General features: G+C 73.0%; 51 protein-coding genes and 1 tRNA gene (2 of these 52 only partly in view). 14 read left to right on the top strand and 38 right to left on the bottom strand.

Translation table 11 applies throughout. The features are described 5' to 3' along the window. From G8D98_RS06700 to G8D98_RS06715, 4 genes are all read right to left on the bottom strand, one after another. On the bottom strand, positions 1–605 hold the 5' portion of the coding sequence (locus tag G8D98_RS06700; protein WP_229661925.1) for a co-chaperone YbbN. It extends 424 nt beyond the left edge of the window; only the first 605 of its 1029 coding nucleotides appear in the window; its start codon is at positions 603–605; its stop codon lies beyond the left edge, outside the window. Between the two features lie 43 nt (positions 606–648). After that, a complete protein-coding gene (locus tag G8D98_RS06705; protein ID WP_166100774.1) occupies positions 649–1656 on the bottom strand; it encodes a DUF8094 domain-containing protein in 1008 nt (335 codons plus the stop codon). Then, positions 1653–2339, bottom strand: coding sequence for a hypothetical protein (locus G8D98_RS06710; RefSeq protein WP_166100777.1), 687 nt, complete (start codon positions 2337–2339; stop codon positions 1653–1655). Before G8D98_RS06710 ends, G8D98_RS06705 begins: the two co-directional genes overlap by 4 nt. 107 nt (positions 2340–2446) lie before the next feature. Next, positions 2447–2962, bottom strand: a complete 516-nt coding sequence (locus G8D98_RS06715; RefSeq protein WP_166100780.1) for a MarR family winged helix-turn-helix transcriptional regulator — start codon at positions 2960–2962, stop codon at positions 2447–2449. A 73-nt stretch (positions 2963–3035) separates the two neighbouring features. On the opposite strand from G8D98_RS06715, the gene G8D98_RS06720 reads away from it, so the two are divergent. Continuing rightward, positions 3036–3791, top strand: a complete 756-nt coding sequence (locus tag G8D98_RS06720; RefSeq protein ID WP_223179105.1) for an HAD family hydrolase — start codon at positions 3036–3038, stop codon at positions 3789–3791. Next, on the top strand, positions 3788–6331 hold the full coding sequence (locus tag G8D98_RS06725) for a glycoside hydrolase family 65 protein (RefSeq protein WP_166100784.1): 2544 nt from the start codon (positions 3788–3790) through the stop codon (positions 6329–6331). Before G8D98_RS06720 ends, G8D98_RS06725 begins: the two co-directional genes overlap by 4 nt. 9 nt (positions 6332–6340) lie before the next feature. Here the strand turns inward: G8D98_RS06725 and meaB are convergent, their stop codons facing one another. After that, on the bottom strand, positions 6341–7303 hold the full coding sequence (gene meaB / locus G8D98_RS06730) for a methylmalonyl Co-A mutase-associated GTPase MeaB (RefSeq protein ID WP_166100940.1): 963 nt from the start codon (positions 7301–7303) through the stop codon (positions 6341–6343). A 4-nt stretch (positions 7304–7307) separates the two neighbouring features. Continuing rightward, positions 7308–8507: an acetyl-CoA C-acetyltransferase gene (locus G8D98_RS06735; protein WP_166100786.1), complete on the bottom strand. Its 1200-nt coding sequence runs from the start codon at positions 8505–8507 to the stop codon at positions 7308–7310. A gap of 124 nt (positions 8508–8631) precedes the next feature. Here G8D98_RS06735 and mce point away from each other — a divergent pair, with 124 nt between their 5' ends. Further along, positions 8632–9063, top strand: a complete 432-nt coding sequence (mce, locus tag G8D98_RS06740) for a methylmalonyl-CoA epimerase (protein ID WP_166100789.1) — start codon at positions 8632–8634, stop codon at positions 9061–9063. Here mce and G8D98_RS06745 read toward each other — a convergent pair. Together G8D98_RS06745 and G8D98_RS06750 are read right to left on the bottom strand one after the other, a co-directional pair. Further along, positions 8993–11032: a hypothetical protein gene (locus G8D98_RS06745; RefSeq protein ID WP_166100792.1), complete on the bottom strand. Its 2040-nt coding sequence runs from the start codon at positions 11030–11032 to the stop codon at positions 8993–8995. The genes mce and G8D98_RS06745 overlap by 71 nt on opposite strands. Next, entirely contained in the window at positions 11029–12336 is a 1308-nt protein-coding gene (locus G8D98_RS06750; RefSeq protein ID WP_166100794.1) for a glycoside hydrolase family 15 protein, read from the bottom strand. The genes G8D98_RS06745 and G8D98_RS06750 overlap by 4 nt, the downstream gene beginning before the upstream one ends. Positions 12337–12489: 153 nt before the next feature. On the opposite strand from G8D98_RS06750, the gene ccrA reads away from it, so the two are divergent. After that, on the top strand, positions 12490–13830 hold the full coding sequence (gene ccrA / locus G8D98_RS06755; protein ID WP_166100797.1) for a crotonyl-CoA carboxylase/reductase: 1341 nt from the start codon (positions 12490–12492) through the stop codon (positions 13828–13830). Positions 13831–13886: 56 nt separating this feature from the next. After that, positions 13887–15107 carry an AI-2E family transporter gene (locus G8D98_RS06760; protein WP_166100799.1) on the top strand — a complete coding sequence of 407 codons (1221 nt, stop codon included), beginning with the start codon at positions 13887–13889 and terminating at the stop codon, positions 15105–15107. Here G8D98_RS06760 and G8D98_RS06765 read toward each other — a convergent pair. The 4 genes from G8D98_RS06765 to G8D98_RS06780 all read right to left on the bottom strand — a co-directional run bounded on the left by G8D98_RS06765 (position 15104) and on the right by G8D98_RS06780 (position 19999). Further along, positions 15104–15379, bottom strand: a complete 276-nt coding sequence (locus tag G8D98_RS06765) for a hypothetical protein (protein WP_166100802.1) — start codon at positions 15377–15379, stop codon at positions 15104–15106. The two genes, G8D98_RS06760 and G8D98_RS06765, sit on opposite strands and share 4 nt — an antisense overlap. Before the next feature lie 15 nt (positions 15380–15394). Next, on the bottom strand, positions 15395–17797 hold the full coding sequence (locus G8D98_RS06770) for an FAD-dependent oxidoreductase (RefSeq protein WP_166100805.1): 2403 nt from the start codon (positions 17795–17797) through the stop codon (positions 15395–15397). Positions 17798–17827: 30 nt separating this feature from the next. After that, positions 17828–19606, bottom strand: coding sequence for a 3-hydroxyacyl-CoA dehydrogenase family protein (locus G8D98_RS06775; protein WP_166100807.1), 1779 nt, complete (start codon positions 19604–19606; stop codon positions 17828–17830). Between the two features lie 75 nt (positions 19607–19681). Further along, complete coding sequence (locus G8D98_RS06780; RefSeq protein ID WP_166100809.1) at positions 19682–19999, bottom strand: hypothetical protein; 318 nt, start codon at positions 19997–19999, stop codon at positions 19682–19684. Positions 20000–20071: 72 nt separating this feature from the next. Between G8D98_RS06780 and nucS the strand changes: the two genes are divergently transcribed. Both nucS and G8D98_RS06790 read left to right on the top strand, forming a co-directional pair. Next, positions 20072–20767, top strand: coding sequence for an endonuclease NucS (gene nucS / locus G8D98_RS06785; RefSeq protein WP_166100811.1), 696 nt, complete (start codon positions 20072–20074; stop codon positions 20765–20767). A 41-nt stretch (positions 20768–20808) separates the two neighbouring features. Continuing rightward, the gene (locus G8D98_RS06790; protein ID WP_166100814.1) at positions 20809–21354 is read left to right on the top strand and encodes a type 1 glutamine amidotransferase domain-containing protein; all 546 of its coding nucleotides are present in this window, start codon (positions 20809–20811) and stop codon (positions 21352–21354) included. Here the strand turns inward: G8D98_RS06790 and G8D98_RS06795 are convergent. Both G8D98_RS06795 and G8D98_RS06800 read right to left on the bottom strand, forming a co-directional pair. Further along, a complete protein-coding gene (locus G8D98_RS06795; RefSeq protein WP_166100816.1) occupies positions 21344–23410 on the bottom strand; it encodes a protein meaA in 2067 nt (688 codons plus the stop codon). The two genes, G8D98_RS06790 and G8D98_RS06795, sit on opposite strands and share 11 nt — an antisense overlap. Before the next feature lie 88 nt (positions 23411–23498). Continuing rightward, positions 23499–23858, bottom strand: a complete 360-nt coding sequence (locus tag G8D98_RS06800; RefSeq protein ID WP_166100819.1) for an STAS domain-containing protein — start codon at positions 23856–23858, stop codon at positions 23499–23501. A gap of 155 nt (positions 23859–24013) precedes the next feature. On the opposite strand from G8D98_RS06800, the gene G8D98_RS06805 reads away from it, so the two are divergent. Then, positions 24014–24634 carry a cob(I)yrinic acid a,c-diamide adenosyltransferase gene (locus G8D98_RS06805; protein WP_166100821.1) on the top strand — a complete coding sequence of 207 codons (621 nt, stop codon included), beginning with the start codon at positions 24014–24016 and terminating at the stop codon, positions 24632–24634. Positions 24635–24694: 60 nt separating this feature from the next. Continuing rightward, a complete protein-coding gene (locus tag G8D98_RS06810; protein ID WP_166100823.1) occupies positions 24695–25387 on the top strand; it encodes a VanZ family protein in 693 nt (230 codons plus the stop codon). A gap of 43 nt (positions 25388–25430) precedes the next feature. Here G8D98_RS06810 and G8D98_RS06815 read toward each other — a convergent pair whose 3' ends face one another. From G8D98_RS06815 to G8D98_RS06860, 10 genes are all read right to left on the bottom strand, one after another. Continuing rightward, complete coding sequence (locus tag G8D98_RS06815; protein WP_166100825.1) at positions 25431–25862, bottom strand: DUF2550 family protein; 432 nt, start codon at positions 25860–25862, stop codon at positions 25431–25433. A gap of 23 nt (positions 25863–25885) precedes the next feature. Next, on the bottom strand, positions 25886–26152 hold the full coding sequence (locus G8D98_RS06820; RefSeq protein WP_166100827.1) for a F0F1 ATP synthase subunit epsilon: 267 nt from the start codon (positions 26150–26152) through the stop codon (positions 25886–25888). Continuing rightward, the gene (gene atpD, locus G8D98_RS06825) at positions 26152–27609 is read right to left on the bottom strand and encodes a F0F1 ATP synthase subunit beta (RefSeq protein WP_166100831.1); all 1458 of its coding nucleotides are present in this window, start codon (positions 27607–27609) and stop codon (positions 26152–26154) included. Before atpD ends, G8D98_RS06820 begins: the two co-directional genes overlap by 1 nt. A gap of 20 nt (positions 27610–27629) precedes the next feature. Then, positions 27630–28529, bottom strand: coding sequence for a F0F1 ATP synthase subunit gamma (locus tag G8D98_RS06830; protein ID WP_166100833.1), 900 nt, complete (start codon positions 28527–28529; stop codon positions 27630–27632). Between the two features lie 40 nt (positions 28530–28569). Then, on the bottom strand, positions 28570–30210 hold the full coding sequence (gene atpA / locus G8D98_RS06835) for a F0F1 ATP synthase subunit alpha (RefSeq protein ID WP_166100835.1): 1641 nt from the start codon (positions 30208–30210) through the stop codon (positions 28570–28572). Between the two features lie 80 nt (positions 30211–30290). Continuing rightward, positions 30291–31106 carry a F0F1 ATP synthase subunit delta gene (locus G8D98_RS06840; protein WP_166100837.1) on the bottom strand — a complete coding sequence of 272 codons (816 nt, stop codon included), beginning with the start codon at positions 31104–31106 and terminating at the stop codon, positions 30291–30293. Beyond that, positions 31106–31696: a F0F1 ATP synthase subunit B gene (locus G8D98_RS06845; protein WP_166100840.1), complete on the bottom strand. Its 591-nt coding sequence runs from the start codon at positions 31694–31696 to the stop codon at positions 31106–31108. Before G8D98_RS06845 ends, G8D98_RS06840 begins: the two co-directional genes overlap by 1 nt. Before the next feature lie 58 nt (positions 31697–31754). Further along, the gene (gene atpE, locus G8D98_RS06850; RefSeq protein ID WP_030527793.1) at positions 31755–31976 is read right to left on the bottom strand and encodes an ATP synthase F0 subunit C; all 222 of its coding nucleotides are present in this window, start codon (positions 31974–31976) and stop codon (positions 31755–31757) included. An 81-nt stretch (positions 31977–32057) separates the two neighbouring features. After that, on the bottom strand, positions 32058–32888 hold the full coding sequence (gene atpB, locus G8D98_RS06855; protein WP_166100842.1) for a F0F1 ATP synthase subunit A: 831 nt from the start codon (positions 32886–32888) through the stop codon (positions 32058–32060). Positions 32889–33003: 115 nt separating this feature from the next. Next, complete coding sequence (locus tag G8D98_RS06860; RefSeq protein ID WP_166100845.1) at positions 33004–33453, bottom strand: hypothetical protein; 450 nt, start codon at positions 33451–33453, stop codon at positions 33004–33006. A 156-nt stretch (positions 33454–33609) separates the two neighbouring features. Between G8D98_RS06860 and G8D98_RS06865 the strand changes: the two genes are divergently transcribed. Further along, the gene (locus tag G8D98_RS06865; protein WP_166100848.1) at positions 33610–34905 is read left to right on the top strand and encodes a sugar transferase; all 1296 of its coding nucleotides are present in this window, start codon (positions 33610–33612) and stop codon (positions 34903–34905) included. Between the two features lie 7 nt (positions 34906–34912). Here G8D98_RS06865 and G8D98_RS06870 read toward each other — a convergent pair whose 3' ends face one another. The 6 genes from G8D98_RS06870 to G8D98_RS06895 all read right to left on the bottom strand — a co-directional run bounded on the left by G8D98_RS06870 (position 34913) and on the right by G8D98_RS06895 (position 40467). Then, entirely contained in the window at positions 34913–36193 is a 1281-nt protein-coding gene (locus tag G8D98_RS06870) for a serine hydroxymethyltransferase (protein ID WP_166100850.1), read from the bottom strand. Beyond that, positions 36186–36899: an L-threonylcarbamoyladenylate synthase gene (locus G8D98_RS06875; RefSeq protein ID WP_166100853.1), complete on the bottom strand. Its 714-nt coding sequence runs from the start codon at positions 36897–36899 to the stop codon at positions 36186–36188. Before G8D98_RS06875 ends, G8D98_RS06870 begins: the two co-directional genes overlap by 8 nt. A gap of 107 nt (positions 36900–37006) precedes the next feature. Beyond that, positions 37007–37870: a peptide chain release factor N(5)-glutamine methyltransferase gene (prmC, locus tag G8D98_RS06880; RefSeq protein ID WP_166100855.1), complete on the bottom strand. Its 864-nt coding sequence runs from the start codon at positions 37868–37870 to the stop codon at positions 37007–37009. After that, positions 37867–38943: a peptide chain release factor 1 gene (gene prfA / locus G8D98_RS06885; protein ID WP_166100858.1), complete on the bottom strand. Its 1077-nt coding sequence runs from the start codon at positions 38941–38943 to the stop codon at positions 37867–37869. Before prfA ends, prmC begins: the two co-directional genes overlap by 4 nt. A 79-nt stretch (positions 38944–39022) precedes the next feature. Next, on the bottom strand, positions 39023–39238 hold the full coding sequence (gene rpmE, locus G8D98_RS06890; protein WP_166100861.1) for a 50S ribosomal protein L31: 216 nt from the start codon (positions 39236–39238) through the stop codon (positions 39023–39025). 296 nt (positions 39239–39534) lie between these two features. Then, positions 39535–40467 carry a PDDEXK family nuclease gene (locus G8D98_RS06895; RefSeq protein ID WP_166100863.1) on the bottom strand — a complete coding sequence of 311 codons (933 nt, stop codon included), beginning with the start codon at positions 40465–40467 and terminating at the stop codon, positions 39535–39537. A gap of 144 nt (positions 40468–40611) precedes the next feature. On the opposite strand from G8D98_RS06895, the gene G8D98_RS06900 reads away from it, so the two are divergent. Beyond that, positions 40612–41466, top strand: coding sequence for an LLM class flavin-dependent oxidoreductase (locus G8D98_RS06900; RefSeq protein WP_166100866.1), 855 nt, complete (start codon positions 40612–40614; stop codon positions 41464–41466). A 10-nt stretch (positions 41467–41476) separates the two neighbouring features. Here G8D98_RS06900 and rho read toward each other — a convergent pair whose 3' ends face one another. From rho to G8D98_RS06935, 7 genes are all read right to left on the bottom strand, one after another. Beyond that, a complete protein-coding gene (gene rho, locus G8D98_RS06905; protein ID WP_166100943.1) occupies positions 41477–43228 on the bottom strand; it encodes a transcription termination factor Rho in 1752 nt (583 codons plus the stop codon). A gap of 289 nt (positions 43229–43517) precedes the next feature. Further along, the gene (thrB, locus tag G8D98_RS06910; protein ID WP_166100868.1) at positions 43518–44465 is read right to left on the bottom strand and encodes a homoserine kinase; all 948 of its coding nucleotides are present in this window, start codon (positions 44463–44465) and stop codon (positions 43518–43520) included. Continuing rightward, positions 44458–45561 (bottom strand): threonine synthase, encoded by a 1104-nt coding sequence (gene thrC, locus G8D98_RS06915; RefSeq protein ID WP_166100870.1) that lies wholly within the window; start codon positions 45559–45561, stop codon positions 44458–44460. Before thrC ends, thrB begins: the two co-directional genes overlap by 8 nt. 2 nt (positions 45562–45563) lie before the next feature. Beyond that, entirely contained in the window at positions 45564–46877 is a 1314-nt protein-coding gene (locus tag G8D98_RS06920) for a homoserine dehydrogenase (RefSeq protein ID WP_166100872.1), read from the bottom strand. Between the two features lie 29 nt (positions 46878–46906). After that, on the bottom strand, positions 46907–48343 hold the full coding sequence (gene lysA, locus G8D98_RS06925; protein WP_166100875.1) for a diaminopimelate decarboxylase: 1437 nt from the start codon (positions 48341–48343) through the stop codon (positions 46907–46909). Positions 48344–48354: 11 nt separating this feature from the next. Further along, positions 48355–50001 (bottom strand): arginine--tRNA ligase, encoded by a 1647-nt coding sequence (gene argS / locus G8D98_RS06930; protein WP_166100879.1) that lies wholly within the window; start codon positions 49999–50001, stop codon positions 48355–48357. Between the two features lie 10 nt (positions 50002–50011). Beyond that, a complete protein-coding gene (locus G8D98_RS06935) occupies positions 50012–50440 on the bottom strand; it encodes a response regulator (protein WP_166100882.1) in 429 nt (142 codons plus the stop codon). 65 nt (positions 50441–50505) lie between these two features. Between G8D98_RS06935 and G8D98_RS06940 the strand changes: the two genes are divergently transcribed. The 3 genes from G8D98_RS06940 to G8D98_RS06950 all read left to right on the top strand — a co-directional run bounded on the left by G8D98_RS06940 (position 50506) and on the right by G8D98_RS06950 (position 56435). Then, a tRNA-Arg gene (locus tag G8D98_RS06940) sits at positions 50506–50580 on the top strand. A 471-nt stretch (positions 50581–51051) separates the two neighbouring features. Next, entirely contained in the window at positions 51052–51738 is a 687-nt protein-coding gene (locus G8D98_RS06945) for a hypothetical protein (RefSeq protein ID WP_166100884.1), read from the top strand. A gap of 1046 nt (positions 51739–52784) precedes the next feature. Then, complete coding sequence (locus G8D98_RS06950) at positions 52785–56435, top strand: NACHT domain-containing protein (protein ID WP_166100886.1); 3651 nt, start codon at positions 52785–52787, stop codon at positions 56433–56435. A gap of 227 nt (positions 56436–56662) precedes the next feature. On the opposite strand, the gene G8D98_RS06955 is transcribed toward G8D98_RS06950, so the two are convergent. After that, on the bottom strand, positions 56663–56935 hold the final stretch of the coding sequence (locus G8D98_RS06955; RefSeq protein ID WP_166100888.1) for an IS256 family transposase. It continues 987 nt past the right edge of the window; the window shows 273 of its 1260 coding nt (coding positions 988–1260); the start codon falls outside the window, past its right edge; its stop codon occupies positions 56663–56665.

Below are 56935 nucleotides of genomic sequence, written 5' to 3' on the forward strand. Positions count from 1 at the left end.
TCGCCCTCCTGCCCGGGCACCGGGCCGAGGTCGACCCGGCCGGTGATGCCGTTCTGCACCGCGGCCTGGAGCAGCTGGTCGAGTGCCTCGGCGACCTGCGACTCGTCGGCCAGGCCGGGGAACAGGGGCACCGGCTGGCCCTGGAGCAGCCCGAAGGTCGCCGGCACGGTGGGCTGGCCGAAGGCCTGGGTGAGCAGCGGCTGGAATGCCTGGAGGAGCTCCTGGTGGCCGGTGAGGTCGGCGGTGAGGACGAGTACCCGGCCCTCGTGGCGCGCCGCGACCCTGGCCACGGTGTCGACGAGCTGGCGGGTCTGCGGGTGACCCGAGGACCACAGGACGAGGACGCCGGCGACCTGGACGGTGCGGGTGAGGGCCTGCTGGAGGGTCGCCGGGGTGACCTCGACGACGAGACCCTCCGGGACCGCGACGGGCGCGGGCGCGGGCTGGCCGGGAACGGCGCCTGCGGGCATGCCGCCGCCGGAGGTGGCGGCGCCGGGGGTGGTCATCGCCGCGACCCCGGACAGGTCGACGGCGCCGCGGGTCCCCGCGGGCTCGGCAGCGCCGGCGGCGGAGGGGCCGGCGGGGTCGGGAGGTGTCTGCGTCATGCCGCCATTGTCCCGCAGAGCGGGTGCTGGTGTCGGCCCGGGGTCAGCTGCCCGAGCCGCCCGAGAGCAGCTCGCTCGCGCCGACGGCCTCGACCTTGCCCGTCGTGGGGACGACGAGCACGACCGGCTCGAGGCTCGTCAGCCGGACCGAGCTCTCGACGGTCTTGGTCCCGACGAGCGCCGCGTACCGCTTGGGCAGGGTGAGCTCCTGGGTGTCGCTGCCGGCGGTGATGGTGTCGGTGCGCCGGAGCAGCCCGAAGGCGACGACGCCGCCGTCGGCCAGCCGGAAGGCGAGCGCGTGGTCGAGGTCGGGCACGTGCTTCTGGCGGAGGGTCGCGAGCTTGCCGAGGGCCTTTGCCTGGGCGGTGGCCGACTCCCGCAGCGCCGTGGCGAACGGGTCGTCGGCCACGACGCCGGCCGGTGTCTTCTTCGGCGCCGGGCGGGCGAGGGCGCGGGCGTAGGCGGCGAACGCCTTGCCGGGCGACATCACGAGCCCCTTCCCGGCGCCGACCTCGACCAGCGGCGCGCCGGCACCCGCCTCGCCGAGGCTCGGGACCTCCGCGCCGCCGAGCATCGGCACCGAGGCCTCGATCCGGTAGGGCTTGGCGGCGGCGCGCGACACCATGACGTGGAGGTACTGCGTCGAGGTCGACTTCTCCAGGGTCGTGGCGAGGATCGCCCGCGGCCAGGAGCGACCCTGCGACTGCGCGAGGACGGTCGGCTCGGGCCCACGGGCGAGGTCCTCGGTCGCGTCGTCGGCCAGGCCGCGCGCCGCGGCCGTGTCGGCCACGGTCAGCGCGTCACCCGCGAGCACCTCGGCACGGGCCGCGTGGCCCTTCTTCCCCGTGGCGGTGGCCGCCGCCTGCGCGGCACCGAGCAGCCGGCTCGCGACGGCGGTCGCGCCCTCGGCGTCCAGCGGGGCGGCGGCCGTCCGCTCGGTCGGCGCCGCGTGTCGCCCCACGAGCGCATCGGTGGCGCCGCAGCCCGCGGCACCCAGGGCAAGCCCGGTGGCCGCGGCGAGGACGGCGAGGCGGCGGGTCGGGCGGGTCATCGGGCGGACTCCTTCCCGGTGAGGTGACGAGCGGGCGCGGACGCCTCCGGCTCGGTGTGTGGCGGGCCGGGTGTGCCGTCCGGCGTCCTCGTCCGCCGGCGTGGCCAGAGCGCGATGACCCCGGCGGCGAGGAGGAAGAGGCCGACGAGCACGGCCACGACCGCCTCGACGAACCACCGCTTGTCGACGAAGGTCAGGGTCAGGGACTCCACCGAGCCCGTCGTCGCCGTGACGACGAGGGTCTCCGGCGCGTCGGCCTGCTCGACGGTGAGCGCCACCGGCTCCGTCCCGTCGTCCTGCACGCGCCACAGGTCGGCCGCGCGCAGGGCGGGGGACGTCCCGCTCCCGAGGACCCGGGTGGTCAGCGCGCCGTCACGCACGTCGACGCCGGTGACGTCGACGTGCCGCGCGTCGCCGAGCACCGCCTCGGCGTCCGAGGGGTTGGCGAGCGCCACCCACACCGTGCCGCCGTCAGAGGGCGTGGCCGTGACGGTCACGTCGACGTCGACCCGGTTGAGCACGTCCGGGCTCACGGTCACCGGGACGCCGGCCGCCGGCCGGGTGGTGAACTCCGCCGTCCCGGTGCCCCCGAGCCGGGCCGCGAACCAGCCGCCGAGCACGACGAGGGCGATACCCACGACGGCGACGACGGCACCGAGGACACGGATGACGATCCTGAGCATGACGGTGGGGGCTTCCTTCGGTCCGGAGCACCGGAGCGGGGCTCGCGGCGCACGAGGCGTACCGTCCACCATGGCAAACGGGGCGCATCCGCGCCAAATCCGCCGCCTCAGGGCGTGAAGTCACCCGCTCCCGCCCGCACCGAGCGCAGCAGCCCGAAGAGCAGGTCGTGCTCGCGCTCCTCGAGCACCGCCAGCCCGAAGTCGGCCTCCTCGAGATCGGCGGTCACCGCCTCCATGGCGGCGCGCCCGGCATCGGTGATGACGGCGAACGCGCTGCGCCGGTCCGCCGGGTTCGGCACCCGCTCGACGAACCCCTGCGCGACGAGCCGCTGGACGATGTTCGTCGCGCTCGTCGGGTGCACCATGAGCCGCTCCCCGATCGTCGACATCGCCAGCCGCCCCTCACGGCTGAAGGCGAGCAGGACGAGCGCCTCGTAGCGCGCGAACGTCAGCCCGTGCCGGCCGGCGAGCGCGTCGAAGCGGTGCAGGAGCAGCTGCTGGACCCGCATGACCGACGTCGCGGTCGCCATCGAGGCCGCGTGCGAGCCCTCGCCCCAGCGGGCGACCCAGAGCTCGCGGGCCCGGGCAATGGGGTCGAACGGCAGGCGGAGGGGCTCGCTCACCTGCAGCACGCTAGCGCCTGCCACCAGCGTGGCTGTTTGTGCCCGGTGCCCACCTGTCCCTAGCGTTGCCCCCGTGACTGGCTCCAGACCCGTGGCCTGGGACGCGCAGGGTGCAGTCCTGTTCGACCTCGACGGCGTGCTCACCCCCACCGCCGAGGTCCACATGGCGGCCTGGGCGCGCATGTTCGGCGACCTGTTCGCCGGGCTCGACACCACGCGCCCCGACCTCCGCGGCGCCGACACCTCTGCGTACACCGACGCCGACTACTTCGCGCACGTCGACGGCAAGCCCCGCTACCAGGGGGTCGCCGACCTGCTCGCCGCACGCGGCATCCGGCTGCCGCAGGGCAGCCCCGAGGACCCGCCGGAGGCCCTGACCGTCTGCGGTCTCGGCAACCGCAAGAACGTCGCGTTCACGGCCATCCTCGAGCGCGAGGGGGTCCGCCCCTACCCCGGGTCCGTGGCGCTGCTCGACCACCTGCGCGGCCTCGGCGTGCCCGTCGCGGTGGTCTCCTCCTCGGCGAACGCACCCGCCGTGCTCGCCGCCGCCGGCCTCGCCGAGCGTTTCGACACGGTCGTCGACGGCCGGGTCGCGGCCGACCTCGGGCTGGCGGGCAAGCCGCAGCCGGACACCTTCCTCCACGCGGCCACCGCGTGCGGCTGCGCACCGGAGCGGGCGGTCGTCGTCGAGGACGCCGTCTCCGGCGTGCGGGCCGGTGCCGCCGGCGGCTTCGGTCTCGTCGTCGGCGTGGACCGAGGCGCCGGGGCAGACGCCCTGCGGGCCGCCGGGGCCGACCTCGTCGTCGCCGACCTCGGGGAGCTCGCGTGAGGACCGCGCCGGTCGGCCCGGACCCGCTCGACCGCACGCGCTTCCCCACCGACCCGTGGCGCCTCGTCGAGACCGTCCCCGACGACCGCGACCTCGGCGTCACCGAGACCCTCTTCACCGTCGCCAACGGCTACATCGGCATGCGGGACAACCCCGAGGAGGGCCGCGAGGTCCACGAGCACGGCAGCTTCGTCAACGGCTTCCACGAGACCTGGCCGATCCGGCACGCGGAGGCCGCGTACGGGTTCGCGCGCACGGGCCAGACGATGGTCAACGTCCCGGACGCCAAGCTGATGAAGGTCTACGTCGACGACGAGCCCCTCGTCATCGGGCTCTCCGACCTCGAGCACTACGAGCGCGAGCTCGACCTGCGCGCCGGCGTCCGGCGACGCTCCCTCGTGTGGCGGACACCCTCGGGCAAGCGCGTGCGGGTCGACTCCAGCCGGATGGTCTCGATGGCCGAGCGCCACCTCGCCGTCCTCGCGATCGAGGTGACGATGCTCGACGGCGACGCGCCCGTCGTCATCTCCTCCCAGCTGCTCAACCGCCAGGACGGCGAGGACGAGTACCACGAGCCGGCCCAGAGCAAGGTCGCGACGGTCGACCCGCGCAAGGCCGGCAGCTTCGACGGCCGGGTGCTCATGCCCCGGCTGCACTCCGCGCGCGAGCAGCGGCTGGCCCTCGGCTACCAGTGCGCGCACTCGGGGATGACGGTCACGGCGATGGCCGACCACCGGGTGGACATCGCCGACCCCTACGAGGTGATCACCCGGGCCGAGGACGACCTCGCCAAGGCGGTCTTCCGGGTCGAGGCCCGCCGAGGCCACCCCGTCCGGGTCGAGAAGCTCGTCGCCTACCACACCTCACGCAGCCTCCCGGTGCGCGAGCTCGCCGACCGGTGCGAGCGCACCCTCGACCGGGCCGGGCGGCACGGCCTCGCCGAGCACCATGCCCGCCAGCGGGAGTGGTTCGACGCGTTCTGGGCCGCCAGCGACGTCGAGGTCGACACCGGCGACGACCACAGCGACGCCGTCCAGCAGGCCGTGCGCTTCAACCTCTTCTCACTGGCCCAGGCGGCGGCCCGGGCGGACCGCCAGGGCATCCCGGCCAAGGGAGTCTCCGGGTCGGGCTACGAGGGGCACTACTTCTGGGACAGCGAGATCTACGTCGCACCCTTCCTCACCTACACGCTGCCGAGCGCGGCCCGCAACCTCCTGCAGTCGCGCAGCCTCATGCTGCCGGCCGCGCAGGACCGGGCCCGGGAGATGTCCCAGCGGGGGGCCCTCTTCCCGTGGCGCACCATCAACGGCGAGGAGGCCTCCGCCTACTACGCCGCAGGCACCGCCCAGGTGCACATCGACGCCGACATCGCCCACGCGCTCGCCGTCTACCACGCCGCGACCGACGACACCGACTTCCTCGTCCGTCACGGCCTGCCGATCCTGATCGAGACCGCCCGGCTGTACGCCGACCTCGGGTTCTGGCGCAGCAACGGCACGCCGAGCTTCCACATCCACGGTGTGACCGGCCCGGACGAGTACACGACCGTCGTCAACAACAACCTGTTCACCAACGTCATGGCCCGCTTCAACCTCGAGCAGGCCGCACTCGGCGTGGAGCGGGTGCGCCGGGAGCACCCGCAGGAGTGGGCCCGCCTCGCCCGCCGGCTCGAGATCACCGACGACGAGGTGAGCGAGTGGCGCGCGTGCGCCGCCGGCATGCACATCCCCTTCGACGAGGGGCTGGAGATCCACCCGCAGGACGACTTCTTCCTCGACCGCGAGGTGTGGGACCTCAGCCGCACCCCCGCCTCGCTGCGGCCGCTGCTCCTGCACTACCACCCGCTGGTCATCTACCGTTTCCAGGTGCTCAAGCAGGCCGACGTCGTCCTGGCCCTCTACCTCCAGGGCGACCGGTTCACCGCCGAGCAGAAGCGCAAGGACTTCGAGTACTACGACCCGATCACGACCGGTGACTCGACGCTCTCGGCGGTCGTGCAGTCGGTCGTCGCCGCCGAGGTCGGCTACCACGAGCAGGCCCTGCGCTACTTCCACGAGGCGCTCTACGTCGACCTGGCCAACCTCCACGACAACACCGTCGACGGCCTCCACGTCGCGTCCGCCGGCGGGGTGTGGGCGGCGCTCGTCGGCGGGTTCGGCGGGATGCGCGACCACGGCGGGACGCTGCAGCTCGACCCGCGCCTGCCCGAGGACTGGGGCTCGCTGACCTTCCGGCTCACCTGGCGCGGGACGCGCGTGCGCTTCCACCTCACCGAAGCCGAGCTCGCGATGGAGGTCGAGGACGGCGTGGGCGAGGTGCCCGTCACGGTGCGCGGCGAGGAGCTCGTCCTGACCCCGGGCGCGCCGGTCGCCGTCCCGCTGCCGGACCAGGGGGCCCGCCTGGACGGGCTGCTCGGCAAGCGCCCGCAGACCGGGGGCACCCGTGCGGACGGCAGCCGGATCACCGCCGGTGTCCCCGACCCGATGCCCGCCGAGGAGCTCGAGCAGCCCGACCACCTCGTGCTGGACTCCCGCAGCTGAGCGCCGTTCTCAGCCGCGGACCGCGTCGACGAGCCGGTCGGCCGCCGACCAGCTGTCGGTCCGCCCGTCGACGACCTCGGCCGCGAGGGCCCCGAGCCGGTCCCGCCCGCCGACGTCGCCGACCCGGGAGCGCAGCGCCTCGAGGGCGAGCGCCTCGACCTCGTGGGCGGCCCGGCGCAACCGGCGCTCGCGCAGTCCCGCCTGGCCGAGGTGGCGGCGGTGGGCCTCGACGGCCTCGAGGAGGTCCGCAGCGCCCTCCCCGGAGGTCGCGACGGTGCGCACCACGGGAGGTCGCCACCGGCCGTCGGGGCGGTCGGCCATCTCCACGACGTGCCGCAGGTCACGGCTGGTGCGGGCGGCGCCCTCGCGGTCGGCCTTGTTGACGACGAGCACGTCGGCCACCTCGAGGATGCCCGCCTTGGCCGCCTGGATGCCGTCGCCCATGCCCGGGGCCACGAGGACGACGGTGGTGTCGGCGGTACCGGCGACCTCGACCTCGCTCTGGCCGACGCCGACGGTCTCGAGGAGGACGACGTCGCACCCGGCGGCGTCGAGGACGCGCAGCGCCTGTGGGGTGGCCCACGACAGCCCGCCGAGGTGCCCGCGCGAGGCCATCGAGCGGATGAACACCCCGGGGTCGGCGGCGTGCTCGGACATCCGGACCCGGTCCCCGAGCAGTGCGCCGCCGGAGAACGGCGAGGACGGGTCGACAGCGAGCACGCCGACCCGCTCACCGCGGGCGCGGTAGGCCGCGACGAGCGCGTTCGTCGTCGTCGACTTGCCGACGCCCGGTGCCCCGGTGAGGCCGACGACGTGGGCCCGCCCGGAGTCCGGCGCCAGCGCCGCCATCACCGCGCGCAGGGCCGGGTGGGCGTCCTCGACGAGGGAGATCAGCCGCGCGACGGCGCGCGGGCTCCCCTCCCGGGTCTCGGCGACGAGGGAGGGGACGTCGAGGTCGCGGGCGCCGGCCAGCGGGTCAGCCCCGCGCCGGGACCCGCACGACGAGGGCGTCGCCCTGGCCGCCGCCACCGCAGAGCGCCGCGGCGCCGACGCCGCCACCGCGGCGCTGGAGCTCCAGGGCCAGGTGGAGGGTGATCCGGGCACCGGACATGCCGACCGGGTGGCCCATGGCGATGGCGCCGCCGTTGACGTTGACCTTCTCGGGGTCGAGCCCGAGCTCCTTGGTCGAGGCGAGCCCGACCGCGGCGAACGCCTCGTTGATCTCGACGAGGTCGAGGTCGGTGGGCGCGAGGCCCTCGCGTGCACAGGCCTTGGCGATGGCGCGCGCCGGCTGGCTCTGCAGGGTGGAGTCCGGCCCGGCGACGACGCCGTGGGCGCCGATCTCGGCGAGCCAGGTCAGCCCGAGCTCCTCGGCCCGGGAGCGCTTCATGACGACGACCGCGGCGGCACCGTCGCTGATCTGCGAGGCCGAGCCCGCGGTGATCGTGCCGTCCCGGCGGAAGGCCGGGCGCAGCCCGGAGAGCGACTCGGCGGTCGTGTCCGGTCGGATGCCCTCGTCGGCCTTGAACTCCACGGGGTCGCCCTTGCGCTGCGGGATGGCGACGGTGACGACCTCGTCGTCGAAGAAGCCGTCCTTCCAGGCCCGGGCGGCGAGCTGGTGGCTGCGGGCGGCGAACGCGTCCTGCTCCTCACGGGTGAAGGCGAGCTCACCGTCGTTCGCGTTCTCGGTGAGCAGCCCCATCGGCTGGTCGGTGAAGGCGTCCCAGAGGCCGTCCTGGGCCATGTGGTCGTGCATCGTCACGTCGCCGTACTTGAAGCCGTCGCGGCTCTTCTCGAGCAGGTGCGGGGCGTTGGTCATCGACTCCTGGCCGCCGGCGACGACGCACTCGAACTCACCGGCACGGACCAGCTGGTCGGCCAGGGCGATGGCGTCGATCCCGGAGAGGCACACCTTGTTGACGGTCAGCGCCGGGACGGTCATCGGGATGCCGGCCTTGCTCGCGGCCTGCCGGGCGGGGATCTGGCCCTCGCCGGCCGTGAGCACCTGGCCCATGATGACGTAGTCGACCTGCTCGGGCGCCACGCCGGCCTTCTCGAGGGCCCCGGCGATGGCGAAGCCGCCGAGGTCGGAGCCGCTGAAGCCCTTGAGCGAACCGCTCATCCGGCCCATCGGGGTCCGGGCGCCGGCGACGATGACGGTGGGGTCGGTGGACATGCGGGCCTCCAAGCTCGGGTCCGGGGACCACCCGATGCTAGACCGGGCCCGGCCCCCCTGCCGACCCCTCGCGCGGTGACGCTCGCCACCGCGCGGCCCCGCCCCGCGGTCCTAGGCTGGTGCCATGACCGCGACCGACCTGTTCACCGCCATCGACCACGTCGGGATCGCCGTGCGCGACCTCGACGAGGCCATCGCCTTCTACGAGCGCACCTACGGCATGCAGCTCCTCCACGAGGAGAGCAACGCCGAGCAGGGGGTCCGCGAGGCGATGATGGGCGTCGGCGACTCCGGCTCGTGCATCCAGCTGCTCGCGCCGCTCAGCGAGGAGTCGACGATCGCGAAGTTCCTCGAGCGCAGCGGCCCCGGCATCCAGCAGCTGGCCTACCGGGTCGAAAACCTCGACGCCGTCTGCGCCACGCTGCGCGAGCGGGGCATGCGGCTGCTCTACGACGCTCCCCGGCGGGGTACGAGCGAGAGCCGAGTCAACTTCGTTCACCCCAAGGACGCCGGAGGGGTCCTCGTCGAGCTCGTCGAGCCGGCAGCGACCCACTGACCGGCTCACCCGCGCCCGCCGCGAGGAGCGGCAGGAGGGCCAGGGCGGCGTAGGCGGGCACGACGAGCCCGGAGTCGTTGACGGCGAAGCCCACGACCCCGAGCACGAGCGCGGCCCGCAGCACCGTGGCCGGGAGCGACCCGGGTGCCGGCCCGGCCCGCCAGGCGAGCAGGAGCACCACCGCGCCGAGGGTGATGGCCAGCAGCGGCGGTGACCCGAGGTTGTCGAGGTTCTGGGCCGCCTTGCGCCGGACGACGTCGCCGGCACCGCCGTCGAGGACGGTCTGGACGAACTGCCCCAGGTGCGTGCGTGACTCCGCCGGGCGCAGCCAGTCCAGGACGGCGAGGGTCACCGTCACCGAGACCACTCCCGCCGCCGCGACCGCGGCCCGGACGGGCGTGACTCGCAGCCCACCGACGCCGGCGAGCACGACGAGCCCGCCGAGGAGCAGCCCGGGGGGTCCCCCGAAGTCGGCCCCGAGGGAGGGATGGCCCTCGAGCACGACGGCGGCGAGGAGCACGGCAGCGGCCAGCCCCACGGCCACCCGTCGCCCGGGCCGGCGCCAGGCGGCGACCAGCGCCACGACGGTGAGCACGCCGACCCCGTAGAGCGCGAAGCTCGTGTTGCCCAGGCCGTAGAAGCGGCCCGCGACCGTGGGGTTCTGCCCGAAGACCGAGGCGAGCTGCAGGCGCGAGCCGGTGAGGACGTCACCGCCGAGGACCACGAGGGTGGCCAGGGCGGGCACGAGGGCGGTCCCGAGGGGGGAGCGGCGCCGGGCCGCCAGCGCGAGGCCGGTCAGGACCGCGACGGCGATCGCGAGCGCTGCGGTGAACGCGACGGCGGGGTGGGCGGCGTCCCACCAGGGCACGAGGTTGGCGGCGAACGTCGCCGTGGGCACGCAGGCCAGCGCCACACCCGCACCGGCGAGCGGTGCCGGCAGGGCACTCCCCCGGCGCCACCACCAGGCGGCCGCCCCGAGGCACCAGAGGGCGAAGCCGGCCGCCAGCCACGCGGTGACCTGGGGGCTCACGCTGCGCAGGGTGCCGGCCCGGGTCTCCAGGCCGACGAGCCGCGCCACCCGCTCGGCCCCGGTCGCGTCGTCCTCGCGTGGCTGGACCGGCCGCCCGGTGAGCCCCGAGTCGTCGACTCCGGACCAGGCGAGCAGGCTCGCCGTGAGGTCCTGGAGCTGGACGAGCCCGGGCTGCCGGGTCGACGGCGAGGTGAGCAGCCCGGTCGGGGGCCCGGAGACGAGGACCGCGCGGGGGCGCACCGGCGAGGGCCCGTCACCGACACCGGCGACGACGACGCGGGTGTCCGGGCCGGCCGAGCGCACGACCTCGCCGACGAGTGCGTCGAGCGAGCGCAGTGCCTCGGTGCGCCCCGCCGCGTCGGGCGGCAGCCGTCCGGCGTCGACGAGCAGGAGCGCACAGTCGCTCTCCTGCGGCAGCTGCGACGTGTACCGCCGGACGTGCCCGTCGGTGTCGGCCGCCGCGACCGCCGCGCCCGGTCCGACGGCCGCCACGCACCGGCCGGCGTCCTGTAGCCGCCGGCCCAGCGTGCCGGGGACCGCGTCGTAGCCCGCCGACCGGGCCGCCCGCCGGTAGGAACCCCAGCCCGGGACGCGGCCGTCGACGACCTCGCCGGGCGGGTGGCACTCGGCCGACGGGCCGCCGGCCCGGCGGCCCGCGGACAGCGTGAGCCAGCCGTCGAGCGCACACGAGCGCGAGCGCACCCCCCGGACGGTGAGCGAGGCGAGCGTGCCCTCGTCGGCGAGGGCCTGCAGCTGCGGGGTGACCTCCGGGCGCACGTCGGACCACGCCAGGCCGGCGGCGCCGACGAGCACCACCGTCGGGGGTTCCTGCTCCCCGCCCGCCCCCGGCGCCGGGGCGGCCTCGGCAGAGCCGAGGCCCACGAGGGCCACGAGCAGGGCGAGGGTGGCTGCGTGCAGCCACCGCGACCACGCGGTCATGCGCGGGTCTGCTCGTGGCGGGCGAGGACGACGAGCGCCGCCGTCCAGGCGAGCGGGGCCACCGCCGCCGGACGGCCGTCGTGGAGCACCTTCTCGGGGAAGGAGCCGGCGGGTGTGCGGTGGCGACCGAGCCAGTCGAGCAGGGGCGTGGCCCTGCTCTCGTACCCGTTGGCCGCCCAGGCGAGCGCGAACAGGGCCGTCTCCGGCGTCCAGCTGATGCCGTCCTGCTTCCACCCCGCTCCGGGCGCCAGACCGCCCGCGGGGCGGCCCATCGCCGTCTGCGCCCGGTCGACGGCCTCGATCACGGACAGCCGCGGGTGGCGGGGGCCCACCGGCGCGACGAGGAAGGTGACGGCGGCGTCGGGCAGCCCACCGACCTGGCGCGGGTAGCCCTGCGCCCCGAACTGCTCGTGCACCGGGCCGTCGAGCTGCTCGGCGGCCTCCCCCGCCTGCTCGGCGAGTGCGCTCTCCCCGACGAGCGGGAGCACCGCGGCCGCCGCCCGCAGACCGGTGAGCACGACGGCCGCGGTCCCGAGGGTGAGCCGGTCCTCGGCGAGCTCCCAGTAGTCCGAGGACGCGGGCGGCAGCCCGGTCACCGGGTCGCGGATCGTGAGGAGCAGCCGCGTGCTGCGGGTCAGCATGCCGCTCAGCGGCCCGAGCAGCTGCTCCGCACGGCCCGGGGTCGCCTCGGCCAGCTCGTGCGCGGCCCACAGGGCCCATCCGGTGCCGTCGAGCTGCATCGGGCGGTCGTCCGGCGCCCTCCCGGTCCGGGTGTCGTAGCGCGCCTCGAACCACCCGTCCGAGGCCTGCACCCGCTGCAGCCACGCCAGCTGGACCCCGGCCTCCTGCGGGCGACCGAGGCGGGCCAGGGCGGAGACGACGAAGGCGACGTCCCGGGGCCAGGCGTAGCGCCAGCGCGAGGACCATCCCGCCACGCCGACGGGCAGGCCCACGGTGAGGACCCGCAGGTCGAGCAGGGCCGAGTGCAGCAGCGCGTCCCCGTCCGCGAGCCGTTGCGTCGCCCAGCCCGCGCAGCCGCGGACCCAGGCCTCCTCCTCGTCGACGAGCCGGGCCCGGCGACGGGCACTCGCCAGCACCCTCGTCCCGGGCACCAGCAGGTCCGCGCGCCCGGCGGGCACGAGCTCGCGCACGCCGGGGGCGGCGAGCGCGACCGTGTCGCTGTAGAGCGGGACGACGGCGTGCCGGGCCCGCGCGAGCGCGGCACCCCCGGCGAGGCCCCCACCGAGGGCCAGCGAGACACCACCGAGGACGATCCCTCGGCGGGTCACCGGCGCATGCTTCACGACAGGCACGCTATCCCGCGCCCCGCCACGCGCCCACCGACCGCCGTGAGCAGGGTCACGGGGTGAGCGCCGTCTCAGCAGGTACCGGCCGGTAGCGCCGCCCAGTAGGTTCGCGCAGAGCCCCCGAGCCCGACCTCAAGGAGCACGACCCGCATGGACCAGATCCTTCAGGCCATCCTCTCCGGTGACCGCACCGCCGAGACCTACACGGGCCTCGCCGTCCCCGACAGCTACCGGGCGGCCACGGTGCACAAGGACGAGGTCGACCTGTTCGAGGGGCTGGCGACCAAGGAGAAGGACCCGCGGCGGTCGCTGCACGTCGAGCAGGTCCCCGTCCCCGAGCTGGCGCCCGGCGAGGCCCTCGTCGCGGTGATGGCCAGCGCCATCAACTACAACACGGTGTGGACCTCGATCTTCGAGCCGGTCCCGACGTTCGGCTTCCTCGAGCGCTACGGCCGCACCTCGGAGTTCGCCAAGCGACACGACCTGCCCTACCACGTCGTCGGCTCCGACCTGTCGGGAGTCGTCCTGCGCACCGGGCCGGGGGTGACCAAGTGGCGCCCGGGCACCGAGGTCGTCGCGCACTGCCTCTCGGTCGAGCTCGAGGACGCCGAGGGCCACGACGACACGATGATGGACCCGCAGCAGCGCATCTGGGGGTTCGAGACCAACTTCGGCGGGCTCGCCGAGCTGGCCGTCGTCAAGGCCAACCAGCTGATGCCCAAGCCGGCCCACCTCACCTGGGAGGAGGCCGCCTCCCCCGGGCTGGTCAACTCCACCGCCTACCGGCAGCTGGTGAGCAAGAACGGCGCCCACATGAAGCTCGGCGACCGGGTGCTCATCTGGGGTGCCTCCGGCGGGCTGGGCTCGTACGCGACCCAGATGGCCCTCGCCGGCGGCGCGACCCCCGTGTGCGTCGTCTCCTCACCGGAGAAGGCACAGATCTGCCGGGCGATGGGCGCCGAGCTGATCATCGACCGCTCGGCCGAGGGCTACCGCTTCTGGAACGACGAGGGCACCGCCCAGGACCCCAAGGAGTGGCAGCGGCTCGGGAAGCGGATCCGCGAGCTCACCGGCGGGCACGACGTCGACATCGTCTTCGAGCACCCCGGGCGCGAGACCTTCGGCGCCAGCGTCTACGTCGCGCGCAAGGGCGGGACGATCGTCACCTGCGCCTCGACCTCGGGCTACCTGCACGAGTACGACAACCGCTACCTGTGGATGAACCTCAAGCGGATCGTCTCGAGCCACTTCGCGAACTACCGCGAGGCCTGGGAGGCCAACGACCTGATCGACCGCGGCATCGTCCACCCGACGCTCTCGCGGACCTACCGGCTCGACGAGGTCGGGCAGGCGGCCCTCGACGTCCACCGCAACGCCCACCAGGGCAAGGTCGGTGTGCTCACGCTCGCGCCCGAGGAGGGCCTCGGCGTCACCGACCCCGACAAGCGGGCGCGCTTCGAGGCGGAGATCAACCGCTTCCGCGACACCTGAGCGGCGCCGGCGCCCGTGTCCGGGCGCCCCACTAGGGTGTGCCCCGGAGGTGGGACGTGCGACTGACGACGGTCTGGGGGCCGGTCTCCCGGTGGGGGGACTACCGACGGCGGCAGCGCCGCGCCCTCGAGCAGAGCAACCGCATCGACCGCACCGGCTGGTCCGGGTCCTCCGCCGCCGGAGAGGAGCATGCCTCGGCCTCGGGCCAGCGGCGCTACGGCGGCCTCGGCGAGCCCCTGAACCGGCACTCCCCGTTCTACATCGGCTTCTTCGGCGCCCTCGGGGCGCTGCTCGCGTGGGCGCTGTGGACCACCCTCGGCCGGGCGGCGACGGCCATCACCCTGCTGCTCGTCTCGTTCGTGCTCGCCCTCGCCCTCAACCCGATCGTCGACCGGCTGGCCGCGGGCCGGCGGATGCCGCGGGGAGCGGCCGTGGGCGTGGTCTTCGCCGGGCTCGTTGGGGCGTTCGTCCTCATCGGCCTGGTCATCGTGCCGCCGGTCGTCGCCCAGGGCACGGCCCTCGGCGAGCAGACCCCGCAGTACGTCCAGGACCTGCTCGACGCCCGATGGCTGCGCGACCTCGACCAGCACTACGACGTCGTCGACCGGCTGCGCGAGCAGCTGACGAGCCGGCTGACCGACCAGAGCTTCGTCGAGGGGGTGCTCGGCGGCATCCTCGGCGCCGGCATGGCCGTGGTCACCGGCACCTTCCAGGTCCTCACGGTGCTCGTGCTCACCCTCTACCTGCTCGCGTCGCTGCCGGGCGTCAAGAGCGCCGCCTACGCGCTCGTGCCGGCCAGCCGCCGCGAGCGGGTGGTCTCCCTGTCGGAGGAGATCATGCGCCGCGTCGGCTCCTACGCCATCGGCCAGGTCGCGATCGCCACCCTCAACGGCGTCGCGTCCTGGGTGATGATGTCGCTCGTCGGCATCCCCTACCCCGTCGTGCTCGCGGTGACCGTCGGCCTGCTCGGTCTCATCCCGATGGTCGGCGCGACCCTCGGGGCCGGCGTCGTCACGCTCGTCGCGTTCTTCGACGAGCCGCGCAAGGCGCTCATCGCGCTCGTGTACTACGTCGTCTACCAGCAGGTGGAGAACTACGTCATCGCGCCGCGGGTCATGCAGCGCACCGTCTCGGTGCCGGGCACGGTCACCGTCGTCGCAGCCCTCGTCGGGGGTGCGCTCTTCGGGGTCCTCGGGGCGCTCCTCGCCATCCCGACGGCTGCCGGGCTGCTCCTGCTCTACCACGAGGTGCTCGTCCCGCGGCAGCGCCGGGCCTAGGGCCGAGCGGCGTGGCGGGCGGCCCAGCAGCGCCCGTGCCAGTGCCGACGCTGCTCCAGGCCGCCGACACCGGTGGCCGGCCAGGCGACGACGTGCGGGGTTCCCGGAGGGATCGCCTGGTGGCAGCCCGGGCAGCGGTACTCGCGGCTCGAGGTGCTCCCGGTCAGCCGCCGCACGTGCCAGGGCACGCCGCGCCAGACCTCGGTGCGCACCTCGCTCGAGCCGGCGAGGGGGCGCCCGAGGTCGCGGCGGCGGCGGTTGGCGCGGGGCACCCACCCAGTGTCCGCTCACCCCTCGGGCCGGACGGGCGAGGGGTCCAGGGGCGGGCCGAGGGTGACCCGCGCCGGGTACCTGACCCCGGCGACGTCGACCTCCCACGCCCCCTCGCCCAGCCACGCCGGGGTGACCGGGACCTCGGCCTCCACCCGCGCCAGCCCCACCGCGGCGCCGAGGGTCCAGCCGTAGGAGCCCGAGCGCACCGCCCCGACGGGCACACCGTCGCGCAGCAGCACCTCCCCGTGGAACAGCAGCGGTTCGGGGTCGAGCAGGAGGACCGACACCAGCCGGCGCCGCGGTGCGGAGCCCGCACGCCCGGCCGAGCCGAGGTCGTCGGTGGTGTCCAGGTCCTCGCCGTACTCGGCACGTCCCTCCTCCAGGCGCAGGCTGTCCAGGGCGGCCAGCCCCACCGGGCGCAGACCGTAGGCCGCTCCGCAGCCCGCGAGCAGGTCCCACACGGCCGGTGCCGAGCCGGCCGGCACGTGCAGCTCCCACACCGCCCCACCGCCCGCAGCCGCGCGGACGACCAGGGCCGGCACCCCGGCGACGTCGACCCGACGGGCCGCTCCCGCCGGGAACGCCTCCGGCCCGAACGCGCCCCCCGGCACGGCCGCCGCCAGCACGTCACCGGCGGCCGGTCCGAGCAGGGCGAGCAGCGCCTCCTCGGTGCCCCGGTCGGTGACCGTCGCCTGCGCCTCGCCGAGGCCGCGCCGGAGCGCGCCGAGCACCCGCCCGTGCTGGGTGCCGGAGGCCTGGAGGACCAGCTCCTCGGCCGAGAGCCGCAGGACGGCGACGTCGGCGAGCAGGTGCCCGTCCTCGTCGAGCCAGCTGGTCGAGCAGCGGTGGCCGTCCCGGCTGAGGTCCCCGGCCCCGAGCCGCGTGAGGACGCCGAGCGCGTCCGGACCGCGAAGCGTCAGGCGGGTGAGGAAGGACAGGTCGGCCAGCCCCGCGGCCTCGCGCGCGGCCCGGTGCTCGGCGGCCCACTGCTCGAACCACGGCGCCCGGCCCCACGTGGGCTCGGCCACCGGGTGCTCGCCGGGGCCGGCGTACCAGTGAGGCGACTCCCACCCCCCGACGTCGCGCAGGTGCCCACCGGCGGCGACGAGCCGGTCGTGGACCGGTGAGCGGAACACCCCGCGCGAGCTGCGCAGCTGCGTGCCGGGCGTGTGCGGCGCGTACACCGTGCCGAGGACCTCTTCGGTCCGTGCTCGCCGGTGCTCCGGCGCCAGCTGCCAGGACCGGAAGCGGGCGACGTCGATCGCGGCCACGTCGACGTCCGGGCGCCCCGCGAGGACCCAGTGGGCGAGGATCCGGCCGAGCCCGCCCGCGGAGAGCACCCCGACCGAGTTCAGCCCGGCGCACACGAAGTAGCCGTGCACCCCCGGCGCCTCGCCGACGGCCGGCGCGAGGTCCGGCGTGAAGGACTCCGGTCCGCAGAAGAAGGTCCGGATGCCCGCGGACCCCACGGCGGGCACCCGGCCGAGGGCGCGCTCGAGGAAGGGGGCCACCCGCTCCACGTCGGGCGCCAGGGTGCCGAAGGAGAAGTCGCGCGGGACGCCCTCGACCTTCCAGGCGGCGGCCCGGGGCTCGAAGAGGCCGACCATCATCCCGCCGCCCTCCTCGCGGTAGTAGCCGTAGGAGGCCGGGTCCTCGAGGACCGGCAGGTCGGGCGCCACGCCCGCCAGCGGCTCGGTGACGAGGTAGTAGTGCTCCGCGGCCTGGTTCGGGACGACGACGCCGCTGGCCTCGGCGAGCTCGCGGGCCCACATCCCGGCCGCGTTGACGACGACCTCGCACTCGATGCTGCCGCGCGCGGTGACCACCCCCGTCACCTCCTCGAGCGCGCCCCGGCGACGGGTGGTCACCGCCTCGACCGCCGTCCCCTCGACCACCCGCACCCCGAGCGCCCGGGCGCCCTTGGCGAGCGCCATCGTCAGGTCCACCGGGTTCACCCGGCCGTCGCCGGGGACGTGGAAGGCCCCGAGGAGGTCGTCGGTGCGGGCCAGCGGGAAGAGGTCGGCCACCTGCGCGGGAGAGACCTCCTCCACCTCGAGGCCGAGCCGGCGCTGGAAGGCGGCCACCCGCCGGTACTCCTCGAGCCGGTCGCGGTCGCTCGCCACCTCGAGCAGCCCCACCCGGCGCAGCCCGGTCGGCTGGCCGGTCTCGGCCTCGAGCCGCCCGTAGAGGTCGCGCGAGTCCAGCCGCAGCCGCGTGCTCGTCGCGCTGAAGGTCCCGAAGCAGGTCATCAGCCCCGCCGCGTGCCACGTCGTGCCCGAGGTCAGCCGGTCGCGCTCGAGGAGGAGGACGTCGCGCTCCCCCGCGTGCGCGAGGTGGTAGGCGACCGAGGCGCCGATGACCCCGCCACCGACGACGACCACCCGGGCCCGGCTCGGGAGCGGGGCGGTGGTGCTCACCGGCGTGACCCTACCGCCGGGTGCCGGCGCTCAGCCGTAGGTGCGGAACCCGCGCCCGCTCTTGCGCCCGAGGTAGCCCGCGGTCACGAGGTGCTCCAGCAGCGGCGCCGGGGCGTACCCGGGCTCACGCAGCTCGACGTACAGCTCGCGCTCGATGGCCAGCGAGACGTCGAGGCCGACGACGTCGAGCAGCTCGAAGGGCCCCATGGGCAGGCCGCAGCCGGTCTTCATCGCGGTGTCGATGTCGTCGGCGCTCGCGTAGTTCGCCTCGAGCATCTTCACCGCGTCGTTGAGGTAGGGGAAGAGCAGCGCGTTGACGATGAACCCACTGCGGTCGCCGCAGGTGACCGCGACCTTGCCGATCCGCCCACAGAGGTCCTGGACGGTCGCGAGCACCTCGGGTGCGGTGGAGACGGTGTGCACGACCTCGACGAGCCGCATGACCTGGGCCGGGTTGAAGAAGTGCATCCCGATGACGTCCTGCGGGCGCGAGGTGACCTTGGCGCAGTCGATGATCGGCAGCGAGGAGGTCGTCGTCGCGAGGACGGCCCCGGGCCGGCAGATCCGGTCGAGGTCGCGGAAGAGCTCCTGCTTGACGCCGAGGTCCTCGGCGACCGCCTCGACCACGAGGTCGACCCCGGCGAGCGCCTCCCGGCCGGTGACGCCGGCCACCCGCCCGAGGAGCGCGTCGGCCGCCTCCTGGTCCATCCGCCCCTTCTCCACCGCCCGGGCGCAGCTGCGGCCGATCGCGGTGACGACGGCGGCGACCTTCTCCTCGGAGCGGGCCACGAACGTCACGGGGTAGCCCGCCTTGGCGAAGACCTCGATGATCCCGGTCGCCATCGTCCCGCTGCCGACGACGCCCACGGTGGCGACCTCGCGCAGGGCGATGCCGGCCGGGACGGCCCCGGAGGGGGTCTGGGCGTCCGGGACGACCTCCGGCGAGCCGGGCTCGGCGTAGGTGTAGAAGCCCCGCCCGGACTTGCGCCCGAGCATCCCGGCGCTGACCATCTGCTTGATGATCGGGCTCGGCGCGTGCAGCCGGTCGCGTCCCTGCCGGTACATCGTGTCGAGGATCTCGTAGGCGGTGTCCAGCCCGATGAGGTCGAGCAGGGCGAGCGGCCCCATCGGGTAGCCGCAGCCGTAGCGCATGGCGGCGTCGAGGTCCTCGCGGGTGGCGTAGCGCGACTCGTACATGGACACCGCGTGGTTGAGGTAGCCGAACAGCAGCGCGTTGGCGATGAACCCGGCCTTGTCCCCGACGACCACGGGCTGCTTGCCGAGCCGCTCGGCGAGCGCCTTGACGTCGTCGAAGACGTCCTCGGCGGTGACCACGGTGCGGATGACCTCGACGAACTGCAGCACCGGCGCCGGGTTGAAGAAGTGCATGCCGACGACCCGCTTGGGGTTGCGTGTCGCGACGGCGATCTCGGTGACCGGCAGCGAGGAGGTGTTCGTCGCGAGCACGGCCTCGGGCGAGACGACCTCGTCGAGCCGGGCGAAGATCTCCTTCTTCAGCTCCAGCTGCTCGGGGACCGCCTCGAGGACGAGCTGGCAGCCGGCGAGGTCGGCCAGGTCGGTCGTGTACCGGATGTGGGCGTGCAGGGCGTCGTACTCGTCCTGGGTGAGCTTCTCGCGCCGCAGCGCCCGCCCGGTGCTCGCGGCGAGCACCTCGCGACCGTGCGCGAGCGCCTCCGCGCCGGCCTCGACCGCGACGACGTCGATGCCGTTGCGGGCGAACACCTCGACGATCCCCGCACCCATCGTGCCGAGTCCGATCACACCCACGCTGGTGAAGTCACGCGCCATGCCGGCGATCCTTCCAGAGGCCCGAGAGGGCCACGAGGGCGCGCGGGCGTGACGCTGCTTACCCCGGACCGGCACTCACCAGGCCATCCCGGCGGCCACGAGATCGGTCTCCAGCCCCAGGCGCACCCGGGGGTCCAGGGGCAGCCGCCCGACCGGCGCGGGGACCTGCGCGTGGGCGCACAGCTGGACGAGGACGTGGTCGTAGGCGGCCCGGGCGGCGGCGAGCCGGGCGGCGGGGTGCGGCTGGCCGTCGGCCTCGGTGCGCCGCACCTGCTCGGCGAGCCGGGCCAGCTCGAGGGCGAGCAGCACCGCAGGCAGTGGCTCCGGGGGCCGGCGCCCGGCCAGGCCCGCCCGCTCCATCGTGCGGGCCAGCACGGCCAGCGCAGCCCTCATCGGCCTCACCTCGCGACCAGTGTGCGCCGGGGCCCGGGCACCGGCAACCCGGCGCCGGTAGGGTGCTCGCTCGTGCGGATGGTCATTGCGACGTGCTCGGTCGACTACGAGGGGCGGCTCACGGCACACCTGCCGCTCGCGACCCGCCTCCTGCTCGTCAAGGCCGACGGCTCGGTGCTCGTGCACTCCGACGGCGGCTCGTACAAGCCGCTGAACTGGATGGCGCCGCCGTGCTCGATGGCCGAGGTCGAGCCGGACGAGGAGGAGCGCGCCGACGGCGTGAGCACCGTGTGGGTGGTCCGGCACGCGAAGTCCGAGGACCGGCTGCGGGTGCGCCTGCACGAGGTCGTCCACGACACCGAGCACGACCTCGGGGTCGACCCGGGCCTGGTCAAGGACGGCGTCGAGGCCCACCTGCAGCGGCTGCTCGCCGAGCACATCACGACCCTCGGCGAGGGGTACACGCTCTCCCGGCGGGAGTACATGACCGCGATCGGGCCGGTCGACATCCTGTGCCGGGACGCCGCGGGCGGGCACGTCGCGGTCGAGATCAAGCGGCGCGGCGAGATCGACGGCGTGGAGCAGCTGACCCGCTACCTCGAGCTGCTCAACCGCGACCCGCACCTCGCGCCGGTGACGGGGGTCTTCGCGGCCCAGGCCATCAAGCCGCAGGCGCGCACCCTCGCCGAGGACCGCGGCATCCGCTGCGTCGTCCTCGACTACGACGCCCTGCGCGGCGTCGACGACCGCGAGCACCGGCTGTTCTGAGCGGCCGTTTCACCGGCCGGCCGCCCGGGTAGCGCCCGGACATGACCGATACCCACAGCACGTCCCGCAAGGTCGCCTTCCTCGTCGCCACCGAGGGCATCGAGCAGGTGGAGCTCACCGAGCCCTGGCAGGCGGTGCTCGACGCCGGCTTCGAGCCCGTCCTGCTCTCCACCGAGAGCGGCCGGGTCCAGGCGTTCGACCACCTCGACAAGGCCGACACCTTCGAGGTCGACGCCACCGTCGCGCAGAGCGAGGTGGGCGACTACGCGGCGCTCGTCCTGCCCGGCGGCGTCGCCAACCCCGACGCGCTGCGCACCGACAGCGACGCCGTCTCCTTCGTGCGCACGTTCCTCGAGTCCGGCAAGCCGGTCGCGGCGATCTGCCACGCCCCGTGGACCCTCATCGAGGCCGGCGTCGTGCGCGGGCGGACGCTGACGTCCTGGCCGAGCCTGCAGACCGACCTGCGCAACGCCGGTGCCACGTGGGAGGACCGCGAGCTCGTCGTCGACGACAACCTCATCACCAGCCGCAACCCGGGCGACCTGCCGGCCTTCACCGGCGCACTGACCGACGCGCTCAGCGGCTGACCGGCGCCCCGACCGGGGCCAGGCCGCGCCCGGCGCGGATGACGTCGACGAAGCGGGCCATGATCTCGGTGAGCCCGAAGTCCTTCGGGGTGAACACCGCGGCCACCCCGAGCTCGGTGAGCCGGCGGGCGTCGGCGTCCGGGATGATCCCGCCGACGACGACCGGCACGTCGCCCGCGCCGGCCGCCCGCATCCGCTCCAGGACCTCGGGCACCAGCTCCATGTGCGAGCCGGAGAGGATCGAGAGGCCGACGAGGTGGACGTCCTCGGCCACGGCGGCACCGACGATCTGCTCCGGGGTGAGCCGGATGCCCTGGTAGACGACCTCGAAGCCGGCGTCCCGGGCGCGCACCGCGATCTGCTCGGCCCCGTTGGAGTGCCCGTCGAGACCGGGCTTGCCGACGAGGATGCGCAGCCGCTCGCCGAGCTCCTCGCCGGTGGTGCGGACCAGGTCACGGACGCGCGCGAGGTCGGCGCCGCCCCCGGCCGCCCCCACCGAGCCCCCGACGCCGGTCGGGGCCCGGAACTCGCCGAAGACCTCGCGCAGCGCGCCGGCCCACTCCCCCGTCGTCAGCCCGGCCCGCGCGCACTCCAGGGTCGCCGGCATGAGGTTGGTCGACGTCGCGGCCGCCTCCCGCAGGGCCTCCAGGGCCGCCTGCGCCCGGGCCCGCCGGCCCTCGTCGGCGTCCCGCTCGGCCCGCCAGCGCGCCACGGCCTCGGCCGCGGCCGCCTCGACGCCGGGGTCGACGGTCTGGATGGCGGTGTCGAGGTCGGCGGTGAGCGGGTTGGGCTCGGTGGACTCGAAGCGGTTGACGCCGACGACGACCTCCTCGCCGGCCTCGATCCGGGCCCGGCGGCGGGCGTGCGAGGCGACGAGCTCGGCCTTCATGTACCCGCTCTCCACGGCGGCGACGGCGCCGCCGAGCTCGGCGACCCGCGCCATCTCAGCCCGCGCGCCGGCGACGAGCTCCTCGACCTTGGCCTCGACGACGGCCGAGCCCTCGAAGAGGTCGTCGTACTCGAGCAGGTCGGACTCGTAGGCGAGCACCTGCTGGATGCGCAGGGACCACTGCTGGTCCCAGGGCCGGGGCAGGCCGAGCGCCTCGTTCCACGCCGGCAGCTGCACCGCGCGGGCGCGGGCGTCCTTGGAGAGGGTGACCGCGAGCATCTCCAGGACGATCCGCTGGAGGTTGTTCTCCGGCTGGGCCTCGGTCAGGCCGAGCGAGTTGACCTGGACGCCGTAGCGGAAGCGCCGCTGCCGGGGGTCCTGCACGCCGTAGCGCTCCCGGGTCAGCTCGTCCCACAGCCGGACGAAGGCGCGCATCTTGCACATCTCCTCGACGAAGCGCACCCCGGCGTTGACGAAGAAGGAGATGCGGGCGACAACCTCGCCGAAGCGCTCCGGCGGCACCTGTCCGGAGTCGCGCACGGCATCGAGCACGGCCACCGCGGTGGACATCGCGTAGGCGATCTCCTGCACGGGCGTCGCGCCGGCCTCCTGGAGGTGGTAGCTGCAGATGTTCACCGGGTTCCACCGGGGCAGCTCGGCGACCGTGTAGGCGACGACGTCGGTGGTCAGCCGGATCGAGGGTGCCGGGGGGAATGCGTAGGTCCCGCGGGAGAGGTACTCCTTGATGATGTCGTTCTGCGTCGTGCCGGTGAGAGCACGCACGACCGCCGCCGGGTCCTCGCCGGCCGCCTGCGCCTGCTCCTCGGCGACGACCTGGTAGAGCGCGAGCAGCCACATGGCGGTGGCGTTGATCGTCATCGAGGTGTTCATCGAGGCCAGCGGGATGCCCTCGAAGAGCGCGCGCATGTCGCCGAGGTGGCTCACCGGCACCCCGACCTTGCCGACCTCGCCGCGCGCCAGCGGGTGGTCGGGGTCGTAGCCGGTCTGGGTCGGCAGGTCGAAGGCGACCGACAGGCCGGTCTGGCCCTTGTCGAGGTTGCGGCGGTAGAGGGCGTTGCTCGCCGCCGCGCTCGAGTGGCCGGCGTAGGTGCGCATGACCCACGGGCGGTCGCGCTCGCGGCGCGAGGGGTCACTGCTCTCGGACATGGCGGGAACGCTAGCCGCAGGGTGCGGGAGCGGGTAGGTCACCCGGCGTGAGAGTGCCCACACGTGAGGCCCGCCACGGGGGGCGGTCCTAGGAGGTCGCGGCCGCGGGACCGGGCCGGGGAGGCGCGAGCGGGAGCATCCCGTGCAGCCGCGCCCGCACGAGGAGCCGGCGGGTGCGGTCGGTGGCGGCCACGACGGTCAGCGGGCGGCCGGCCCGCCGCGCGCGCCGGTGGAGCTCGACGAGCAGGCCGACGGCGGAGGCGTCGGCGAGCTCGAGCTCCTCGAGGTCCAGCGCCAGTGGCTCGTGCCCGTCGGCGAGGAGCCGGTGGAGGGTGAGCCGGACGTCGGGCACGGTGCGTACCTCGAGCCGTCCGGAGAGGGCCACGTCCACGATGCCCGGGCCGGGCCGCTCGGTGATCGTCACGATGGGTCGCCCCTGCTCGCCCACTGCGCTCCCCTTCCGTCACGCCGTCGTGTGCCCCTATGGACGCACGGAGGGGGCCCCGGGATACGCCAGAAGCGGTAAAGGTTCGGCAAAGATGTGCCGTTGGCACCAAACGGCCACCCCGCCGACGCCCGTGGACATCTGCGACGCTGGTCCCCATGGTCAACCTCACCCGCATCTACACGCGGACCGGCGACGACGGCACGACCGGCCTCGGCGACTTCAGCCGCACGGCAAAGACCGACCCCCGGCTCGCGGCGTACGCCGACGTCAACGAGGCCAACGCGGTGCTCGGGGTCGCGCTGGCGGTCGGCGACCTGCCCGAGGACCTGCGCCGGGTCCTCCTGCGCGTGCAGAACGACCTCTTCGACGTCGGGGCCGATCTGTCCACGCCGCTGCGCGAGCGCTACGACCACGAGCCGCTGCGGGTGCACGAGGAGTGGGTGGGCGAGCTCGAGGCCGACTGCGACCGCTTCCTCGAGCCCCTGGAGAAGCTGCGCTCGTTCATCCTCCCCGGCGGTTCCCCCGGCGCCGCCCACCTCCACCACGCCCTCACCGTCGTCCGCCGCGCCGAACGCTCGACCTGGGCCGCCATCGAGGCCTACGGCACCGAGCCGGCGGACGAGCGCGGAACCGGGGGCGTCAACCCCACCACCGCGCGCTACCTCAACCGGCTCTCGGACCTGCTCTTCGTCATGGCCCGCACCGCCGCCGCGGCCGCGGGCGGCGACGTCCTCTGGCGCCCCGGCGGTGGCCGGGTCGCCGCCCCGGGCGACTAGCCGCACCCGCAGCCCGCGCGTCGGAGCCCTGGTGGCCAGGGGCGTCCGTAGGTTCGCTGGGTGAGACAGCTCACCGCGGTCGGATGGGCGGGGACCGTCCTGGCCCCGCTGGTGGTCGCATGGGCGTTGTCGCTCGTGGACGGGCGAGCGCGGGGCTGGGGTGTGTGGCCACGCGTCGCCGCCGTGGTGGTCGGCGCGGCCGCGGCGACAGCGGCGGCTCTGACCGGGTGGGTCGACAACTTCTGGCGATGGCTGGAGCCGGCGAGCTGGTCCACGGTCATCGTCGTCGTCGGTCTTGCCACGGTGGTGGCCACCTGTGCCCGGCACCCGCTGCGCCTGAGCAGGAACGAGTGGCTGTGGTCGGCCGCTGCCCTCAGCCTGTACTGGGTCGCCACCCTCCCCGCCCGTCGGCTCGCGCCGACGTCTGCCGGCACACCGTCGGACCGCCTGGTGCGGTGTGTGGCCGGCATCGACCGCTTCGTCCCCACGTCGTTCGCCGACCTCACCGTGGATGTGCTGCCCAACGCTGTGCTGTGCGCTCCGCTGGGTCTCCTGCTCGGCGTGACGCATGTCGGCTGGCGCCGGTCCCTCGCGACCCTCCTGGTCATGGCCGCGAGCATCGAGGCCTACCAGGCCCTGTTCACGCACAGCACCTGCGCCCCGCGGGACGTCGTCGCCAACTGTCTCGGGGCGCTCGCCGGCCTTCTCCTCGCCCGGGCGGCTCCGCGAGCGCCCACCCCGGTCGAGGGGTGACGGGGCGCGACCCCCGGGTGGCGGTGAAACGCGCGGCGAGGCCCTAGGCGACGTTGACGTTGTACCCGGGGGGACTGGACTCCAGCCACGCCCGGACGGCCGTGTACGCGGCGGGGACGAACGCGAACTCGCAGGTGCGCCCGCCCGCCCGGCCGCTCACGGCGACCGGCTCGGCGAGCCCGGGGATGACGTCGGGTGTCGGCCGCGGCGACCCGAGCTCGACCTGCCCGCGCAGCCAGGAGACCTCGGGGCGCACCGAGGGCCCGACGATGCTGAACCACTCGAACCGGTCGGCGCCGAGCCGGGCGAGGCCGAGCCGCCAGCGCGCCTCCGGCTCGTCCCGGCGAGCGCAGAGCATCACCGGGCGGCCGTCACCGGAGATGATGCGTCGGCGCGCCCACACGAAGGTGAGCGCGCCGACGACGAGGACGACGAGGAGGACGAGGACGAGCTCGGAGGCGTTCACAGCGCTCATCGCCAGCCCGTCCTCGCCGGTCGTCAGGAGCCCATGCCGGCGGCGTCCACCGTCTCGGCGACGATCGTCACCCGGTCGTGGTCGACGGACATGAAGCCGCCGTCGACGGTCGCGGTCCGCCACCCGCCGGAGTTGATCCGCACCTCGCCCTCGGCGAGGACGCAGAGCATCGGCTGGTGCCCGGGCAGGACGCCGAGGTCACCCTCGACGGACCGCGCGCTCACCTGGCTCGCCTCGCCCTCCCAGACCTTGCGGTCCGCGGCGACGAGCTCGACCTGGAGGGCGGCCATCAGAGGTTCTTCTGGATCTCGGCCCACTGGCGCTCGACGTCGTCGAGCCCACCGCACATGAAGAAGGCCTGCTCGCCGACGTGGTCGTACTCGCCGTCGCAGATCTTCGTGAAGGCCTCGATGGTGTCCGAGAGCGAGACGGTCGAGCCCTCGATGCCGGTGAACTGCTTGGCCACGTAGGTGTTCTGCGAGAGGAACCGCTGGATGCGCCGGGCCCGGTTGACGAGGATCTTGTCCTCCTCGGAGAGCTCGTCGATGCCGAGGATGGCGATGATGTCCTGCAGCTCCTTGTTGCGCTGGAGGATCTGCTTGACGCGCACCGCGGTGTCGTAGTGCTCGGTGGAGATGTACCGACGGTCGAGGATGCGGCTCGTCGAGGTGAGCGGGTCCACCGCCGGGTAGATGCCGAGCGAGGCGATCTCACGGGAGAGCTCGGTCGTCGCGTCGAGGTGGGCGAAGGTCGTCGCCGGGGCCGGGTCGGTGTAGTCGTCCGCCGGCACGTAGATCGCCTGCATCGAGGTGATCGAGTGGCCACGGGTCGAGGTGATCCGCTCCTGCAGGGTGCCCATCTCGTCGGCGAGCGTCGGCTGGTAGCCGACCGCCGAGGGCATCCGGCCGAGGAGGGTCGAGACCTCCGAGCCGGCCTGGGTGAACCGGAAGATGTTGTCGATGAACAGCAGCACGTCCTGCTTCTGCACGTCGCGGAAGTACTCCGCCATCGTCAGCGCGGACAGCGCGACGCGCAGCCGGGTGCCCGGCGGCTCGTCCATCTGGCCGAAGACGAGCGCGGTCTGCCCGAGGACGCCCGCCTCCTCCATCTCGACCATGAGGTCGTTGCCCTCACGGGTGCGCTCGCCGACGCCGGCGAACACCGACACACCGCCGTGGTCGCGCGCCACGCGGGCGATCATCTCCTGGATGAGGACGGTCTTGCCGACCCCGGCGCCGCCGAAGAGGCCGATCTTGCCGCCCTGGACGTACGGGGTGAGCAGGTCGATGACCTTGATGCCCGTCTCGAACATCTGGGTCTTGGACTCCAGCTGGTCGAACGCCGGCGCGGGGCGGTGGATGCCCCAGCGCTCCTCGACCTCGAGGGTCTGGCCCTCCTCGAGGTTGAGGCAGACGCCGGTCGTGTTGAAGACCTTGCCGAGCGTGACGTCGCCGACGGGCACGCTGATCGGGCCGCCGGTGTCCTGGACGGCGGTGCCCCGCACGAGGCCGTCGGTCGGCTGCAGGGAGATGGCCCGCACCATGTTGTCGCCGATGTGCTGGGCGACCTCGAGGTTGAGGGTGTGCTTCTCGTCGCCGAGCTCGACCTCGGTCGTCAGCAGGTTGTACTGGTCGGGCATCGCGTCGACGGGGAACTCGACGTCGACCACCGGGCCGATGATGCGCGAGATCCGGCCGGTGCCGCCGGCGGCGGTGGCCTCGTCCTTCTCGGTGACAGTGGCAGTCATGGTCTCTCTCTCGCTCTCGCTCACGTGCTCTCGGCCAGCGCGCTGGCGCCACCGACGATTTCGCTGATCTCTTGGGTGATCTCGGCCTGGCGGGCCTGGTTGGCCAGCCGGGTGTACTTCTTGATGAGCTCCTCGGCGTTGTCCGTCGCCGACTTCATCGCCCGCTGACGGGCGGCCAGCTCGGAGGCCGCGGCCTGGAGCATGCAGTTGAACAGCCGCGCGTTGACGTACTTGGGCAGGAGGGCGTCGAGCACCTGGCCGGCCCCCGGCTCGAAGTCGTACAGCGGCAGCAGGTCCTCCGGCGCCGGCTTCTCCTCGCCCTCGACGACCTCGAGCGGCAGCAGGCGGATGACCTCCGGCTCCTGGGTGACCATCGTGACGAACCGGGTGAAGACGACGTGCACCTCGTCCACACCGCCCTCGTCGGTCGCGGTCGTGAAGTCGGCGACGAGCCGCTCCCCCACCTCGCGGGCCATCTCGAAGGTCGGCTTCTCGGAGAAGCCGCTCCACTCCTCGGCGAACTCGCGCCGGCGGAAGCGGTAGAACCCGATGACCTTGCGGCCCAGGAGGTAGGGCACGACCTCCTTGCCCTCCTCGCGCAGCCGCGCGACGAGGCGCTCGCTCTCCTTGATGACCGAGGAGGAGTACGCGCCGGCCAGCCCGCGGTCGGAGGTCATGATGACGACCGCGGCGCGGCGCACGTCCTCCTTCTCCGTGGTCAACGGGTGGTCCTCGGAGGAGAAGGTCGCGACCGCGGAGACCGCACGGGTCAGCGCCCGCGCGTACGGCGTGGACTCACGGACCGCCTGCTGGGCCTTGACGACCCGCGAGGCCGCCATGAGCTCCATGGCCCGGGTGATCTTCTTCGTCGCGCCGACGGACCGGATGCGCTGCCGGTACTCCCGGATCTGCGCTCCCATGTCTTTCCGCCTTTCGTGATGATGCTCGGTGGACCGCGCCTCAGCGCTTCTGCTTGACGATCTGCTCCTGGTCGGAGTCCATCGCCTCGGCGCCGTCCTCCTCCTCGGAGCCGACCGGCACGCTCTCGGCACCCGAGCCCTCGAAGAGCTTGTCCTTGAAGGTCGCCACCTCCGACTCCAGCGCCTCGCGGGTCTCGTCGGGCAGCTTGCCGGACTCGCGGATGCCGGCGAGCAGGTCGGCCTGCGTGCGCCGCAGGTGGTCGAGGAAGTCGGCCTCGAAGCGGCGCACGTCCTCGACCGCGACGGTGTCGAGCTGGCCGGTGGTGCCGAGCCAGATCGAGACGACCTGCTCCTCGACGGGGAACGGCGCCGACTGCGGCTGCTTGAGCAGCTCGACGAGCCGGGCACCGCGCGCCAGCTGGGCGCGCGAGGCCGGGTCGAGGTCGGAGGCGAACATCGCGAACGCCTCGAGCGCGCGGTACTGCGCCAGGTCGAGCTTGAGGCGACCGGAGACGTCCTTCATCGCCTTGACCTGGGCCGCGCCGCCGACGCGGGAGACCGAGATGCCGACGTCGATGGCCGGGCGGACGTTGGCGTTGAACAGGTCGGCCTGCAGGTAGATCTGGCCGTCGGTGATCGAGATGACGTTGGTCGGGATGAACGCCGAGACGTCGCCGGCCTTGGTCTCGATGATCGGCAGACCGGTCATCGAGCCCGCCCCGAGGTCGTCGGAGAGCTTCGCGCAGCGCTCGAGGAGGCGGCTGTGCAGGTAGAAGACGTCGCCGGGGTAGGCCTCGCGGCCCGGCGGGCGGCGCAGGAGGAGGGAGACGGCGCGGTAGGCCTCGGCCTGCTTGGACAGGTCGTCGAAGACGATGAGGACGTGCTTGCCCTCGTACATCCAGTGCTGGCCGATCGCCGAGCCGGTGTACGGCGCGAGGTACTTGAACCCGGCCGAGTCCGAGGCGGGGGCGGCGACGATGGTCGTGTACTCCATCGCGCCGGCCTCCTCGAGGGTGCCCTTGACCGAGGCGATCGTCGAGCCCTTCTGGCCGATGCCGACGTAGATGCAGCGCACCTGCTTGGCCGGGTCGCCGGTCTCCCAGAACTCCTTCTGGTTGATGATCGTGTCGACCGCGACCGTGGTCTTGCCGGTCTGCCGGTCGCCGATGATCAGCTGGCGCTGGCCACGGCCGATCGGGGTCATGGCGTCGACGGCCTTCAGCCCGGTCTGCAGCGGCTCGTGGACCGACTTGCGCTGGACGACGGTGGGCGCCTGCAGCTCGAGGGCGCGCCGACCCTCGGCCTCGATGTCGCCGAGGCCGTCGATCGGGGTGCCGAGCGGGTCGACGACGCGGCCGAGGAAGCCGTCGCCGACGGGGACCGAGAGCACCTCGCCGGTGCGCTTGACCTCCTGGCCCTCCTCGATCTTGCTGAAGTCACCGAGGACGACGACGCCGATCTCGTGGACGTCGAGGTTGAGCGCGAGGCCCAGGGTGCCGTCCTCGAACTGGAGCAGCTCGTTGGTCATCGCCGAGGGCAGGCCCTCGACGTGCGCGATGCCGTCACCGGCGTCGACGACGCGGCCGACCTCCTCCCGGGAGGCCGCCCCCGGCTCGTAGGAGCGCACGTAGCTGTCCAGCGCGTCCCGGATCTCGTCCGGACGGATCGAGAGCTCCGTCATGTCTGATCTTCTCCTCGGTCACCGGCCCCGTCGGGGCCGCAGGTCGTGTGGGGTCTTCGTGGTCGTGGTCGGTGGGCGGGTCAGCCGCCGGTGACGTGCCGCCTGGCCTCGTCGAGCCGCCGGAGCACCGTGCCGTCGACGACCTCGTCGCCGACCTGCACCCGGATGCCGCCGATGACGCCGGGGTCGAGCACCACCTGGAGCGTCACGGCCTTGCCGTAGTGCTCCTCGAGGGCGGTCCGCAGCCGGTGGTGCTGCTGCTCGCTCAGCGGGACGGCGGCGGTGACGAGGGCGGTGAGCTCGTCGCGGCGGCGCGCGGCGAGCTCGAGGTAGGTCTCCAGCACCCGGTCCAGCCGGCGGCCCCGAGGCACCCGCACGGCCTGCTCGGCCAGGCGCACCGTCTCCGCGGCGGCCTTGCCCTCGAGGAGGGTGTGCACCAGGGACGCCTTGCCCTCGCCGTCGGTGTTGCGGCTGGAGAGGGTGTCGCGCAGGCCGGGGTCGGCCGCGACGATCCGCTCGAAGCGGAACAGCTCGTCCTCGACCCGGTCGATGTGCCCGGCCGACTCCGCGCCGGCGAGCAGCGCCTGGACCGCGAGGCTCTCGAGCATGTCGCCGAGGTCGCGCTCGGCGGCCCACCGCTGCCCGGCGACGGTCGCGACGAGCTCGACCGCGGCCTCCCCGACCTTGCCGCCGAGGAGCGAGCGCGCCAGGCCGGCCTTGGCCTCACCCTCACGCGAGGGGTCGGCCAGTGCCCGCCGCAGCGACGCGCTGCCCTCGACCACGCCGGTCACCGCGAACAGCTCCTCGGCGAGCCCGGCGGCGTCGACGCTGCCGCCCAGGGCCGTGTCGAGGGCCTCCTGGGACGCGCGGGCCGCACCGCGGGACGAGCCACGCATCAGGCGTCCTGCCCGGCGGGGGCGATCTTCTCGGGACGGACCTCGCCCGCCTCGAGCTCCTCGAGGAAGCGGTCGACGATGCCCTTCTGGCGCACCTCGTCCTCGAGGGACTCCCCGACGATCTTGCTCGCGAGGGCGGTCGAGAGGGTCCCGACCTCCTGACGCAGCTGGACGACCGCCTGCTGGCGCTCGGCCTCGACCTGGCGCTTCGCGGACTCGGTGATCCGGGCAGCCTCGGCCTGGGCCTGCTCGCGCATCTCGGCGACGATCTGGGCACCCTGCTCACGGGCGGACTCCCGGATCGAGTTGGCCTCGGCACGGGCCTCGGCGAGCTGGGCGGTGTACTGCTCCAGCGCGGCCTTGGCCTCCTCCTGGGCCTGCTCGGCCTGCTGCATGCCGCCCTCGATGGCCGCGGCGCGCTCCTCGTAGAGCTCCTCGAGGCGCGGGACGACCTTCGTCTTGTACAGCCAGTACAGGATGGCGAAGGCGATGACCCCGATGATCATCTCGGCGGGGTGGGGCAGCAGCGGGAAGCCGGAGGGGAACCCGGTGGTCTCCCCCTCGGCGGCCACTACGGATGCGGTGATCACATCGCGTCCTTATCTCGTCGGTTCAGGTCGAGCAGATGCTGGTCGGAGTGGACCGGCGTCAGTTGGGGTTGGTGCCCTGGAAGACGAAGGCGAAGACGAGACCGAGGATGGCCAGCGCCTCCGTGATCGCCATGCCGGTGAAGGCGATGGTCTGGAGCATGCCGCGGGCCTCGGGCTGACGCGCGACGCCGTTGATGTAGGCGGCGAAGATCAGGCCGACACCGATGCCGGGGCCGATCGCAGCGAGGCCGTAGCCGAGGTAGGCGATGGAGCCGTACATGTCGTGTGCTTCCTTTCGGTGGCGCCGGGCCGGTCCCGGCGTCGGGGTCGTTCGGGTCGTGCTACCGGACGGGTCCGGGGGTCAGTGGTGCTCGCTCACCGCGTCGCTGATGTAGAGCGCGGCGAGCAGGGTGAAGATGAACGCCTGGAGGAACTCGATGAGGAGCTCGAAGAACGTCATCGCGATGGAGAACGCGAAAGACAGGACGCCCGAGAAGTTGAGGAACAGGTTGCCCCCGTGGAGCAGCAGGTACTCGCCGCCGACGATGAACACGAGCAGCATGAGGTGGCCGGCGAGCATGTTGCCGAAGAGCCGCAGCGCGAGGGTGAGCGGCCGGATCACGAAGTACGTGAGGAACTCGAGGACGAAGAGGATGGGCTTCAGCCAGCCCGGCAGGCCCGGGGGGATGAGGCTCTTGAAGTAGGGCAGGACGCCGTGCTTCCGGCGGATCGCGACCGTGTGGTAGGTGATGTAGACGATGAGCGTCAGGACGATCGGGATGCCGACCCGGCTCATCGTCGGGAACTGGATGAACGGCACGATGCCGAACACGTTGTTCACGAGGATGAGCGTGAAGAGGGTGAGGAGCAGCGGGACGAACTGGAGGAAGTCCTTGCTGCCGATGATGTCTCGCCCGATGGTGTTGCGCACGAAGTTGTACGAGCCCTCGACGAGGAACTGGTTCTTGCTCGGCACCACGGTGAGCTTGCGGGTGGCGGAGACGTAGAACCACGCGAGCAGCCCGACCGAGATGAGCAGCACGAGCCCGGGCCGGGTGAGGGTCCACGGGCTGTCACCGCCGACCAGCGGCCACCAGAAGTCCTTGACCCCGGGCGTCTCGAACCCCCCCTCGCCCTCGGCGGCGGGGGCGACGGCGGGAAGCCAGCTAGCGGAGACCACGATCGGGCTCACACCTTCTCCTCGGGGAACTCACAGGTACCAGTGACCGGTACCCGGGTGGACTGGACGTACGCTACCCGACCCTCACGGGTGGTCGCGACGGCGGGACGGCCGGGCGCCGCGGGCGTCATCGCCCCTGCTCCGGGGCCTCGGCGGGCTCGTCGTAGACCGGGAAGCGGGCCGTGCGCAGGGCCCGCCAGGCGAAGGCCTGCCAGGCGATCGTCACGACGAGCGCGGTGACCGCGAGGGCGGTGCCGTCGACCCACGAGGCGCGCCGGAAGAGGATGAAGAACACGAGCAGGGCGAGCACCTGGCCGAGGTAGACGGCCATCGCCACGGCGAAGAAGGCGTGCGGGCTGGCGCTGCGGACGAGCCGGCTGAGCAGGAACATCCCCGAGGCGTAGAACGCGACCGAGACCACGAGCCCGAGCAGGCTGCCGGCGAGCGAGCCGCCGCCCCACACGAGCGCCAGGACGACCACGGCGAGCGCGCCGGCGATGCTGGCGGGCACCAGGGCCCCGCGGAGCATCACCGCGAACGGGGCGCCGGCGGTGGCGTGCTCGGGGCGGTCGGTCATCTGCGATCGGCCTCTTCGGGTGGTCGTGGCGGAGGGTCTCCGTGACGGCTTGTGAAAGTTATCACAAGCGCCCCGGCCGGGCCCAATCGCGTCCGCGGGGCCCCCACGGCGAGGCAGCCCGCGCCCGGACAGGCGCACTCCCTAGACTCACCGACCATGAAGATGCGGGCGCTCGTGCGGACCACCGTGTACGACCTGCTGCTCCTCGTCCTCGCCTTCGTCGGCGCCACCTACCTGCGCTACGGCGACCTCACGACCAACGCCATCACGCCCGGCGGGGTGCTCTGGCCGATCCTCCTCACGACGCTCGCGGCCACGGTCATCGGCAGCGCGCTGAGCGCGGCGATGTCGGCGACGGCTCCCCCGCGGCCCAGCTACAACCGCGCGATGGTCATGGCGGTGCTCGTCTTCTTCACCGAGGCCGCGCTCATCGTCATCCTCCGTCCCTGGTTCTCCCGTGGCCAGCTGTTCTTCACGGCGGTCCTGTGGGTCTTCCTCGTCCTGTGGAGCCGCTGGGCGGTGCGCCGCCGCCCGTGGTCGGAGCGCGCGGTCATCGTCACCGCGGCGAGCGACCTCGTCGAGCGCCTGCGCAAGGTGCCGCACCTGCGGATCGTCGGGGTCGTCGACCCCTCCCAGAGCGGCCCGATCACCGCTCCCCCGCTCGACACGTTCATCGCCATCGACCTGTCGGTGCCGTGGTCCCAGGACGTCACCCGGTTCATCTCCGCGGTCTCGGTCGCGGGGCGCGACGTGCGCGCGTTCACCCAGGTCTACGAGGAGCACACCGGCCAGGTGCCGTTGTCCTACCTCTCCGAGGGCTGGGAGATCGAGACCTCGCTGCGCCGGATCCTGCCGTTCATCCCCCTGAAGACCGCCGCCGACATCGCCCTGGCCCTGCTCACCTCCGTCCTCTGGCTGCCGGTGCTGCTCCTCACGGCCCTGGCCGTCCTGGTCGTCGACGGCCGCCCGGTGTTCTTCACCCAGACGCGGGTCGGCCGCTCCGGCACTCCGGTGCGCATCCACAAGTTCCGCACGATGACCCCCGAGGAGCGCCCGGCCACCGACCTCGCGAGCGACGACGACCCGCGGATCACCCGGCTCGGCGCGTTCCTGCGCCGCTACCGCCTCGACGAGGTCCCCCAGGTCATCAACGTCCTGCGCGGCGAGCTCGCCATCGTCGGGCCCCGGCCGGAGTGGGTGAGCACGGCCGAGCGCTACCGGGAGGTCATCCCGTTCTACGACCAGCGCACCCTCGTGCGCCCCGGCATCACCGGGTGGGCCCAGGTCAACCTCGGCGCGACGAGTGACGAGGCGGGCGCCATGCAGAAGCTGTCCTACGACTTCTACTACCTCAAGCACATGTCGCCGATGCTCGACATGGAGATCCTCGCGCGCAGCATCCGCACGATCCTGCGCGGCGACGTCACCCCGCGCTCGAGGCGCCGCTCGTAGGGCGGGCTCAGGCGGGGCGGGGGTAGGCCGGGAAGGCCGCGACGAGCTCGCCCACCTCGGCGCGCACCTCGCGCGAGACCGGGTGCTCGGGGTCGGCGTCGCCCTCGGTCACCGCGCGGGAGATGAGCCGGGCGATGGTGCGCATCTCGTCCTCGCCCATCCCCTGGGTCGTCACGGCCGGCGTGCCGACCCGGATGCCGGAGGCGATGTTCGGCTTCTGCGGGTCGAACGGGATGGCGTTCTTGTTCAGGGTGATGCCCGCGGCGTCGCACCGCGCCTCGGCGTCGGCGCCGGTGACGAGCACGCCCTGGAGGTCGTGCAGGCTCAGGTGGGTGTCGGTGCCACCGGTCGTCGGCCGGATGCCGTGCTCGCCGAGCGCCCCCGCGAGCACCTGGGCGTTGGCGACCACGCGCCGGGTGTACTCGGCGTACTCGGGGGTCGCGCACTCCTTGAAGTTGACCGCCTTGGCCGCGATCGTGTGCATCTGCGGGCCGCCCTGCATCATCGGGAAGACCGCCTTGTCGATCGCGGCGCGGTGCTCCTCGGTGCACACGATGGCGCCCGAGCGCGGACCGCGCAGCACCTTGTGGGTCGTGAAGGAGACGACGTCGGCGTACGGGACGGGGCTGGGGATGGCGCCGCCGGCCACGAGGCCGATGAAGTGCGCGGCGTCGACCCAGAAGACGGCACCGACCTCGTCGGCGATGGCCCGGAAGCGGGCGAAGTCGATCAGCCGGGGCACCGCCGAGCCGCCCGCGAGGATGACCTTGGGTCGGTGCTCCTTGGCGAGCCGCTCGACCTCGTCGTAGTCGATGTCCTCGGTGTCCTTGTCGACCCCGTAGTGGACGGCGTCGAACCACTTGCCGCTGAAGGAGACCTTCGTGCCGTGGGTGAGGTGACCGCCGTGGGGAAGGCTCATCGCGAGGATGGTCTCCCCCGGCTGGAGGAAGGCGCCGTAGACCGCCTGGTTGGCGCTGGCCCCCGAGTGCGGCTGGACGTTGGCGTGGTCGGCACCGAAGAGGGCCTTGCAGCGCTCGATGGCGAGGGTCTCGGCCTTGTCGACCTCGGCGCAGCCCCCGTAGTAGCGCCGCCCGGGGTAGCCCTCGGCGTACTTGTTCGACAGCGTCGAGCCGAGGGCGGTGAGCACCTCCGGGCTGGAGAGGTTCTCGCTCGCGATGAGCTGCAACCCGCCGCGGAGCCGGTCGAGCTCGCCGGTGAGGACGGCGGCGATCTCGGGGTCGAACGCCTCGAGGGCGTCGAAGTCGGATCCGTAGAACGTCTCACCCATCGTCGGTGCTCTCCCGTGGCTCGTCCTGGGGCAGCGCCGCGGTCTCGGCGCTCGTCAACTCTAGGGCGTCCTCGCGCGAGCGCCCGACGACGTCCATGACCTGCTCCCGCGAGAGCGCGCCGAGGCGCAGGACCATGGGCTCCTCGCGCGTGCAGTCGACGATCGTCGAGGCGAGCCCGCCGGTGCTCGGGCCGCCGTCTAGATAGAACTCGACGCTCGCGCCGAGCTGGGTGGCGGCCTCGACCACCGTCCGGCTCGCGGGGTGCCCGTGCCGGTTGGCGCTGCTCACCGCCATCGGCCCGACCTCGCGCAGCAGGGCCAGGGCGACCTCGTCGTCGGGCATGCGCAGCGCCACGGTGCCCCCGGTCTCCCCGAGGTCCCAGGCGAGCGAGGGCTGGGCGCGCAGCACGACGGTCAGCGGCCCGGGCCACAGCGCCTCGACGAGCGCGCGGGCGTAGCGCGGGACGTCGACGGCGAGCCCCTCGAGGGTGCGCGCCTCCGGGACGAGCACCGGCGGCGGCATGTCGGCGCCGCGCCCCTTGGCCGCGAGGAGCGCGCGGACGGCCTCCGGGGAGAAGGCGTCGGCGCCGATGCCGTACACGGTGTCGGTCGGCAGGACGACGAGGGCGCCGCGGCGCACCCCGTCGGCGACCTTGGGGAGGGCGTCGGCGCGCCCCGCCTCGGTGGTGCAGTCGAAGACCGGCATGGGGACCAGGGTAGGGCGGCCGGCGGGGCGGGCCGCAGGCGCCACCGCGGCGGCGGGCACGGTCGCGCACGCGGCACGTCGAGGGGGCTCTCCGGTGGCGCAGGTCCTCAGCGGCGGCGGGTCGCCACGGTGACCCGAGGACGCCCGGCGAGGTCGGCGTGGTCGGCGACGTCCTCCCAGGCGCCGGTGCGGCGCAGCGCGGCCGGCAGGCTCGCCCCCTGCTCGTCGGCGTGCTCCATGACGAGGGTCCCACCGGGTGCCAGGAGCACCGCCGCCCGGGCCGCGACGGCCAGGGGGACGGCCAGCCCGTCCGCCGAGCGGCCGTAGAGCGCCAGCTCGGGGTCGTGCTCGCGCACCTCGGGGTCGACGGGCACCGCGCCGTCGGGGATGTACGGGGGGTTGCTGACGACGACGTCGGCCACCCCCTCGAGGTCCTCGAAGGCCGTCGTCGCGTCACCGAGGCGCAGCTCGACGCCGCCACCGTGCTCGGCGACGTTGCGCTCGGCCCAGGCGTGCGCCTGCGGGCTCAGCTCGACGGCGTGCACCCGGGCGCCCGGGACCTCCTCGGCCACGGCCAGCGCGATCGCCCCCGAGCCGGTGCCCAGGTCGACCACGACCGCGGACCCGCGGTGGGCGCGCGCGGCCTCGATGGCCAGCCCCGCGGTGACCTCGGTCTCCGGGCGGGGCACGAAGACACCCGGCCCGACGTACAGGACGAGCCCGCGGAAGTGGGCCCGGCCGGTGAGGTGCTGCAGCGGGACCCGCCGCGCCCGCTGCGCGAGGAGCTCCTCGAGGCGGGCGACGTCGGCGTCGGCGAGCGGGGCGCACAGCACCTGACGACGCCGGACCTCGCCGGTGTCGGTGCCGAGGACGACGCCGGCGAGCTCGAGGGCGTCGACCTCGGGCGAGGGCACGCCGGCGGCGGCCAGCTCGCGCCGGGCCCGGGCGAGCACGACGTCGAGGGTCGTCATCGCTGCGCGACGGCGGCGAGGCGGGCTGCCTCGTCGGCGTCGACCGCCGACTGGATGACCGGGTCGAGGTCGCCGTCGAGGACGTGGTCGAGGTTGTAGGCCTTGTAGCCGGTGCGGTGGTCGCTGACCCGGTTCTCGGGGAAGTTGTAGGTGCGGATGCGCTCGGAGCGGTCGACGGTGCGCACCTGGCTCGCCCGGGCGTCGGCGTCGGCGGCCTCGCGCTCCTGCGTCGCCAGCTGGTGCAGCCGGGCCCGGAGCACGCGCATCGCCGCCTCCCGGTTCTGCAGCTGGGACTTCTCGTTCTGGCAGGAGACGACGAGGCCGGTCGGCAGGTGGGTGATCCGGACGGCGGAGTCGGTCGTGTTGACGCTCTGCCCGCCGGGGCCGCTGGAGCGGAAGACGTCGATACGCAGGTCGTGGGGGTCGATCGAGACCTCGACCTCGTCGGCCTCGGGCATCACCCACACGCCGGCCGCCGAGGTGTGGATGCGGCCCTGGCTCTCGGTGACGGGCACGCGCTGCACGCGGTGCACGCCGCCCTCGAACTTCAGCCGGGCCCACGGTGCCTCGCCCGGCCCGGGGGTCCCCCGGGACTTCACGGCGACCCGCACGTCCTTGTAGCCGCCGAGGTCGGACTCGGTCGCGTCGAGGATCTCGGTGCGCCATCCGCGGCGCTCGGCGTGGCGCAGGTACATCCGCAGCAGGTCGCCGGCGAAGAGCGCCGACTCCTCACCGCCCTCCCCCGCCTTGACCTCGAGGATGACGTCGCGGTCGTCGTCGGGGTCGCGCGGCAGCAGCAGGTGACGCAGCCGCTCGGCGGCCTCGTGCTCGGCGGCCTCGAGGGCCGGCAGCTCCGCGGCGAAGGCCGGGTCCTCGGCGGCGAGCTCGCGGGCGGCCTCGAGGTCGCCGCGGGCGCTCACCCAGGCGTGGTGCGCGGCGACGGTCGGGCCGAGGGACGCGTAGTGCCGGTTGACCTCGCGCAGCCGGGCCGGGTCCGAGACGACCGCGGGGTCGGCCAGCTCGCGCTCGAGCGCGGCGTGCTCGGCGACGATCGCCTCGGCGGACTCGAGCACCTGGTCCTCCTCGGCAGGTGGGCGGCGGGGACACGGGTGCGCCGGCCCGCCCATGGTGGACGGACCGGCGCATCGGGTGCTACTTGGCGGCCTTCTTGCCGTACCGCGCCTCGAACCGGGCCACGCGGCCGCCGGTGTCGAGGATCTTCTGCTTGCCCGTGTAGAACGGGTGGCAGTTGGAGCACACGTCGGCGTGGATGACGCCGTTCTCGGCGGTGCTGCGCGTGGTGAACGTGTTGCCACAGGTGCAGGTGACCGTGGTCTCCACGTAGTTCGGGTGGATGTCCTTCTTCACGAGTCTCTCCTTGGATGTCTCCGGGTCGGCGGGCCCAGCACCGTGCTGCAAGCCCTTGGCGCCCCGACTGCAACCCTCGTGGGAGGCCGCTCAGGAAACGCGTCACTGCCGTGAACCGGTCCAGCGGTCAAGTGTGCCAGAGGTGGCGCACCGTCACCTAAACGGAGCCGCCACCGGTGGCATTCCCGCCGCCGCCCCGTCGACATCGCTCCGGTGTCCTGCCGAGCGGGCACGAGGACGCGCGGCTGGCAGGACACCAGCGCTGCCGTCGCGCGGCCCGCAGGACGGGCGCCCTGTCAGGCGGCCCTCGTCCGGCGCTCGTGGCCGCGCCGCACCTGGTCCATGAAGCGCTCGGGCTCCAGGCGCAGGCCGAGCACCGGCAGCCGCAGGACGAGGTCGCTGCCGAGGGCGAGCTCGTTCTGGCGCAGCGCGTCGTCGACCGGCCCGAGCGCCAGCGCGTGGTGGCCACCGTCGACCTCGACGACGAGCCCGGCGTCCTCCCAGGCGGCGTCGAGGTAGACGCGCCCGCCGGCGACGATGCGCACGCGCTGGCGGGTCGGCGGCGGGATGCCGTACCGGTGGCACCACCGGCCGAGGTCGAGCTCCCCGAGGGAGTGCGCGCCGTCGCAGACGTCGGCCACGACCTGCTGGACCAGCCGCCGACGCCGGTGCGGGCCGTGAGCGCCCGCGGCGGCGAGGAGCCGGCCCGGGGGCACGAGCCGCTGCTGCACCGCCAGGCAGACCACGAGCGCCGCCTGCCGGTCGCTGGCCGCCCACAGCGCGCCGCGGACGGTGGCCTGCTCCGGACGGGTGCGCGGGATGCCGGCGCCCATGACCGGGCCGAGGTCGCGGCGCTGGCGCACCCGCACGCCGGGCGGCCGGTGGACCCGGTTGTTCGTGCGGATGGCGACGTCGATGCGGCCCGCGGCGAACCCGGTGAGGCCGGCGGCCTGCAGCGCGCTGACGCCGTCGAGCACCGCGCCGGCCCCGGTCTCCCAGACCGCCTGCCACCAGCGCGCCTCCTGGCCGGGTGCGCCCGTGCCGAGGAGCACCGTGTGCCGCCCGAGGCGGCTCCAGCGCCCCGCCGCGAGCTCGGAGCGCACGTCGGCCCGGGAGACCCCGACCGCCCGCAGGTCGGCGCGGTGGGCCACGCCCCCGTGCCGGGCGGCGACCTCGCCCGCGCGGACGGCCCGTTCGCCGCGCGTCAGCCGGCGGGTGCGCTGCTCCATGCCGGCCAGCCTGCCGAGATCGGGCGGGACGCCGGGCGCGTCATCCACAGCCGGTGCCGGTCTCCTGCCGAGCGCGCGGCAGGACACCCGCCCGGCAGGACGCGACGACGGCCGCCCGCGCCCGCGCAGCGGTAGCGTCACGGGATGCGCTACGCAGCGGTCCTGCCGTGGGCCTCGGAGCGGGAGTTCGTCGAGCTCGCCGGCGTCGCCGAGGACGCCGGCTGGGACATGGTGCTCACGTGGGAGGCCGTCTGGGCCCAGGACGCCTGGGCCACGCTGGCCGCCGCGGCGGTCGCCACCGAGCGCATCCGGCTCGGCACGCTGCTCACCCCGGTCTCGCGCTACCGGCCCTGGGACCTCGCGAGCCGCGTCGGCTCCGTCGACCGGCTCTCCGGCGGGCGGGTGACCCTCGGCGTCGGCCTCGGGGCGCTGCACGAGAACTGGCTGGCGTTCGAGCCGGACGAGGGACGCGCGGTGCGGGCCGCCAAGGTCGACGAGGGGCTGGCGGTCTACGCGGGGCTGCTCGGTGGCCAGCCGTTCGAGTTCGCCGGTGAGCACTGGAGCGCCCGGCCGGTCGAGATGCTGGCGCCGCCGCCGCCCGTCCAGCGGCCGCACCCGCCGGTGTGGTGCGTCGGCGCGCTCGTCCCCGGTGCCCGGCGGCAGCGCTCGCTCGAGCGGGCCGCGCGGTGGCAGGGGGTGCTCCCGGCGGTCGCCGGGGGGACGGTCGAGAGCCCCGGTTCGCGCCTGACGCCGGCGACGCTGCGTGCGGTGGTCGAGCACGTCGCCGGGCTGCGGGCCGAGGCCGGGCTGACGATGGCGGGCTACGACGTCGTCGTCGAGGGCGACAGCCACGGCGGGTTCGCCGACGTCCGGCCCCCGACCGAGCCCTGGCGCCAGGCCGGGGCGACGTGGTGGGTCGAGTCCTGGTGGGACCTGCCCGACTCCGACGAGGGCCGGGCCGAGCTCCGCCGCAGGCTGGAGCTCGGCCCGGTGCGTTGAGCGCTCGGGCTCAGGCGTCGTCCTCGTCGTCGAGCTTGATCGAGCTCGTCTGCTGCACCTGCATGAGGAACTCGTAGTTGTTCTTCGTCTTGCGCAGCCGGTCGAGGAGCAGCTCGATGCCCTGCTGGCTGTCGAGCGCGGCGAGCACACGCCGCAGCTTCCACATGATCTTCAGCTCGTCGGGCGCCAGGAGGATCTCCTCGCGGCGGGTGCCCGAGTTGTTGACGTCGACCGCCGGGAAGATGCGCCGGTTGGCCAGCTGCCGGTCGAGCTTGAGCTCCATGTTGCCGGTGCCCTTGAACTCCTCGAAGATCACCTCGTCCATGCGCGAGCCGGTCTCGACGAGCGCGGTGGCGAGGATGGTCAGCGAGCCGCCGTTCTCGATGTTGCGGGCGGCGCCGAAGAACTTCTTCGGGGGGTAGAGCGCGGCCGAGTCGACACCACCGGAGAGGATGCGCCCGCTCGCCGGGGCGGCGAGGTTGTAGGCGCGCCCGAGCTTGGTGATCGAGTCGAGGAGCACGACGACGTCGTGGCCCATCTCGACGAGACGCTTGGCCCGCTCGATGGCCAGTTCGGCGACCGTCGTGTGGTCGTCGGCGGGGCGGTCGAAGGTCGAGGAGATGACCTCGCCCTTGACGGCCCGCTGCATGTCGGTGACCTCCTCGGGACGCTCGTCGACGAGGACGACCATGAGGTGGCACTCGGGGTTGTTCGTCGTGATGGCGTTGGCGATGGCCTGCATGACCATCGTCTTGCCCGCCTTGGCCGGCGCGACGATGAGCCCGCGCTGACCCTTGCCGATCGGCGCGACGAGGTCGATGATCCGGGTCGTCACGAGGTTCTGCTCGGTCTCCAGACGCAGGCGCTGCTGCGGGTAGAGCGGCGTGAGCTTGGTGAACTCGGGCCGGCGCCGGGCCTCGTCGGGTGCCATGGCGTTGACCGTCTCGAGCCGGGCGAGCGGCGTGTACTTCTGGCGGTTGTTACGGGAGCCGACGGTCTGCTGCTGGGGCTCCTCGCCGTCGCGCGGCGCCTTGATCGAGCCGGTGACGGCGTCGCCCTTGCGCAGCCCGTGCCGCTTGACGAGCTGCATCGGCACGTAGATGTCGCTGCTGCCCGGCAGGTAGCCCGTGGTGCGCACGAAGGCGTAGCTGTCGAGGATGTCGAGGATGCCGGCGACGGGCACGAGGACGTCGTCCTCGTGGACCTGCAGCTCGCCCTCGTTCTGGCCGCCGTCCTGCTGGTTCTGGCGGCGCTTGTCGCGGTTGCGGCCCCGGTTGCGGCGGCGCCGGCCGCGGCCGCTGCCGTCCTCGTCGTCGCGGTGCTGCTGGTCCTGCGGGCGGCCGCCCTGCTGGTCGCGGTTTCCGCGCTGGTCGTTCTTGCCCTGGCCGCGGTCCTGGTTCTGGTCGCGGTCCTGGTTCTGGTCGCGGCCCCCCTGGCGCTCACGGCCCTGCTCGCGGCCGTTCTGCTCGCGCTCACGGCCGTTGTGCTCACGGTCGCGGCGCTGCTCGGGCTCGCGCTCGGCGGGGTGCCCGGTGGCCGGGGCGCCCTGGTCGCTCTCGGCGGCCCGGCCCTGGTGACCGTTCTCGCCCTGGGGGGCGGCGGCGACCTCGCGCTCCTCGCGGGCCGGGCGGCTCTGCGCGGCGGGGCCGCTCTCGCCGTTCTGGCGGGCGCGGATGGCCGAGACGAGGTCGCCCTTGCGCATCTTGGCGGTGCCACTGATGCCCATGCTCGACGCGAGCCCCTGGAGCTCGGCGAGCCGCATCGCGGACAGGGCGCCGGAGCGCCGCTGGGCCGTGGCGGGTGCCGCCTCGAGGCTGGTGGTGTCTGTCACGAAGGATCCTTCCCCTCGCTCGTGGACCGGCGTCAGAGGCCGGTCTGGTGGAAGAGACCACGCCCGGGCGGGCGGCCACGGCGGACCGCGTGCTGTGCCCCGAAGGCGTGGGAGGCGATTCGCTGCAGGCAACGGGCGGAGCCCGGCATCGGCTGCGAACGCGTCACCACCGTACCACCGTGCCGGCGCGAGGTCCGCATCGACGCGGAGAACGTGCCGGTCACCCGGTGGCGAGGACGCGCAGGACGGCGCCGTGCTCGGGGATGCCCGGGGCCAGGACGCGCCACCCCGACGGCGCGTGGGCGCGGACCGCGTCGACCCGCGGGCGTGGCGTGAGGACGAGGACAGAGGGCCCGGCGCCGGAGATGGCCGCGGCGTGTCCCGCCGCCCGCAGGCGGTCCACGAGCGCCATCGACTCGGGGTAGGAGCCTCGGCGGGCCTCCTGGTGCAGCCAGTCGCGGGTGGCCTCGAGCAGGTGCTGCGGCGCGGCGCCGACGGCGTACGCGAGCAGCGCCGCGCGCGCGGAGTTCGCGGCGGCGTCGGCGAGGCGCACCTGCTGGGGCAGCACGGAGCGGGCCCGCGCGGTGGACAGCTGGGACGGCGGGGCGAAGACGACCGGCTCGAGGTCGGCGTGCACCGGGAGGCGGACGGTGCTGGCCGCGCCGGTGGGGTCGGTCCAGGAGAGCGTGACGCCCCCGTAGACGCTCGCCGAGGCGTTGTCCGGGTGGCCCTCGAGCCGGGCGGCGAGGGCGCTCGCGGCGTCGAGGTCGACCACGCCGGGGTCGCCCTGGGCGGTGCTGGCCAGGCCGAGGGCGGCGACGATGCCGGTGACGATCGCCGTGGCCGACGAGCCCATCCCCCGCCCGTGCGGGACGGCGTTGTGGCACTCGAGGCGCAGCCCGCCCGGCACGTCCACCCCGACCTCGGCCCAGGCGGCGCGCATCGCCCGCAGGACGAGGTGGCTCTCGTCGAGGGGCACGGCACCGGCGCCCTCCCCCTCGACCGTGACGACGAGGCCGGGCTCGGGGGTCACGGTGACCCGGCAGCGGTCCCACACCCCGAGGGCGCAGCCGACGGAGTCGAACCCCGGGCCGAGGTTGGCGCTGCTCGCCGGCACCTCGACCTCGACGGCGGCGCCGGGGCGCAGCACCGCCTCGACCTCACCCATCGAGACCGAGCGCCGCGGCGACCGAGTAGGCGTCGACGGGCACCCGGACCGGCTCGACGTCACCGCCGTCGGCGGTGCGCAGCGCCCACTGTGGGTCCTTGAGGCCGTGGCCGGTCACGGTGCACACGACCGTGGCGCCGGACGGCACCCGGCCGGCGCGGTGCATCTTGACCAGACCGGCGATGCTGGCCGCCGACCCGGGCTCGACGAAGACGCCCTCGGTCGAGGAGAGCAGGCGGTGCGCCTCGAGGATCTCCTCGTCGGTGACCGAGTCGATCAGGCCCCCGGACTCGTCGCGGGCAGCCTCCGCCTGACGCCACGACGCGGGGTTGCCGATCCGGATGGCGGTGGCGACCGTCTCGGGCTCGTCGACGGGGTGACCGAGGACGATGGGGGCCGCGCCCGCGGCCTGGAACCCCCACATCGCGGGGCGCCGTGTGGCGAGCGGTGCCAGCACCTCGCCACCGACTCCCGGTGTGGGCGAGGCGTACTCGCAGTAGCCGCGCCAGTAGGCGGTGATGTTGCCGGCGTTGCCGACGGGCAGCACGTGGATGTCGGGAGCGTCGCCGAGGGCGTCGACGACCTCGAACGCGGCGGTCTTCTGCCCCTCGATCCGGGCGGGGTTGACCGAGTTGACGAGCTCGACGGGGTAGGACTCGGCGAGCTTGCGGGCCACGGTGAGGCAGTCGTCGAAGTTGCCCTCGACCTGCAGCAGGGTGGCGCCGTGGGCGATCGCCTGGCTCAGCTTGCCCATGGCGATCTTGCCGTCGGGCACGAGGACGGCACAGGTCATCCCGGCCTTGACGGCGTAGGCCGCGGCGCTGGCGCTCGTGTTGCCGGTGCTGGCGCAGATGACGGCTCGGGCTCCGGCGCGCTTGGCGGCGGAGATCGCCGCGGTCATCCCCCGGTCCTTGAACGAGGCCGTGGGGTTCAGCCCTTCGTACTTGACGTACACGGAGGCACCGGTGAGCTCGGAGAGGTGCTCGCACGGGATGAGCGGGGTGCCGCCCTCGAGCAGGGTGACGACCGGCGCCCCCTCGAGGCTGGGGAGCCGCTCGGCGTACTCGCGGATCACGCCTCGCCACTGCTGGGCCACGGTCAGGCTCCTTCCACGCGCATGACGGAGACGACGTCGTCGACCGACTCGAGCGCGGCGAGGTCCTCGACGGTGGCCGAGAGCGCCGCGTCGGTGGCGCGGTGGGTGACGACGATGAGCCGGGCGCGGCCGTCGTCCTCGGGGCCGGCCTGCTGGCGGACGGTCTCGATGGACACCCCCTGCTCGGCGAAGACGGCCGCGACCTGGGCGAGCACGCCCGGGCGGTCGGCAACGTCGAGGCTGATGTGGTAGCGGGTGACCGCCTGGCCGAGGTCGACGACGGGCAGGTCGGCGTAGGCCGACTCCCCCGGCCCGTGACCGCCGGAGACCCGCTGCCGGGCGACGGCGACGAGGTCGCCGAGGACGGCCGAGGCGGTGGGGTCGCCCCCGGCGCCGCGCCCGTAGAACATCAGCTCGCCCGCGGCCTCGGCCTCGACGAAGACGGCGTTGAACGCCTCGCGGACGCTGGCCAGGGGGTGCGAGCGCGGCACCATCGCGGGGTGCACCCGCACGCTCACGGCGTCGGACCCACTGGCGGTGACCCGCTCGCAGATGGCGAGCAGCTTGACGACGCAGTCGTTCTCGCGCGCGGCGCGGATGTCGGCCGCACTGACCTCGGTGATGCCCTCGCGGTGGACGTGGGCCGAGGACACCCGGGTGTGGAAGGCCAGGCTGGCGAGGATGGCCGCCTTGGCCGCGGCGTCGAAGCCCTCGACGTCGGCGGTGGGATCGGCCTCGGCGTAGCCGAGCGCCTGGGCCTCCTCGACGGTCTCGGCGAAGCCGGCACCGGAGACGTCCATCTTGTCGAGGACGAAGTTGGTCGTGCCGTTGACGATGCCCATGACCCGCCGGACGCGGTCGCCGGCGAGCGACTCGCGCACCGGGCGCAGGATGGGGATGGCGCCGGCGACGGCGGCCTCGTAGTAGAGGTCGACACCGTTGCGTGCGGCGGCCTCGAACAGCGTCGGGCCGTCCTCGGCGACGAGGGCCTTGTTCGCGGAGACGACGCCGGCGCCGTGCTCCATGGCGCGCAGGATGAGCCCACGGGCGGGGTCGATGCCGCCGATGACCTCGACGACGACGTCGGCGCGGGTCACGAGCTCCTCGGCGTCGGCGGTGAACAGCGACGGGTCGACGGGCACGTCGGGCCGCGGCCGCTGGGGGCGGCGCACGGCGATGCCGACGAGCTCGAGGGGGGCGCCGACCCGGGCGGCGAGGTCGTCGGCGTGCTCGGTGAGCAGCCGCGCGACGGAGGACCCGACGACGCCGCATCCGAGGAGGGCGACGCGCACGGGGGCTCCGGGTTCGTGGGCCATGGGGGGCGGGGTCTCCTGGTGGGTCGGGCTCACGCGTCGGCGACGTCGAGGGCGAGCAGGTCGTCGATCGTCTCACGGCGGACGATGACGCGGCTCTCACCCTCCCGGACGGCGACGACCGGCGGCCGCGGGGTGTGGTTGTACTGGCTGGACAGGCTGCGGCAGTAGGCGCCGGTGCCGGGGACCGCGACGAGGTCGCCGGGGCGCACGTCGGCCGGCAGGTACTCGTCGAGGACGACGATGTCGCCGCTCTCGCAGTGCCGCCCGACGACCCGGGCGAGGGTGGGCTCGGCGCTCGAGCTGCGGTTGGCGAGGGTGCAGGAGTAGTCGGCCTCGTAGAGGGCGGGGCGGGCGTTGTCGCTCATGCCGCCGTCGACCGAGACGTAGGTGCGGCCGTGCCCGCCGCCGAGGTCGACGTGCTTGACGGTGCCGACCTCGTAGAGGGTGAACGTCGTCGGGCCGACGATGGCGCGGCCGGGCTCGACGGAGACCCGCGGGGCCGGGTGGCCGGCGCCCGCGCCGGCGGCGAGCTCGCGCTCGACGATCTCGGCGAGCGAACGGGCGAGTTCGCGCGGGGGCAGCGGGGTGTGCTGCGAGGTGTACGCGACGCCGTAGCCGCCGCCGAGGTCGAGCTCGGGCAGGGCGATCCCGTGCTCGGTGGCCACGGCGGCGTGCAGCCCGGCGAGCCGGTGGACCGCCGCCTCGAAGCCGGCGGTGTCGAAGATCTGGGAGCCGATGTGGCTGTGCAGGCCGCGCAGGTCGACGGCCTCGGGGTGGGCGGCGAGCCGGGCCACGGCGGCCATCGCCTGGCCGCCGGCGAGGCTGAAGCCGAACTTCTGGTCCTCGTGGCCGGTGGCGATGAACTCGTGGGTGTGTGCCTCGACGCCGACGGTGACCCGGACCATGACGGGGGCCCGGACCCCGAGCTCGGTCGCCAGGGCGATGACCCGCTCGATCTCGTCGAAGGAGTCGACGACGATTCGGCCGACTCCGTACTCGAGGGCCTCGCGCAGCTCGGGGACGGTCTTGTTGTTGCCGTGGAAGGCGACCCGCTCGGCGGGGAAGCCGACGCGGCGGGCCACGGCGAGCTCGCCGCCGGTGCACACGTCGAGACAGAGGCCCTCCTGCTGGACCCAGCGCGCGACCGCGGTGCACAGGAAGGCCTTGCCGGCGTAGTACACGTCGGCGCCGCCGAGGTGGGCGAAGGCGGAGGCGAAGGAGTCGCGGAAGTCGCGTGCGCGGGAGCGGAAGTCGTCCTCGTCCATGACGTAGGCGGCCGTGCCGTGCCGCTCGGCGAGCGCGCAGACGTCGACGCCGGCGACGGTGAGGCGGCCACGGTCGTCCCGGCCGACCGAGGCGGGCCACAGCTGCGGGAGCAGCTCCATGACGTCGCTCGGGTAGGGCAGGTAGAGCGGGGGGCCGCCGTAGCCCTCGGCGTGCAGGGCACCGGCCTCGTGGGCGCGCACGGGTCAGCCCCTCACATCCGCTCGGGCGCCGAGACGCCGAGCAGGTCGAGACCGTTGGCGAGCACCTGACGGGTGGCCTCGCCGAGCCACAGCCGCGTCCGGTGCAGGTCGGTGACCTCCTCCTGCGCGTTCTGCGGCCGCACGCGGCAGGTGTCGTACCACTTGTGGAAGCGGGCGGCGAGACCCTCGAGGTAGCGCGCGACGCGGTGCGGCTCGCGCAGGTGCGCGGCCTGGGCGACGACCCGGGGGAAGTCGCCGAGTGCGGCGAGCAGGGCGGCCTCGGTGGGGTCGGTGAGCAGGCCGGCGTCGAAGCCGTCGGCGCGGTGCACGCCGTCCTCGGCGGCGAGCCGGGCGAGGTTGGCGGTGCGCGCGTGGGCGTACTGCACGTAGAAGACCGGGTTGTCGTTGGTCTGCTTGCGCAGCTCCTCCCCCTCGAGGGAGAGCGGGCTGTCGGCGGGGTAGCGCGCGAGGGAGTAGCGGATGGCGTCGGTGCCGATCCAGCGGATGAGGTCGCGCAGCTCGATGATGTTGCCGGCGCGCTTGGACAGCCGGGCGCCGCCGAGGTTGACGAGCTGGCCGATGCGCACCTCGATGTTGTGCTCGGGGTCGTCGCCGGCGCAGGCGGCGATCGCCTTGAGCCGGTTGATGTAGCCGTGGTGGTCGGCGCCGAGGAGGTAGATCTTCTGCTCGAAGCCGCGGTCCTTCTTGCTCAGGTAGTAGGCGGCGTCGGCGGCGAAGTACGTCGGGACGCCGTCGGCGCGCACGAGGACGCGGTCCTTGTCGTCGCCGAAGGTGGTGGTGCGCAGCCAGACCGCGCCGTCAGCGTCGTAGACGTGGCCCTGCTCGCGCAGGCGGGCGACGGCCTGCCCGACGGCGCCGCCGTCGTGGAGGGAGCGCTCGGAGAACCAGACGTCGAAGCGCACCCCGAAGTCGGCGAGGGTGTCCTTGATGTCCTGCAGCTGGGCGGCGTAGGCGAGCTCGCGGGCGACGGCGACGGCCTCGTCGTGGGGCAGGTCGGTCAGGTCGGGGCGGGCGGCCAGCGCGGTGGCGGCGAGGTCGTCGATGTAGGCGCCCGGGTAGCCGCCCTCGGGGGTGGGCCGCCCCGCGGCGCGGGCGAGCACGGACTCGGCGAACTTGTCCATCTGGGCGCCGGCGTCGTTGATGTAGTACTCGCTCGTCACCTCGGCGCCGGAGGCGAGCAGGAGGCGGGCCATCGAGTCGCCGAGCGCGGCCCAGCGGGTGTGCCCGATGTGGAGGGGGCCGGTGGGGTTGGCGGAGATGAACTCGACGTTGATGACGTGCCCGGCCTCGGCGTCGTTGCGGCCGTACTCGGCGCCGGTCTCGACGATGGTGCGGGCGAGCTCGCCGGCGGAGGCGGCCTCGAGGGTGATGTTGAGGAAGCCGGGCCCGGCGACGTCGACGGTCTTGACCCCGGCGAGGTCGGCGAGCCGCCCGGCGAGCAGCGTGGCGACCTCGCGCGGGGGCCGGCCCGCCGGCTTGGCCAGCTGGAGGGCGACGTTGGTCGACCAGTCCCCGTGGTCGCGGTTCCTCGGGCGCTCCACGCGGACCTCGTCGGGGACGGCGACCAGGAGGTCACCGGAGTCGACGACGGACTGGAGGGCAGCGCGGATCGCGGCCGAGAGCTCTTCGGGGGTCACCCGGCAAAGTCTACGGACGGCGCCGCGGGGCCCGACCGGACGCCGCGAGCCGTGAGACGACCTCGACCACCTGCTCGGGCTCGAAGGGCTTGCTCACGCACGCGTCGAACCCGGCGCCGCTGATTTCGGGGCTCACGAGCTCGCCCGCGGTCGCGGTGACGAGGACGACGGGCACCGGGTCGAGCGGGGGGTGGGCGCGGATGGCCGCGATCGCCCACCAGCCGTCGTAGGGCGCCATCTGGGAGTCGAGGACGACGACGTCCGGGCGGGGCAGGTCGGTGTCGATGAGCCGGGCCATCGCCGCGCGCCCGTCGGTGCTCTCCTCGACGACGAACCCGGCCAGCTCGAGGTTGATCCGGAGCAGCGCTCGGATCGCCTCGGTGTCGTCGCACACGAGGACGCGGGGGGCTGCACCGGGGTCCTCCGTCCCGGATTGCATGATGCCCAGCGTAGGCTGCTAGCCTCAGTCGCCGTTGCCGTTTCGGCGGTGGCTCAGGCCGTTCGGCCCCCGTAGCTCAGGGGATAGAGCACCGCCCTCCGGAGGCGGGAGCGCAGGTTCGAATCCTGCCGGGGGCACCACACCGCAGGTCTCTGACCTGCGGTGATGTGTTTCCAGGGGCCTTGCGTGCAACAACCGTGCAACAGGTCAAATCGGCCCTTCCGGCGCCCGGCTCGTTGTTGCACGCCTATTGCACGCCGATGCGGTCTAAGCCTGGGCACCGAGACCGGGGCGCACTCGCTGGGCCGGCCTGAGCGGACCTCACGCGCCTCAGCGCCGTCTCGTCCGTGTGCCGGCGAGCCCACTCAGGTCGAAGTCTCAGCCCGCAGGGGGGAGTCACACCGCCCAGATCGGGCCACCCCGCCGCGGGTTTCCCGCCTGGTGCCCCAACCCCCGGGGTCGCCCCGGAACCTATGGGGTGCGACCCCTGGGCTTCTGGTGCGAGGCTCCACGGATCCGCAGCACACCGCCGCGTAGTGACCATGTCCAGTTGTCCTCGGCCCAGGACGGCGTCCTGGTGGCTCAGCCCTTCCGCACCCTAGTCTTCATGGGTGGAACTGGAGACGACGAGCGCTTTGATCGCGGCCGGCGCTGGCCTTGGCGGCGCGTTCGTCGGCGGCCTCATGACGATCTTCGCCACAACCATGCAGCAGCGCTCGGAGCGCAAGTCCGAACTCGACCGTGAGCGTCGCGCGGACCAGGCTAGGAAAGCAAGAGCGACAGAGGACCGCGCACGTGAAGCGGCCGAGTCCTGCGATGTCATCTTCGCCGGCGTCTATGACCATCTCAGGAACAAGCCCCAGGACGCGGACGCAGCGTGGTTCTACCACGTGATCGGCGATTCAATGCAGCAAGCGTCATCGGAGTGTGTCTTTCTCCCATCCGATTTGCGCCAGCGGGTCGAGGAGGCCCGCTCGATCCTGAGAGAGGGCCCCAGCCTCGCCCAAGAGCACTACGCGGCTTCTGAGATCTCCGCCGCGCACGTAGCCTATGAACACGTTCATGACGCCTTAGCGGCTTGGTCAAAGGACTTGCCGCTTCCACCACGATCCGAGATTGCATGCGAATACGTGCTCGCGGCGGAACGATCGATCTCCAACTTCAACGATATGTACGAAGCCTCTTTGGGGCAGGAGCTGGACATCGAAAGGCGCGAGTGGCGTGCTCGCAATGCTGAGGCACTGAGGGAGATTGGCGGGCGAACAGCCTTAGATGACGAGCAACCGCCCAGAGGATGAGGCTGTGCCACAAGGTGGATGGCGGCGAGCTCACACGGGCTGCGCTTGGCGGACGCCGTATTGGCCGAGCCGCTGGCGGTCGCGGTGCGCGCGCTGCGCAACGCCGGTCCGCTGTCGGGTACGGGAGTGCTCGTGCTGGGCGGAGGCTCGCTGGGCATACTGGTCGCGCAGGCGGCGCGCGCGTAGGGTGCGGGGCCTGTCGTGGTGGTCCAGCCGAGTTCGAACCGCCGCGAACTGTTGGCCTCTTGGGGGTGGCGACGGCCTGGTGCGACGACGTCGAGGCCCTGGACGCCGAGCTCGGGCGGCTGTTCCCCGAGCGCGGCGTGGACGTCGTTGTGCAGTCCTCCGGGCGACAGGGGATGGAGGCCCGCGCCGCCCGGCTGGCTCGTCGGCGCCGGCACCGTGCGCGAGGTCGACCAGGTCGACGCTGTGGTGCGGGCGAGCGCGCGTTTCGTGGTCTCGCCCGGGACGAGTCGGGCGGTCATGGCCACGAGTTGACGAACAGTCTTAGCGTCTGGTCGCCCGGAAGAGCGAGACCCCGGGACCGCGTACTCCCAGCCGCGCCCGATGTCCACGTCCGACGCACTCGTTCGAGGAGACGCTGCAGTAGCCCGATCGGATGGGAGGTGGCCAAATGGCCCCATCCGCCGCCTGTCGACTCTGTCGAGCGGCGGCAGGGGCGCCAACACCGGCACTAAGGGGCCTCCTGGTTCCAAATCTGTCCGGTCGGTCACGGCCGCGCGTACATCGCGTCCTCGTTGGATTCAGACTCAGCGCCGGTCGTGGTGGTTGAGATCTGACCGTTTCGCGGCCACTCGCAGGTACTGTGCGAAACGCTCAATCACCCGGGCGACCGGCAGCGGAGGCACCGGCTTACACCAGAACGGGGACCCAACATGGCCCTCTCGCGCCGACAGAAGGACTTGGTGCGCATGCTGGCGACCATCAGTGTCGCTAGCGCAGCAGCTGGAGTAGCTACCGTCGGCCTGGGCCCTGCTTTGGTCGCGGGCGCTGCCGGGCAGGCCTTCCTGTTGAGGTTGGGACGCGTGGAGACCACACTGAAGTCCCACCCAGAGACGGACGAGCTGGTCCGTAGGCTGCGAGAATCACTCCGCGAGTGGGCGCAGGGGGAACTGGCTGAGCGCGACGACGCCGAAATCACTGCGGGTCTGGAACTCGCGGTCAACGCGGTCGCCGCAAATGGGTTCGGTTTGGACGAGCTCGTGCGCGCGCGCTTTGACCCTGGAGTCCTAGCCGAGAGCGTGGTCCACGCCGCGCACCAATCCGATAGCGAGTGGGCAAACTCAGAGCAGGCGCGATTTCGCATCGCCGAGCGTGGGATCAGGATGGCGGCCACCAGCCTAGCGAAGGCGGCGGCCGAGAACGCGCCCGCGTTGCGGGAGGTATTCGCCGTGTTGAGTCAACAAATCGCGAGCCTTGAGCGGCGCGTTAGGGAGGTCGAAGCGCGGGATGCGCAACCAATGCCGGGCCGGGCAGCCTTCTTGGCTATCAGTGAGCAGGCCCGCGCCGAGCTCACGCCAGACACTCTTCCGGAGGTCGACCGGCGTGACCTCATCCAACCAGGCCTGAACCGACTCCGTCGAGACGGGACGCCACTTGCGATTGTCGGCGACGGAGGACTAGGGAAGAGCGTCTTTGCCGGGCAGATCTACGACGCGCTCCTCGCCGACGGTCGTGCGGTGGTGATAGTTCCCTGTTCCTCCGTGCCCCGTGCAGCCTCGCTTGCCACAGCCAAAGACGTGGACCTGGCGCTCTGTCAGGCGGCCACAGGGCTCGACGATGTCCCGGTCTTCACGGCGGCTCTCGAAGACCTAGCTCGTGGTGGTCAGGTCTGCGTGATCATTGACACTCTGGATTTAATACTGAGCGAAAGCTCTGCTCGGGTCATCGCAGCCCTGCTGCGACGAATCGCCGAGCAGCACGGCCTGGTGGTCTTGTGCCGCGAGCGTGAATGGATCGATTTCGATCTAGCGAAATCCCTTCCCCCGAGGACGGTGCTTCCGCTGCCTCGGCTGACTCCCGATGAGATTCTCGCGTGGGGCGAGGCGTTTGTGGCCGCGTCGACGAACGTCAGTCCTCTCTTCGTGGAGAGTCTGTCGCGGGCTGCCCACGCCACCGGGGGCTCCGAGGTGCTGGGGGTGCCGTTGCGGCTGGCGATGGCGTGTGAACTGTATGGAGGGCTCGGTCCAATCCCGGATGATCTAACGGTGGCGGCTTTGTACAGGTCGTACTGGGATCGTCGGATTGCCCTAGATCGGGAAGGGCTCCGGGGAGAGGCTGCGCGGGCTCAGGAGGAGGCTGCGTTGGCGATTGCCGGGGCGATCTGGGAAGAGAGCCACGAGCGGTTCGTTGAGTCGGCCAGACCATTGGGGGCCATCGACTGGGGTGCCGTAGATCGACTGCGTGGCGAGGGCGTCCTGCGGGAGGTGGCGGGCCGGTTCAGGTTCTTCCACCAGACGTTCGCGGAGTTCGCGGTGGCGCAATACCTTGTTGCTGCGGGTCAAACGCCTGACCTCGAGCGTCTTCGTGTCAGGCTGTACGAGAACGACAGTGGCATGTGGGGGGTTGCCGCCTACCTACTGCAATCCGAACTCGAGGTGTCTCGCTACGACACACTCGCAGAGGCGGTCCCCGTTGATGTAGGTACGGGGATGCGGATTCGCCTGCGGAGTGCCCTAGAGCAGCCTGATGACGACCGAAGCATTCACTTGGTGCAAGAGCTCGCGGTCGCGGCGCCTGAAGAGCTCGCGCTCTTTGCGGATCTCTTTCTCAGTGTGGGAGAGAGCCGCCGACGCGTGGCTGCCAGTGTCCTCTTGGACCTTCTGGTCAATCAGACAGGAAAATTGAATCGGCTCGCCCAGGTAGCTGCGTCTTTGCTGGCAACGCTCGACGTCAAGGCGCGTGCCGATCTACTCGTGCCGGCGATCGTTGCTCTCGTGACGCGGGACCCCGCCCTACCGGCTGTGTTGGTTAGTCCCGTTGTCACGCGACTTCTGTCGGGCTTCCCGACTGAGCTGGTCGAGGGTGACCTGGCCTTATTGGTTGGCCTGTATCCAGCCCTTCCAGACCCCGGCAGGGCGCATATAATCGCCCGGGTTGCGGCGCAGCCTGAGTCGCGTTTCCAGGAACTGCTTGAAATCGCTTTGCGGTCCGGGCTGCCGAGCGGGTCGCCGGATGACGCCGGACAACTTCTTGCGCGTTCGTGGTCGGATCCTGGTTGGCGCGCGGCCCAGAATTGGAAGACATGGCGGGATCTGTTACTCGGAGAATGGCCCCAACGCTGGGACGCCGCGCAGACGCGCGCGGTGGTTAAGGTGGCAAGTCACGACGTCGGTGTATTTGAAGAGTTGCTTCGGGAGGCTTTGACGCCGACCGTGACCTCAGGTCGGCCTCGCGTTCACAACGCGGCGGAGTTCCTCGCGACGTACTGGCCGACGAGGACCGCGGAGGTGATCCTCGCCCAAGGGGTCGCAGCGGATCGGGTCGCAGTGGCTACCGCGAGCACACTGATGCGACGGGTATGCGACGAGGTGCGAGCTGACACCAGGCAGGCGCTTGCTGAGGTTCTTTGGTCGCGAAGATCGGTAGATGTGCAGACCGCTCTCCCCGCTCTAGTCCGGCTTATGGCGGGAAATGAGCCAACGTTCGTCGCGTTAGAGGGTGAGCTTTGTGAGCGGTTCGAGGAAGGGGGACCGGATCGGGCCCGCTGGAACTGCTTCGAGGCCATGCTGCAAACGTTGACCCCTGCTCAGGTGCTGGCGCACCAGCCTCTGGTGGCGTTGCTCGCGTCGGGACAGCACGCCACGGACCGGATAAACTCCGCGGTTCTGGAGGGCTTCCTCGCACCGGTTTCTGCGGCTGCGCGCTCACAGTGCGAGAAGATCTTCCAGTGGGAGCGACGCACCTCCGCGGTTAGTGCGTGCGCGCGGACTCTGCACGAGGGCCTGCCTCAATGGGATTCCAGGGAGTTGGATGCGGATGGTGTGCCCTGGCTTGTCACACTCCTGCCAACACGCGTTCCCAAAGCCGTCGAGCATGTCGCTGGTGCCATTCACTCGCGCATTCAGACAGCCACGTGGAACCCCGGGATGTCGCAGCGGGTGGTCGACCGAATTGTTGCGTCGCTCCGCGATGGAGAGGACCCACAGGTGAGCAAGAAACTACGGATGATCTTGATGGGTGTACTGCGGGGACCGTCGGCGAAGGCGGACGTCACCGTCGCCCACGTGGAACAGATTCTGTCGGCGTACTGGGATGCGTTGGACGCCGACGCGGCCGCGGGTCGCTCGAACCGGTCGGCAGCATTATGGGCAGGCCTCAACAGCACAGCGTCTGCCCTCGCTTTGAACATGTACGATCAAGAAGCGAGCGAGGAACTGCTCTTCAGGATTGTCCACACTGATAGTAAGCCCTTATCCAACCGCTCCTCCCGTTATACCGCCCAGACTGTGACCACGTACCTTGAGCGTGACCACAGCCGGCTCGCGCACATCGAAGGTATGTGGGCGTCAATGCCGCAGACCGCCCGAATAGCGGTGGCGGAGGCGCTCGACCGTGGGCTGATCCCAGGCAAAGAGACAACCGCCCAGCGGTTGCTAAACCTGGGTGCACAGAGCGAAGCCGCGGCCCGGCTCCTCAGCATCGTTGAAACGGGTGGATCCCGCATTCTCCGCTGACAACCAGTGGCGCACCTTACGAGCCCGAACCGGGAACCGCTGCGCCGATTTCACGTTGCAGTGCGTTGGGTGGGGACTGCTGCACCGATAGGTGACAGCTGGGGTCAGGCGGCCTGAGTGGCCGGTGTGGTCATGATGGCTTCGTACTGCCAACGCGGACGGAGCGCGGCGACGGGATAGGTCAAGCCCGCTGGGGTGGTGTACGAGGGTGATTCCTCGTTGGGGGGTTAGGCGCTGATGGCGCCAGCGATTGTCAGGGGGTCCTCCTTCTCGTCGGGGACGGTCGGGGTGAGGGCGGTCCGGCACTGCTTGAGCAGCTCGAGGCCGAGGTAGCGGCGCTGCTCGACCCACTCATCGTGCTGCTCGGCCAGGACTGCGCCGACGAGTCGGATGACGGCGTCGCGGTTGGGGAAGATCCCCACGACGTCGGTTCGGCGGCGGATCTCCCGGTTCAGTCGCTCGTTGGGGTTGTTGGACCAGATCTGTCGCCAACAGGCCTT

The organism is Phycicoccus endophyticus (assembly GCF_011326735.1).
Lineage (GTDB): Bacteria > Actinomycetota > Actinomycetes > Actinomycetales > Dermatophilaceae > Phycicoccus > Phycicoccus endophyticus.

What these genes read in the sequence shown, in the direction of transcription:
- G8D98_RS06805 (WP_166100821.1), top strand. Translation starts at nt 24,014, where the DNA reads ATGGTCAACCTCACCCGCATCTACACGCGGACCGGCGACGACGGCACG.
- ccrA (WP_166100797.1), top strand. Translation starts at nt 12,490, where the DNA reads ATGGACCAGATCCTTCAGGCCATCCTCTCCGGTGACCGCACCGCCGAG.
- G8D98_RS06710 (WP_166100777.1), bottom strand. Translation starts at nt 2,339, where the DNA reads ATGCTCAGGATCGTCATCCGTGTCCTCGGTGCCGTCGTCGCCGTCGTG.
- rho (WP_166100943.1), bottom strand. Translation starts at nt 43,228, where the DNA reads ATGCGGCTCGCCGAGCTCCAGGGGCTCGCGTCGAGCATGGGCATCAGT.
- G8D98_RS06795 (WP_166100816.1), bottom strand. Translation starts at nt 23,410, where the DNA reads ATGTCCGAGAGCAGTGACCCCTCGCGCCGCGAGCGCGACCGCCCGTGG.
- G8D98_RS06935 (WP_166100882.1), bottom strand. Translation starts at nt 50,440, where the DNA reads ATGCAATCCGGGACGGAGGACCCCGGTGCAGCCCCCCGCGTCCTCGTG.
- G8D98_RS06820 (WP_166100827.1), bottom strand. Translation starts at nt 26,152, where the DNA reads ATGGCCGCCCTCCAGGTCGAGCTCGTCGCCGCGGACCGCAAGGTCTGG.
- thrB (WP_166100868.1), bottom strand. Translation starts at nt 44,465, where the DNA reads ATGGGTGAGGTCGAGGCGGTGCTGCGCCCCGGCGCCGCCGTCGAGGTC.
- prmC (WP_166100855.1), bottom strand. Translation starts at nt 37,870, where the DNA reads ATGACGACCCTCGACGTCGTGCTCGCCCGGGCCCGGCGCGAGCTGGCC.
- G8D98_RS06790 (WP_166100814.1), top strand. Translation starts at nt 20,809, where the DNA reads ATGACCGATACCCACAGCACGTCCCGCAAGGTCGCCTTCCTCGTCGCC.
- G8D98_RS06780 (WP_166100809.1), bottom strand. Translation starts at nt 19,999, where the DNA reads ATGAGGGCTGCGCTGGCCGTGCTGGCCCGCACGATGGAGCGGGCGGGC.
- G8D98_RS06900 (WP_166100866.1), top strand. Translation starts at nt 40,612, where the DNA reads ATGCGCTACGCAGCGGTCCTGCCGTGGGCCTCGGAGCGGGAGTTCGTC.
- G8D98_RS06870 (WP_166100850.1), bottom strand. Translation starts at nt 36,193, where the DNA reads ATGGGTGAGACGTTCTACGGATCCGACTTCGACGCCCTCGAGGCGTTC.
- G8D98_RS06815 (WP_166100825.1), bottom strand. Translation starts at nt 25,862, where the DNA reads ATGAGCGCTGTGAACGCCTCCGAGCTCGTCCTCGTCCTCCTCGTCGTC.
- atpD (WP_166100831.1), bottom strand. Translation starts at nt 27,609, where the DNA reads ATGACTGCCACTGTCACCGAGAAGGACGAGGCCACCGCCGCCGGCGGC.
- atpE (WP_030527793.1), bottom strand. Translation starts at nt 31,976, where the DNA reads ATGTACGGCTCCATCGCCTACCTCGGCTACGGCCTCGCTGCGATCGGC.
- G8D98_RS06860 (WP_166100845.1), bottom strand. Translation starts at nt 33,453, where the DNA reads ATGACCGACCGCCCCGAGCACGCCACCGCCGGCGCCCCGTTCGCGGTG.
- G8D98_RS06705 (WP_166100774.1), bottom strand. Translation starts at nt 1,656, where the DNA reads ATGACCCGCCCGACCCGCCGCCTCGCCGTCCTCGCCGCGGCCACCGGG.
- G8D98_RS06775 (WP_166100807.1), bottom strand. Translation starts at nt 19,606, where the DNA reads ATGGCGCGTGACTTCACCAGCGTGGGTGTGATCGGACTCGGCACGATG.
- G8D98_RS06875 (WP_166100853.1), bottom strand. Translation starts at nt 36,899, where the DNA reads ATGCCGGTCTTCGACTGCACCACCGAGGCGGGGCGCGCCGACGCCCTC.
- G8D98_RS06865 (WP_166100848.1), top strand. Translation starts at nt 33,610, where the DNA reads ATGAAGATGCGGGCGCTCGTGCGGACCACCGTGTACGACCTGCTGCTC.
- atpA (WP_166100835.1), bottom strand. Translation starts at nt 30,210, where the DNA reads ATGACGGAGCTCTCGATCCGTCCGGACGAGATCCGGGACGCGCTGGAC.
- G8D98_RS06895 (WP_166100863.1), bottom strand. Translation starts at nt 40,467, where the DNA reads ATGGAGCAGCGCACCCGCCGGCTGACGCGCGGCGAACGGGCCGTCCGC.
- mce (WP_166100789.1), top strand. Translation starts at nt 8,632, where the DNA reads ATGACCGCGACCGACCTGTTCACCGCCATCGACCACGTCGGGATCGCC.
- G8D98_RS06745 (WP_166100792.1), bottom strand. Translation starts at nt 11,032, where the DNA reads ATGACCGCGTGGTCGCGGTGGCTGCACGCAGCCACCCTCGCCCTGCTC.
- G8D98_RS06920 (WP_166100872.1), bottom strand. Translation starts at nt 46,877, where the DNA reads ATGGCCCACGAACCCGGAGCCCCCGTGCGCGTCGCCCTCCTCGGATGC.
- G8D98_RS06840 (WP_166100837.1), bottom strand. Translation starts at nt 31,106, where the DNA reads ATGCGTGGCTCGTCCCGCGGTGCGGCCCGCGCGTCCCAGGAGGCCCTC.
- G8D98_RS06830 (WP_166100833.1), bottom strand. Translation starts at nt 28,529, where the DNA reads ATGGGAGCGCAGATCCGGGAGTACCGGCAGCGCATCCGGTCCGTCGGC.
- G8D98_RS06735 (WP_166100786.1), bottom strand. Translation starts at nt 8,507, where the DNA reads ATGTCCACCGACCCCACCGTCATCGTCGCCGGCGCCCGGACCCCGATG.